Source organism: Mesorhizobium sp. P2_D1 (assembly GCF_056404455.1).
Genome location: NZ_JBFUDZ010000008.1, coordinates 56,451 through 114,121 on the forward strand (window position 1 = coordinate 56,451; position 57,671 = coordinate 114,121).

General features: G+C 63.0%; 48 protein-coding genes (2 of these 48 cut by a window edge). 39 read left to right on the forward strand and 9 right to left on the reverse strand.

All coding sequences use genetic code 11. From position 1 onward, the window contains the following. Both AC1D0I_RS09115 and AC1D0I_RS09120 read left to right on the forward strand, forming a co-directional pair. On the forward strand, window positions 1–1,041 hold the 3' portion of the coding sequence (locus AC1D0I_RS09115; RefSeq protein ID WP_477394498.1) for an MgtC/SapB family protein. It extends 213 nt beyond the left edge of the window; 1,041 of the gene's 1,254 nt are visible here — the last part of the coding sequence; its start codon lies off the left edge, out of view; its stop codon occupies window positions 1,039–1,041. Between the two features lie 83 nt (window positions 1,042–1,124). Then, window positions 1,125–1,511 carry a hypothetical protein gene (locus AC1D0I_RS09120; protein ID WP_095080458.1) on the forward strand — a complete coding sequence of 129 codons (387 nt, stop codon included), beginning with the start codon at window positions 1,125–1,127 and terminating at the stop codon, window positions 1,509–1,511. 98 nt (window positions 1,512–1,609) lie between these two features. On the opposite strand, the gene AC1D0I_RS09125 is transcribed toward AC1D0I_RS09120, so the two are convergent. After that, complete coding sequence (locus AC1D0I_RS09125) at window positions 1,610–2,803, reverse strand: acetate/propionate family kinase (protein ID WP_477394500.1); 1,194 nt, start codon at window positions 2,801–2,803, stop codon at window positions 1,610–1,612. Window positions 2,804–2,813: 10 nt separating this feature from the next. After that, entirely contained in the window at window positions 2,814–5,237 is a 2,424-nt protein-coding gene (locus AC1D0I_RS09130) for a phosphoketolase family protein (protein ID WP_477394502.1), read from the reverse strand. Window positions 5,238–5,667: 430 nt separating this feature from the next. On the opposite strand from AC1D0I_RS09130, the gene AC1D0I_RS09135 reads away from it, so the two are divergent. Continuing rightward, the gene (locus AC1D0I_RS09135; RefSeq protein ID WP_477394504.1) at window positions 5,668–6,315 is read left to right on the forward strand and encodes a helix-turn-helix domain-containing protein; all 648 of its coding nucleotides are present in this window, start codon (window positions 5,668–5,670) and stop codon (window positions 6,313–6,315) included. 112 nt (window positions 6,316–6,427) lie between these two features. Here AC1D0I_RS09135 and AC1D0I_RS09140 read toward each other — a convergent pair whose 3' ends face one another. The 3 genes from AC1D0I_RS09140 to AC1D0I_RS09150 form a co-directional block, all read right to left on the reverse strand. After that, window positions 6,428–7,015, reverse strand: a complete 588-nt coding sequence (locus AC1D0I_RS09140) for a DUF308 domain-containing protein (RefSeq protein WP_477394506.1) — start codon at window positions 7,013–7,015, stop codon at window positions 6,428–6,430. Window positions 7,016–7,308: 293 nt separating this feature from the next. Continuing rightward, window positions 7,309–7,896 carry a TetR/AcrR family transcriptional regulator gene (locus AC1D0I_RS09145; protein ID WP_477394508.1) on the reverse strand — a complete coding sequence of 196 codons (588 nt, stop codon included), beginning with the start codon at window positions 7,894–7,896 and terminating at the stop codon, window positions 7,309–7,311. A gap of 108 nt (window positions 7,897–8,004) precedes the next feature. After that, window positions 8,005–8,679: a GntR family transcriptional regulator gene (locus AC1D0I_RS09150; RefSeq protein WP_477394510.1), complete on the reverse strand. Its 675-nt coding sequence runs from the start codon at window positions 8,677–8,679 to the stop codon at window positions 8,005–8,007. A 133-nt stretch (window positions 8,680–8,812) separates the two neighbouring features. Here AC1D0I_RS09150 and AC1D0I_RS09155 point away from each other — a divergent pair, with 133 nt between their 5' ends. The 11 genes from AC1D0I_RS09155 (at window position 8,813) to AC1D0I_RS09205 (ending at window position 21,436) form a co-directional block, all read left to right on the forward strand. Next, a complete protein-coding gene (locus AC1D0I_RS09155; protein ID WP_477394512.1) occupies window positions 8,813–9,934 on the forward strand; it encodes a cupin domain-containing protein in 1,122 nt (373 codons plus the stop codon). A 10-nt stretch (window positions 9,935–9,944) separates the two neighbouring features. Further along, complete coding sequence (locus tag AC1D0I_RS09160; RefSeq protein WP_477394514.1) at window positions 9,945–10,865, forward strand: fumarylacetoacetate hydrolase family protein; 921 nt, start codon at window positions 9,945–9,947, stop codon at window positions 10,863–10,865. A gap of 119 nt (window positions 10,866–10,984) precedes the next feature. Continuing rightward, window positions 10,985–12,016: a carbon-nitrogen hydrolase family protein gene (locus AC1D0I_RS09165; protein ID WP_477394515.1), complete on the forward strand. Its 1,032-nt coding sequence runs from the start codon at window positions 10,985–10,987 to the stop codon at window positions 12,014–12,016. Window positions 12,017–12,059: 43 nt separating this feature from the next. Continuing rightward, on the forward strand, window positions 12,060–12,812 hold the full coding sequence (locus AC1D0I_RS09170) for a maleate cis-trans isomerase family protein (RefSeq protein WP_477225676.1): 753 nt from the start codon (window positions 12,060–12,062) through the stop codon (window positions 12,810–12,812). A 230-nt stretch (window positions 12,813–13,042) separates the two neighbouring features. Continuing rightward, on the forward strand, window positions 13,043–14,095 hold the full coding sequence (locus tag AC1D0I_RS09175; RefSeq protein ID WP_457154006.1) for a 2,5-dihydroxypyridine 5,6-dioxygenase NicX family protein: 1,053 nt from the start codon (window positions 13,043–13,045) through the stop codon (window positions 14,093–14,095). A gap of 17 nt (window positions 14,096–14,112) precedes the next feature. After that, entirely contained in the window at window positions 14,113–15,423 is a 1,311-nt protein-coding gene (locus AC1D0I_RS09180; protein WP_477394517.1) for an acyl-CoA dehydrogenase family protein, read from the forward strand. 6 nt (window positions 15,424–15,429) lie between these two features. Then, on the forward strand, window positions 15,430–16,719 hold the full coding sequence (locus tag AC1D0I_RS09185; protein WP_477394519.1) for an alpha/beta fold hydrolase: 1,290 nt from the start codon (window positions 15,430–15,432) through the stop codon (window positions 16,717–16,719). Next, complete coding sequence (locus AC1D0I_RS09190; RefSeq protein WP_477394521.1) at window positions 16,716–17,405, forward strand: TetR/AcrR family transcriptional regulator; 690 nt, start codon at window positions 16,716–16,718, stop codon at window positions 17,403–17,405. The genes AC1D0I_RS09185 and AC1D0I_RS09190 overlap by 4 nt, the downstream gene beginning before the upstream one ends. Beyond that, window positions 17,395–18,735: a glutamine synthetase family protein gene (locus AC1D0I_RS09195; RefSeq protein ID WP_477394523.1), complete on the forward strand. Its 1,341-nt coding sequence runs from the start codon at window positions 17,395–17,397 to the stop codon at window positions 18,733–18,735. Before AC1D0I_RS09190 ends, AC1D0I_RS09195 begins: the two co-directional genes overlap by 11 nt. Before the next feature lie 6 nt (window positions 18,736–18,741). Then, on the forward strand, window positions 18,742–19,908 hold the full coding sequence (locus tag AC1D0I_RS09200) for a LysR substrate-binding domain-containing protein (RefSeq protein WP_477394525.1): 1,167 nt from the start codon (window positions 18,742–18,744) through the stop codon (window positions 19,906–19,908). Window positions 19,909–20,002: 94 nt separating this feature from the next. Then, window positions 20,003–21,436, forward strand: coding sequence for an APC family permease (locus AC1D0I_RS09205; RefSeq protein ID WP_477394527.1), 1,434 nt, complete (start codon window positions 20,003–20,005; stop codon window positions 21,434–21,436). Window positions 21,437–21,587: 151 nt separating this feature from the next. On the opposite strand, the gene AC1D0I_RS09210 is transcribed toward AC1D0I_RS09205, so the two are convergent. After that, window positions 21,588–22,205 carry an SdpI family protein gene (locus AC1D0I_RS09210; RefSeq protein ID WP_477394529.1) on the reverse strand — a complete coding sequence of 206 codons (618 nt, stop codon included), beginning with the start codon at window positions 22,203–22,205 and terminating at the stop codon, window positions 21,588–21,590. Between the two features lie 369 nt (window positions 22,206–22,574). On the opposite strand from AC1D0I_RS09210, the gene AC1D0I_RS09215 reads away from it, so the two are divergent. From AC1D0I_RS09215 to AC1D0I_RS09310, 20 genes are all read left to right on the forward strand, one after another. After that, a complete protein-coding gene (locus AC1D0I_RS09215; RefSeq protein WP_477394531.1) occupies window positions 22,575–23,093 on the forward strand; it encodes a hypothetical protein in 519 nt (172 codons plus the stop codon). 43 nt (window positions 23,094–23,136) lie between these two features. Then, window positions 23,137–23,682 (forward strand): hypothetical protein, encoded by a 546-nt coding sequence (locus tag AC1D0I_RS09220; RefSeq protein WP_477394533.1) that lies wholly within the window; start codon window positions 23,137–23,139, stop codon window positions 23,680–23,682. A gap of 12 nt (window positions 23,683–23,694) precedes the next feature. Beyond that, the gene (locus tag AC1D0I_RS09225; protein WP_477394535.1) at window positions 23,695–25,041 is read left to right on the forward strand and encodes a radical SAM protein; all 1,347 of its coding nucleotides are present in this window, start codon (window positions 23,695–23,697) and stop codon (window positions 25,039–25,041) included. Beyond that, window positions 25,038–26,249 carry a radical SAM/SPASM domain-containing protein gene (locus AC1D0I_RS09230; RefSeq protein WP_095080449.1) on the forward strand — a complete coding sequence of 404 codons (1,212 nt, stop codon included), beginning with the start codon at window positions 25,038–25,040 and terminating at the stop codon, window positions 26,247–26,249. The genes AC1D0I_RS09225 and AC1D0I_RS09230 overlap by 4 nt, the downstream gene beginning before the upstream one ends. A 176-nt stretch (window positions 26,250–26,425) precedes the next feature. Beyond that, window positions 26,426–27,469 (forward strand): hypothetical protein, encoded by a 1,044-nt coding sequence (locus tag AC1D0I_RS09235; protein ID WP_477394537.1) that lies wholly within the window; start codon window positions 26,426–26,428, stop codon window positions 27,467–27,469. Beyond that, window positions 27,466–28,551 (forward strand): hypothetical protein, encoded by a 1,086-nt coding sequence (locus AC1D0I_RS09240; protein WP_477394539.1) that lies wholly within the window; start codon window positions 27,466–27,468, stop codon window positions 28,549–28,551. Before AC1D0I_RS09235 ends, AC1D0I_RS09240 begins: the two co-directional genes overlap by 4 nt. After that, complete coding sequence (locus AC1D0I_RS09245) at window positions 28,544–29,089, forward strand: hypothetical protein (RefSeq protein ID WP_095080443.1); 546 nt, start codon at window positions 28,544–28,546, stop codon at window positions 29,087–29,089. The genes AC1D0I_RS09240 and AC1D0I_RS09245 overlap by 8 nt, the downstream gene beginning before the upstream one ends. A gap of 73 nt (window positions 29,090–29,162) precedes the next feature. Beyond that, a complete protein-coding gene (locus AC1D0I_RS09250; RefSeq protein WP_477394541.1) occupies window positions 29,163–29,735 on the forward strand; it encodes a hypothetical protein in 573 nt (190 codons plus the stop codon). Beyond that, the gene (locus AC1D0I_RS09255) at window positions 29,719–31,656 is read left to right on the forward strand and encodes a RiPP maturation radical SAM C-methyltransferase (RefSeq protein WP_477394543.1); all 1,938 of its coding nucleotides are present in this window, start codon (window positions 29,719–29,721) and stop codon (window positions 31,654–31,656) included. Before AC1D0I_RS09250 ends, AC1D0I_RS09255 begins: the two co-directional genes overlap by 17 nt. A gap of 9 nt (window positions 31,657–31,665) precedes the next feature. Then, on the forward strand, window positions 31,666–33,243 hold the full coding sequence (locus AC1D0I_RS09260; RefSeq protein WP_477394545.1) for an alpha/beta hydrolase family protein: 1,578 nt from the start codon (window positions 31,666–31,668) through the stop codon (window positions 33,241–33,243). Between the two features lie 430 nt (window positions 33,244–33,673). After that, the gene (locus AC1D0I_RS09265) at window positions 33,674–34,084 is read left to right on the forward strand and encodes a hypothetical protein (protein WP_095080432.1); all 411 of its coding nucleotides are present in this window, start codon (window positions 33,674–33,676) and stop codon (window positions 34,082–34,084) included. 24 nt (window positions 34,085–34,108) lie between these two features. After that, the gene (locus tag AC1D0I_RS09270; RefSeq protein WP_477394547.1) at window positions 34,109–38,716 is read left to right on the forward strand and encodes a non-ribosomal peptide synthetase; all 4,608 of its coding nucleotides are present in this window, start codon (window positions 34,109–34,111) and stop codon (window positions 38,714–38,716) included. Continuing rightward, window positions 38,713–41,949, forward strand: coding sequence for an amino acid adenylation domain-containing protein (locus AC1D0I_RS09275; protein WP_477394549.1), 3,237 nt, complete (start codon window positions 38,713–38,715; stop codon window positions 41,947–41,949). The genes AC1D0I_RS09270 and AC1D0I_RS09275 overlap by 4 nt, the downstream gene beginning before the upstream one ends. Then, window positions 41,946–45,296, forward strand: coding sequence for an amino acid adenylation domain-containing protein (locus AC1D0I_RS09280; RefSeq protein WP_477394551.1), 3,351 nt, complete (start codon window positions 41,946–41,948; stop codon window positions 45,294–45,296). Before AC1D0I_RS09275 ends, AC1D0I_RS09280 begins: the two co-directional genes overlap by 4 nt. Continuing rightward, window positions 45,287–46,189 carry a hypothetical protein gene (locus AC1D0I_RS09285; RefSeq protein WP_477394553.1) on the forward strand — a complete coding sequence of 301 codons (903 nt, stop codon included), beginning with the start codon at window positions 45,287–45,289 and terminating at the stop codon, window positions 46,187–46,189. Before AC1D0I_RS09280 ends, AC1D0I_RS09285 begins: the two co-directional genes overlap by 10 nt. After that, window positions 46,189–46,536, forward strand: coding sequence for a hypothetical protein (locus tag AC1D0I_RS09290; RefSeq protein ID WP_477394556.1), 348 nt, complete (start codon window positions 46,189–46,191; stop codon window positions 46,534–46,536). Before AC1D0I_RS09285 ends, AC1D0I_RS09290 begins: the two co-directional genes overlap by 1 nt. Next, the gene (locus AC1D0I_RS09295; RefSeq protein WP_477394558.1) at window positions 46,533–46,955 is read left to right on the forward strand and encodes a hypothetical protein; all 423 of its coding nucleotides are present in this window, start codon (window positions 46,533–46,535) and stop codon (window positions 46,953–46,955) included. The genes AC1D0I_RS09290 and AC1D0I_RS09295 overlap by 4 nt, the downstream gene beginning before the upstream one ends. After that, a complete protein-coding gene (locus tag AC1D0I_RS09300) occupies window positions 46,948–47,643 on the forward strand; it encodes a 4'-phosphopantetheinyl transferase family protein (RefSeq protein WP_477394560.1) in 696 nt (231 codons plus the stop codon). Before AC1D0I_RS09295 ends, AC1D0I_RS09300 begins: the two co-directional genes overlap by 8 nt. Before the next feature lie 120 nt (window positions 47,644–47,763). Next, complete coding sequence (locus AC1D0I_RS09305) at window positions 47,764–48,312, forward strand: glutathione peroxidase (RefSeq protein WP_477394562.1); 549 nt, start codon at window positions 47,764–47,766, stop codon at window positions 48,310–48,312. A gap of 117 nt (window positions 48,313–48,429) precedes the next feature. Continuing rightward, window positions 48,430–49,230 (forward strand): SDR family NAD(P)-dependent oxidoreductase, encoded by an 801-nt coding sequence (locus tag AC1D0I_RS09310; RefSeq protein WP_477394564.1) that lies wholly within the window; start codon window positions 48,430–48,432, stop codon window positions 49,228–49,230. A 41-nt stretch (window positions 49,231–49,271) separates the two neighbouring features. Here the strand turns inward: AC1D0I_RS09310 and AC1D0I_RS09315 are convergent, their stop codons facing one another. The 3 genes from AC1D0I_RS09315 to AC1D0I_RS09325 all read right to left on the reverse strand — a co-directional run bounded on the left by AC1D0I_RS09315 (window position 49,272) and on the right by AC1D0I_RS09325 (window position 51,433). Then, the gene (locus AC1D0I_RS09315; RefSeq protein ID WP_477394566.1) at window positions 49,272–49,967 is read right to left on the reverse strand and encodes an SDR family NAD(P)-dependent oxidoreductase; all 696 of its coding nucleotides are present in this window, start codon (window positions 49,965–49,967) and stop codon (window positions 49,272–49,274) included. Between the two features lie 41 nt (window positions 49,968–50,008). Beyond that, window positions 50,009–50,731: a glutathione binding-like protein gene (locus AC1D0I_RS09320; RefSeq protein WP_477394568.1), complete on the reverse strand. Its 723-nt coding sequence runs from the start codon at window positions 50,729–50,731 to the stop codon at window positions 50,009–50,011. 261 nt (window positions 50,732–50,992) lie between these two features. After that, window positions 50,993–51,433: an Lrp/AsnC family transcriptional regulator gene (locus tag AC1D0I_RS09325; RefSeq protein ID WP_477394571.1), complete on the reverse strand. Its 441-nt coding sequence runs from the start codon at window positions 51,431–51,433 to the stop codon at window positions 50,993–50,995. Window positions 51,434–51,565: 132 nt separating this feature from the next. On the opposite strand from AC1D0I_RS09325, the gene rocF reads away from it, so the two are divergent. The 5 genes from rocF to AC1D0I_RS09350 form a co-directional block, all read left to right on the forward strand. Next, window positions 51,566–52,498 carry an arginase gene (gene rocF, locus AC1D0I_RS09330; protein ID WP_477394573.1) on the forward strand — a complete coding sequence of 311 codons (933 nt, stop codon included), beginning with the start codon at window positions 51,566–51,568 and terminating at the stop codon, window positions 52,496–52,498. Window positions 52,499–52,500: 2 nt separating this feature from the next. Then, window positions 52,501–53,556 carry an ornithine cyclodeaminase gene (locus AC1D0I_RS09335; protein WP_477394575.1) on the forward strand — a complete coding sequence of 352 codons (1,056 nt, stop codon included), beginning with the start codon at window positions 52,501–52,503 and terminating at the stop codon, window positions 53,554–53,556. Window positions 53,557–53,983: 427 nt separating this feature from the next. Beyond that, window positions 53,984–55,057, forward strand: coding sequence for a hypothetical protein (locus AC1D0I_RS09340; protein WP_477394577.1), 1,074 nt, complete (start codon window positions 53,984–53,986; stop codon window positions 55,055–55,057). Beyond that, entirely contained in the window at window positions 55,054–56,382 is a 1,329-nt protein-coding gene (locus AC1D0I_RS09345; RefSeq protein WP_477394579.1) for a hypothetical protein, read from the forward strand. The genes AC1D0I_RS09340 and AC1D0I_RS09345 overlap by 4 nt, the downstream gene beginning before the upstream one ends. Beyond that, window positions 56,379–57,671 carry the start of a hypothetical protein gene (locus tag AC1D0I_RS09350; RefSeq protein ID WP_477394581.1) on the forward strand. 2,556 nt of this gene lie beyond the right edge of the window, so 1,293 of the gene's 3,849 nt are visible here — the first part of the coding sequence; its start codon is at window positions 56,379–56,381; its stop codon lies off the right edge, out of view. The genes AC1D0I_RS09345 and AC1D0I_RS09350 overlap by 4 nt, the downstream gene beginning before the upstream one ends.

Below are 57,671 nucleotides of genomic sequence, written 5' to 3' on the forward strand. Positions count from 1 at the left end.
GCCGCGATCTTCGCATGGTACAAGGCGCGAGAAGCTGCTCATGACCAGGATTTCAGCGTCACCTCGGTCATGGCCGGCCTGGGCGTGTTCGCGCTTGGCGCCCTTTGTGTAGCCGGCGACTATCGGGTTGCTTGCGCTGGAGGGGCCGCGCTCGCGGCGGTACTTGCCAGTCGCGAGGTCCTGCACGGCCTGTTGCGACGACTGACCTGGATCGAGCTTCGTTCGGCGTTGATCCTGGCGGTAATGACCGCGATTGTCCTGCCCTTGCTGCCGAACCGGACCATGGACCCATGGGGCGGTTTCAATCCTTGGGAGGTCTGGTTCCTTACGGTGCTGATGGCGTCGATATCGTTCGCTGGCTATGTCGCCGTTCGCGTTCTTGGAACCACGCGGGGTCTGCTCGTCAGCTCGCTCGTCGGTGCAATCGTCTCCTCCACAGCCGTGACCGTGGCGCTTGCCCGCAACGCGACGTCGTCGAGCAATCCGCTACCGCTGGCAGGGGCAGCTTCGCTGGCAGCGATGATCTCATCGCTGCGCGTTTGCGTGGTGGTTTTGATTATCCAGCCAAGCGTATTCGTCCCAGCCGGCATTCCGGCGATTGCCGCGGCATTCGCCTTCGCGGCCTGCGGCGCATTTCTGTTGGCGCGCGTCGGCGGGGATCAAAAAGGTGGTGGGCTGACGCGCAATCCATTCGAACTTGGTCCATTGCTGCTCTTTGCCCTGCTCTTTGCGGTGGTCTCGACCGCCAGCGCCGCACTGGCGGGTCAATTCGGCGGGCGCGGCTTGCTGGCGAGCTCGGCGCTTGCCGGAACGTTCGATGTCGATGTCTCGGTGCTCAGCGCGTTGCGCCTGGTCAGGCATTCGGTCCCTGTCGAGACCGTGGGGCAGGCAGTGCTGGCGGCGCTGGCGGCAAACGCGACCGGTCGCGTCTCGCTGGCGGTCGTTGCCGGCCCGGTCAGGTTCTGGTTGCCGTTGGCCGTGGCGACCCTGATCGCTGCAGCCGCCGGTTACTGCGCCATGGTGCTGCTAGCGACCTTCTGACTGCGCAGAAACGACGGCCCCTTTGATCGGGATCAAGGCCAAATCCGGTCGTCGCGCTATGAACTCCGTCAAGGGAGTTCGCCATGACCGATCTGAAAGATCTTACCCCGAAGTTCCGGCATGTCCGGCTACTGCTTGCCCGCGAGAAGGGCCATCCGGGCGGCGATCGCGAAGAGGGCTATGATGTGCTCGCCCCGTTGAAGAGCGACGGTCGGATCGACGCCGACGAGTGGAAGTCGCACCGGGGTTCCTGCCGCGTTCGCCGTTTTCGTGCTGACGAAGAAGACTTGGTCGGTCTTCTGCGGCGCAAGCCCGGTGGACAGTGGTACTTCGACTATGCAGAAGGCGACCGCGATGACGAGATCGGCTTCCACCTCGGCGACGAACGTTTCGTCACCGGCGAATACGTGTCCATCGAACGCAACGGCACCATGCACACCTATCAGGTGGCAAGGGTCGAACGGCCTTAGAGATATGACGCCTGGAAGCACGAGGCGAGCGGCTCGAACAAAATGCGCAAGCTGGGCGAGCGGGCCGAGTCATTTGTCCGACACGGGAGGCCTACCCGTCAGGTCACGCGCGGCGATGCCGCCTGGGATGCAGCCTGTACATCACTGGCGACTGCCCTCTCTTCATCCGTGGGAATGACAAGCACGTTGACGCTGGAATCGGCAAGGCTGATCACGCCCTCGCCTTTCCGGTTCAACTCATGGTCGATGCCGACGCCGAGCCAACCGGCCGCGGCACCGATCTTCTCCCGGACCAACGGCGCGTTCTCGCCGATGCCGGCCGTGAACACCAGCGTATCCAGACCTCCGAGGGCAGCCGCCAGCGACCCGATCTCGCGCCCGATTCGATAAACGAAGAGATCGATCGCCTCGGCGGCGGCAGGATCCTCGGAACCGATCAGCGTGCGCATGTCTCCGGATATCCCCGACACTCCGAGCAGGCCGGATTGCTCATAGAGAAGCGTGACCAGTTCGTCGTGCGACAGCTTACCGTCCTCCAGCAAATGGAGGATTATCCCTGGGTCCAGGGCGCCGCAACGCGTGCTCATCACCAGGCCGTCCAGCGTCGAAAACCCCATCGTCGTGGCGATACTTCGTCCGGAGTCCATGGCGCAAAGGCTGGCACCACTGCCCAGATGGGCAACGATCGCTCGGCCTCCAGCCCGCGCGCCGTAGCGGTCGCGCAGCTCGGATGCGATATGGCTGTAGGACAGGCCGTGAAAGCCATAGGAAACGATGCCCGTCTCGGTCATCGCGCGCGGCAGGCCGTAGATCTTGGCGACCTCCGGCCGGGCCGAATGGAATGCCGTGTCGAAGCATCCGACCTGCAGGGCTCGCGGCAGGAACTCAGCGGCCAGGGCGACAAGCTCGAGATTGATCCTTTGATGGATTGGCGCGAGCGGCTCGAGCAGGCGCAGTGCCTCGAGCGTGGGCCCGTCGAGCAGCGTCGCTGCGGTGAAATTGCGGCCGCCATGGACGATCCTGTGCCCGACCCTGCCGATGCGGCGCAGGAGGTCGTGATCGGCAAGCACGGAGGCGACGGCCGCGAATGCCTTGCCGATGTCGATTGGTCCGTCGTCCAGGCTTTTGTCTGTCGTCGGCTCACCCGCAGTGGCCTCGACACGCAGCCGCGGGTGCCCCGCCAGCGACGAGACGTTGCCACGCAGCAGCAGCGGAAGCGCGTCGCGTTCCTCGAAGACGGCGAACTTCAGGCTGGAGGAGCCGCCATTGAGGACCAGGATAGCGTCTGTCATGCGTTCGTCCTCAACGGCGACCCGTCGACGCCGCACCGGGATCCTGATCCCACTTCCAGCCGAGTATTTCCGGCATGTCCTGGCCATGAGCCCGGATATAGGCTCGATGCTCGAGCAGCTTGCTCTCCATTGCCTGCTTCAGGCCAACCTGCACGCTCCTGAGCTGCGGAACCCAGTCAAGCACGCTTTGCACGAGGTGAAACCGATCGAGGCCGTTCAGGACCGTCATGTCGAAGGGCGTGGTGGTCGTGCCTTCCTCATTGTAACCGCGGACATGGATGTTGTCGTGATTGGTGCGCCGATAGGTCAGCCGGTGGATGGTCCACGGGTAGCCGTGATAGGCGAAGATGACAGGCTTGCCGGTGGTGAACAATGCATCGAAATCGCAGTCCGACAGGCCGTGTGGATGATATTCCTTGGGCTGCAGGGTCATCAGGTCCACGACGTTGACGACCCTGATCCTGAGCTCAGGAACGTGATGCCGCAGGATCTGCACCGCCGCCAGCGTTTCAAGGGTGGGAACGTCGCCGGCACACGCCATCACGACGTCTGGCTCGTCGCCGTTCTCGGTCGATGCCCAGTCCCATATGCCGATCCCTGCCCGGCAATGGACGATGGCCTTGTCCATCGGCAGCCATTGCCACGACGGCGGCTTGCCGGCGACGATGACGTTGATGCGGTTCCATGTCTGCAGCACGTGATCGGTCACGCAAAGCAAGGTGTTGGCATCCGGCGGCAGATAGACGCGCACGATGTCGGCCTTCTTGTTGAGGGCGACATCGATGAAGCCGGGATCCTGATGGCTGAAGCCATTGTGTTCCTGGTGCCAGACATGGCTCGACAGCAAATAGTTCAGCGAGGCGACCGGCCGCCGCCACGGGATGTCACGGCAGGCATCAAGCCATTTCGCATGCTGGTTGAACATKGAATCGACGATGTGGATAAACGCCTCGTAACAGGAAAACAGGCCGTGCCGCCCGGTCAGAAGATAGCCTTCGAGCCAGCCCTGGCAGGTGTGCTCGGAGAGAATTTCCATGACCCTGCCGTCGCGGCCGAGATGAACGTCTTCGGGCAGGATCTTTTCCATCCAGGCGCGCTCGGTGGCTTCGAACACGTCCTGAAGCCGGTTCGAGGCCGTCTCGTCAGGGCCAACGATGCGGAAGTTCTTCGCGGCCTCGTTCAGTTCCATCACAGCCCGAAGGAAACTGCCCATTACACGTGTTGACTCGGCCTTCACCGCGCCGGGCCGGGCGACGGCCACTGCATGGTCCCGCAGCCCGGGCAAATCGAGGGTCCGGCGCAGCAAGCCGCCATTGGCATGCGGATTGGCGCTCATGCGCCGCGCGGCTTGCGGCGTGGTGGCACGGATCGCCTCGACAGGGGCACCAGCGGCATCGAACAACTCATCCGGCCGGTAGCTTTTCAGCCACTCCTCGAGCATCGTGAGATGCGCCGGATTTTCCGCGAGGCCAGACAACGGGACCTGGTGCGCACGCCAGAAGCCTTCGGTCTTCAGCCCGTCGACTTCCTTCGGACCGGTCCAGCCCTTCGGGCTTCGCAGCACGATCATGGGCCACTTCGGCCGCAACCCCGCGTCGGCAGATCCGCCGCGCGCACCTTTCTGGATCACTTCGATGCGGTCCAGCGCATCGTCGAGCACTGTTGCCATCCGCTCGTGCATCAACGTCGGGTCATCGCCCTCGACGAAAAGCGGGTCATAGCCATAGCCGGTGAACAGCGCGCGCAGTTCCTCTTCGGGAATGCGGGCAAGGATAGTGGGATTGGCGATCTTGTAGCCGTTCAGATGCAGGATCGGCAGCACTGCCCCGTCATGCGCCGGGTTGAGAAACTTGTTTGAATGCCACGCGGCAGCCAATGGCCCGGTCTCCGCTTCACCGTCACCGACAACGCAGGCAACGACAAGGTCTGGATTGTCGAAGGCTGCGCCAAAGGCATGTGAAAGCGCGTAGCCCAGTTCGCCACCCTCGTGGATCGAGCCCGGCACATCGGGCGCGGCATGGCTTGGAATTCCGCCGGGAAAGGAGAACTGCCGGAACAGTTTGCGCATGCCTTGTTCGTCCAGGGATATGTCGGGACTAAGCTCGCTGTAAGTGCCTTCGAGATAGGCATTGGCGACCATCGCCGGACCGCCATGGCCCGGGCCGCAGACGTAGATCATGTTTGCATCCCTCAGCCGGATGGCGCGGTTGAGATGGGCATAGATGAAACTCAGGCCCGGCGATGTTCCCCAGTGGCCAAGCAGACGCGGCTTCACGTGTTCCAACCGCAAAGGCTCCCGGAGCAGCGGATTGTCGAGCAGGTAGATCTGTCCGATCGTCAGATAGTTGGCGGCGCGCCAGTATGCGTTGATGTCGTGCAACTGGCGTTCGGACAGCCGCCTGCCGGGAGTTGCTGTTGTCGTGTGCTCAATCATGTCTGGCTCCCATAGTCCCATTTGCGAATACCGCTGGACCGCGACATCCGCCGCTACTCATCGAATCGCCGCGAATGGACAACCAACGCATTCGTGCGGCATTCGGTTCATGACTGCCGGACCAGTTTGCAGCGAGGTGGCCGTTAACCGGGCGTATAGCGGCTGTCGTTTGCGCCATTCATAGTGGCGACGAACAGTGCGAGCTTTGATCCACCGCAAACGCGTTTGCATCAGGTGCCGAAGGCCAAACGCCTGGACCACAATGCGTTCGCTGGCTATGGCCAACCCTGCCGAAAATTCCCTGCTGACAACGCTGTCGAAATCGTCACGACAAGGGGAGTCTAGGTAGTATCCCGTAGGGACATAACCGAATTTCGCGCGGCGCGGATTCGAGCGATTGCTGTGACACGGATCAACCGGGGAAACAGCCATGCACGCCTACACGACCTCAAAAATTTCGCTGCCGTCGCATTTTGCCCAGCCGAGCCTGCCGGCGGCATTCGACCCGGCACCGCTGCAGCCGCTCAGCTTCTTTCCCGCCGGTGCGGAAATCTATGCCCAGGGCGAGAAGGCCGGAGCTTTCTATCAAATCGAGTTTGGGGCCGTTCGTGTGTACCGCCTGCTCGCCGATGGTCGCCGGCAGATAAGCGCCTTCCACCTTGCGGGAGAGACATTTGGCTTCGAAGCAGACACGACGCATCATTTCTTCGCCGAAGCAATCAACGCCACCGGGGTCCGCGTCTTCCGCATTGCCGCCGGGGCTGACATGTCCCATCAGTTGCTGCCGTTGGCGCTTAAGGGGCTGACCAGGGCGCAGGAGCACCTGCTGGTCCTCGGCCGCCAGAACGCCATCGAGCGCGTCGCGGCGTTCCTGGTCGATATGGCAGAGCGCCAAGGCGGGCTTCGGCAGGTCGAGCTGCCGATGTCGCGCGTCGACATTGGCGACTATCTCGGCCTCACCATCGAGACGGTCTCAAGAATATTCACCAGGCTGAAGGAAAAGGGCATCATCCGCTTGATCAGCCTGCGCTGCGTCGAAATAATCAAACATGATGCGCTTCAGAATATGAGCGAGTGATCGCGGTTTCCATCAAAACAAGGCATTACACGCCGCCGCATTATGCGAGCGCCGACCTTGCAGGGCAGCGCTTCGATTGAGGGGCTTGGAGGATAGGAGCGTTTGACGCTCTTCAGCCAGCCGCTTGAGCCGACTTGCGCCGCGCATCACTTACCGTCAACCAGACAGCGGAAACGAGGAAGTAGAAGGCGCCGAAGGCCGCATAGGGCGCGATGTTGGTGATGTCGATCGTCGCCGCACTGCCCGCCATTTTCACAAAGAAAATGCCTGCCAGTGCCGACTGAGCGCCGCTCAGTACCATTGCCCACTGCGCGCCGGAGTTCCAGCGCCTGACCGCGGTTGCAAGCTGAAAAAGGCCCGACAGGACCGCCCAGACTCCGAAGACGGCGAGCACCGTGTTCATATCTTTGCCGAGAGCAATGGCGACTGCCACCGTGGTGATGATGCTGATGACGAAGTTGAGCAGTTGCGTCTTGTTGCGGTTCAAGCCGCCGGTGCGCTGGGCGTCGATGAAGTTGGCCAGTGCATCCCAAGCCGGGTAGGCGACCAGCATGATGGCTGCCAGGGGAGGCATTATCTTGGCTACCGTGAAGGCCAGGAGAACCCAGGCGGTCGAAACGGCAAAGCGTGTGAAATAGTAGCTTTTGAGCCAGGTGGTTGAGGATTGGACCAGGTTGGCTTCAGTCATCTTAGCAAGCATTTCGATTTCTCCTTCGCGCTTGATATTAATATCTACCTACTAGTAGGTAGATATTGTGACGTCAACCACTTTCTTGGCGGTCTGACGCCGTCCCGGACGGCAGGGGCTGGGCGACCGGAGCTCGGCACGACCGATCAACCAAGCGGTGGCGGAGATCGTGAACCGTATTGGCCATACCAAATGGCCGACCCTAAGTTGCTACTTTCAGCACCGATGCACTGGAGGTCTCAACGGCCCCTGTGAGATGCGAATTTGGTTGCGGCGGCTCGCCGCCATGCCGCGCAAATAACTTGTCAGTGAACCTTCGCCGATAAGCGCTGCAAGGTCGACGTCAGGATCGCGCCAAAGATGGCAGGGCTGCCATAGGCACGCGCCGACAACATCGCGCCATGGACAGTCGCCATGAAAGTCTCTGCCTCCTGCTCCGCAGAGCCGGCGAATTTGAGAACGCCCTGTTCAGCGCCCCGCTCCATGACCTTGGTCAACCAGGACGACAGAAATCGAAAGTAGGCCCGCACCTCGACGGCAACCTCAGGCGGGAGTGCCGGGAGTTCGCTGGCAAGCAGCGCGCAGACGCAAAACGGGATGCTCGCGTCTTCAATGCATTTTGCCCAGTAGCCAGCATAGGTTTGAAGCAGTGCAAGCGGATCAGGGAGTTTACTTTCCAGATCCGCCATGCTGGCCTCGGTACGCTCGCGATGGCGCGCCACAAGCGTGCGAACAAGGTCGACTTTGCTGGGGAAATGATGGTGGATGCTCGCCTTGCGAATCCCCACCACGTCAGCGATATCAGCATAGCTGAAGCCGTTGTAGCCGCCCGAAACAATGAAGTTCCGCGCGGACGAGAGGATCTGATCGGAGGTCATGACAAGATTGCTCATCGCCCTTACCTACCTTCTAGTAGGATCATTGGCAATAGGATTTTGCACCTGCGAGCCGATCCGCCTTGAGGGCTCTGTCACAAATGGCCTGCCGTGGCGTATTCCATATCACGAGGCGCGCAGCTTCACTTCGTCGGGGCTCATAACCGCCGCCAGATCTTCCACCGTTCTAAGGTAATGCTGGCTGAGCAGCGCCGAGGCCTTCTCGGCGTCCCTGTCGAGCGCAGCCTGCGCAAGCGCACTGTGCTCGGCCTGGACATCACGACCCACCGGCAATGCCGATGCGAGCAGAACCGGAATGCGGTAGCGCTCGGTTGCAGCATAGAGCCGTTCGAAGAATTCCAGCGTCCAGGGCGAGTTGCAGGCAGCCAGCAGGGCGCGATGGAACGCGTGATGCCGCTTTTCGAGCGTCCAGATGTCGGCCTCGGCGCCTGTGCGCGCGGCCTGGACGTTCAGGGCATAGAGGGCGGAGACGATGTCTGATGCCCAGGTGTCGTCGCCCTTGCTGATCGAAGCCTTGAGTGCCTCTGTTTCGATGACGATGCGAAGCGACACGGCATCATGCAGTTCATCGAGCGACAGCGGCGCCACGCGGAAACCGCGCAGCGACTCTGCCGTCACCAGCCGCTCCGCCTGCAGGCGGTTCAGCGCCTCGCGCAGCGGCGAGAAGCCCATGCCATAACGCTCGCCGAGATCGGCAAGGCGCAACGGCCTGCCAGGGGGGAGTTCGCCGCGAATGATGTCGTGGCGCAGCGCATCGTAGGCTTTTTCGGCAAGCGTCATCAGTGTTCCTCACCGCACAGCCTTACCTCATAGATGGACTTGTCGGCAATTTCAATTATTTTCGAAAATTTGTATTGCAATCGAAAATATGTCGCGTCATGCTTAGCCCAACAGCCCCAACCAGGAGGATCCCATGGCACGGGAGCGCGAAAACCATCGCGAAGATGTCGTCGGGCGGGCAAACGTCGAGGACACGCCGGAGTTGCTTGCCTATTACGAGGAGCTCGAGCGCCATAAGGCAGGCGCGCTGTGGACCGTCGCCAACAAGATAGAGCCTTGGGAACCGAAGTCACAGTCGGTCCCCGTGGTCTGGCGCTATCGCGACCTGCGTGCGCATGTCCTTCGCTCGGTCGAACTGGTGACACCGGAAAAGGCCGGGCGGCGTGTGGTCTACCTGAACAATCCGGGGCGCACCGACGTGGCTGCAGCGGTCGGCTGGATCTATGGCGGGCTTCAGGTGATGAACCCTGGCGAGGTCGCATCGGCGCATCGCCATTCGGCCTCGGCGATCCGCTTCATCATCGAGGGCTCAGGCGCCTATACGGTGGTGGACGGACACAAGATGACGCTCGGCGCGAACGACTTCGTGCTGACACCCAACGGCACCTGGCACGAGCACGGCGTGGAGGCCAGCGGTTCGCCCTGCATCTGGCAGGACGGGCTGGACATCCCCTTCGTCAACGCGATGGAAGCCAATTTCTACGAGGTGCATCCGGATCAGAGCCAGGCAGTCGGCTACGCGGTCGACGACATGACCAAGAGCTGGGGAAATCCCGGCCTGAAGCCGACAGGCGAGGCATGGACCAAGGGTTACAGCCCGATGTTCAAATACGAGTGGGCGCCGACCTACGAGTCGCTGCTGAAATATGCCGGTTGCACCGACGGCTCGCCCTTCGAGGGCGTGCTGATGGAGTATGTAAACCCGGTGACGAACGGCCCGGTCATGCAGACGCTCGGCGCATCGATGCAGATGCTGCGAGCGGGCGAGCACACCAAGGCGCACCGGCACACCGGCAGCGGCCTCTACCATGTGGCGAAAGGCAGCGGCCATTCGATCATCAACGGCCAGCGCTTCGACTGGCAGGAGCACGACATCTTTTGCGTACCGTCCTGGGCCTGGCACGAGCATGTCAACGGCTCGGATCGTGAGGTCGCCTGCCTCTTCTGCCTATCCGACCTGCCGGTGATGCGGGCACTCGGGCTCTACCGGGAGCAGGCATTCGGCGACAATGGCGGCCTGCAGCCGCTTCTCTGAAGGAACGATCATGAAACTAGTAACCTATCGCGCCTCGGTCGAGGGGGCGGCAAGGCTCGGCGTGCTGGTCGATGGCCTGGTGGTGGACGTCGGGGCGCTCGCCGCGGCTCAAGGAAAGCTGCTGCCCAACACCATGCTCGGCCTGATCGACGCTGGACGCGCCGGATTGGAGACGCTGCGCGACTGCCTCGACACGTGCGCCGGTCGCTTCCCCGCCGGCTGCGCCACCGCGATGGACAATGTGAAGCTGCTCGCCCCCATTCCCCGGCCCCGCAAGAACATCTTCGGCATCGGCCTCAACTATGTCGAGCATGTCGCCGAGAGCGCCAAGTCGCTCGACACGTCGAAAGACCTGCCGAAGCAGCCGGTTGTCTTCTCCAAGCCGCCAACCACGGTGATCGGACCCGGCGACGGCATCGAGCACAACAAGAAGATCACGCAGCAGCTCGACTGGGAGGTGGAACTCGCCGTCATTATCGGCACCACCGCCCGCCGTGTCCGCAAGCAAGATGCGCTGAACCATGTCTTCGGCTATTCAGTGATGATCGACATCTCGGCGCGCGACAATCGGCGCGCCGGGCAATGGATCTTCTCCAAGGGACAGGACACCTACGCGCCGTTCGGGCCTTGCATCGTCACGACCGACGAGATCCCCGATCCGCAGGTCCTCGACCTGTGGCTGACGCTGAACGGGGTCGAGAAGCAGCGGTCCAACACGCGTCACATGCTGTTCAAAATCGACCATCTGATCGCCGACATCTCGTCCGGGATCACGCTGGAGCCTGGCGATATCATCGCCAGCGGCACCCCGGAAGGCGTTGGCGCCGGGCGCGACCCGCAAGAATGGATGTGGCCCGGCGATGTTGTCACAGCGTGCGTCGAAGGGATCGGCACTCTGCGGCACCCCGTGGTGGATGCGACACCGGACTAGACACGTGAACGCGCAATTCAAGGCGGTCATCCAGATGGCCTCGGTTCCCGGCGATCCGATGGTCACCGCCGAGCCCACCACCGCCCGCCCAGACGGTCGATCACAAGCAGGAGGTTGCCATGCTGAAGCTTCCGAAATTCGTTGCCGCGGCGGTGCAGGCGGCACCCGTCTTTCTCGATACGCCAGCGACGGTGGAGAAGGCGGTCGAGCTGATCCGCGAGGCAAGGGCCAACGGGGCGGATATCATCGCCTTCCCGGAAGTGTTCATCCCGGGCTATCCGTACTGGAGCTGGATCACCGATCCGGTGACGGGCGGAGCCTGGTTCGACAAACTGGCGCGCGCCGCCATCACCGAGCCGGGACCGGAGGTCGACATCCTGCGCAGCGCTGCACGCGATGCCGGGATCCATGTCGTGATCGGCATCAACGAGCGCAGCCTGAGGTCTGTTGGCACTCTCTACAACACGCTTCTGACCATAGGACCCGACGGATCCCTGCTCGGCAAGCACCGCAAATTGATGCCAACCTGGGCCGAGAAGCTAACTTGGGCGCCCGGTGACGGGGCAGGGCTGAGAGTTTACGACACTGCAATCGGGCCTCTTGGCGCGCTTGCCTGCGGCGAGAACACAAACACCCTTGCGCGCTTCACCCTCCTCGCACAAGGCGAACTGGTTCATGTCGCCAGTTACATTTCGCTGCCCGTTGCGCCGCCCGACTACGACATGGCTGAGGCCATAAAGCTGCGCGCCATGGCCCACTCGTTCGAAGGCAAGCTCTTTACGATCGTCTCCTGTTCGACCGTCTCGGAGGAAATCATAGCGGCGATGGAGGGTGTCGTTTCGGATGCACGGGCGCGCTTGCAACGCAAATCCAGCGCCTTCTCAGGCGTGATCGGTCCGGACGGGCGCGTGGTTGGCAAGCCGCTGATCGACGAAGAGGGCATCGTCTATGCCGAGATTGATCTCGGACGCTGCATCCAGCCGAAGCAGATGCATGACATTGCCGGCCACTACAACCGGTTCGACGTTTTCGACCTGAAGGTAAACCGGCGCAGATTGGAGCCGATATCGCTGATCGAAAGGGCGCAGATGTTCGACGGCGATGATGCCAGCGTGCCCGAAACAGCATCGCAGCGCGGTCATCAGGAATAGGCCGAACAGTCACCAGCAGCGACACGCCAGAGGACGGATAAGGATGCCGAAGACCTATCGGATCGGACAGATCGTGCCCTCCTCCAATACCACCATGGAGACGGAAATCCCGGCGATTTTCCGTAGCCGCGAGACAATCCTGTCAGAACGCTTCACTTTCCATTCCAGCCGAATGCGAATGAAAAAGGTGGTCAAGGAGGAGCTCGAGGCCATGGATCGCGACAGCGACCGCTGCGCGACCGAACTTTCGGATGCTCGCGTCGACGTCCTCGGCTACGCCTGTCTGGTCGCCATCATGAGCATGGGCAAGGGTTATCACCGCACCTCGGAAGCCCGGCTGCATCAGCGTACCGCGGACAATGGTGCGCCCGCTCCCGTTGTGACCAGTGCCGGCGCTCTGGTCGACGGCCTCAAGGTCCTGGGAGCCAAGAAGATTTCCCTCATATGCCCCTACATGAAGCCGCTCACGCAACTGGTGGTCGACTACATCGAGCATGAGGGAATAGCGGTGAGGGACTTTATCGCGCTTGAAATCCCCGACAACATCGAGGTCGGCAGGCACGATCCGGACAAACTGCTCGATATCTACAGGAAAGTCGACACGACGGGCATCGACGCGTTTGTCGCATCGGCCTGTGTGCAGATGCCCTCTTTGCCGATCATTGACAAGCTTCAGCAAGCATTGGGCATTCCAGTTGTCAGCGCCTCCGTCTGTACGGGTTTTCAACTGATGTCGAGACTTGGCTTGAAAGCCGCGTCGCCCGGTGCCGGCGAACTGCTCTCCGGTCGCTACTAGACCAATTCGGAGTTTGGCAGAGACGACTCTGACAGCCAGCCGCGCCGAGGGTCGGCTCAGCTGTCATTTGCGAGCGACGATCCCAACTGGATCTGAGGCCAGGATTCAATCCGATTCTCGAAAATACAAAAATCTTCGAAAATTTCGTTGACAAGTCGTCCCAAAACTGAAAACTTAACTCACAAGTTAAGAAATCCGATACAAGCCGGATCGTCAATGGGAGTTTAGCGATGTTGCAAGAGCGCATCGAAGGACGGTGGCTGGACTGCTTCCGGCGCGTCTTCGCGCTGAATGCGATCGGCAAGGGGACGAGGGTCGCGATCCTGTCCGAGACGCAGTCGCGTCCGGTGCTGATCCATCTTTCGGAACTCGCCCTGCACGACCAAGGCGCCGAGTTCTGCATGATCCAGATGCCGACGCCGCGCCAAACGGCACCTGTGCCGGTCAAATCCACCGGCACCTCCTGGGCGATCCAGGGCAACCGCGCTGTTATCGAGGCGCTGAAGCGCGTCGAAGTCATCGTCGACTGCACGGTCGAAGGGCTTATCCATGCTCCGGAATGGCCCGAGATCGAGGCGGCCGGCGGCACGCGCCTGCTCGTGATCTGCAACGAGCATCCCGAGATCCTGGAGCGCACCGAGCCGACGGCCGACCTTGGCCCGAAGGTGGCGCTGGGCGTGCGTATGCTGCGCGAGGCGAGCGAGATGCGCGTCACCTCGCCGGCCGGCACCGATCTCGTCATCGATTTGCGCAACGCGCCTTGCGGCGGCACACCGGGCTTCGGCACCACGCCGGGCGCGGTGGCGCACTGGCCGGGCGGGCTCTGCCTCGCCTTTCCCGGAAAGAACTGCGTTAACGGCCGGATCGTCATGGACGTGGGCGACATGAACCTGACGTTCAAGACGACGCTTGCGAGCCGCATCGACTTCACCGTCGAGGACGACTTCGTCACCGCCATCAAGGGCGACGGCGTCGATGCCATCCATTTCCGCGAATACATGGAGGCCTGGAACGACCGCAACGCCTACGGCATGAGTCATGTCGGCTGGGGCATGCACCCGCGCGCCCGGTGGGTCTCGGCCGCCATGTACGACAAGCGTGACATGCAGGCGGTGGAGTTCCGCGCCCTGGCAGGATCGTTCCTGTGGTCCACGGGGGCGAACCAGTATGCCGGCCGCTACACGCTCGGTCATTTCGACCTGCCGATGCGCAACTGCACGATCACGTTGGACGGGAAAGTCGTCGTCAGTGACGGCGTCCTGCAAGGCGAATTGGCGTCCTGACGCCCTCGGAGAAAACCATGAGCGATATTGTTGATTACTACGACCTCTCACGCATCCGTCCCGAGGTGCAGGCCAAGCTGCGGCTGGTGAACGAACTCGGCCGCGACAAGTTCGCGGGGCGCGCCAAGGGGATCGACGATGACGCCTCCTTCCCGGTCGAGAACTACAAGGATCTGGCCGCCGAGGGCTTTCTCGGCCTCTGCATCCCTGAGGAATTCGGCGGCTGGGGCTATTCGATGTTCGAATATGCCATGGTCGGCGCCGAGATCGGCAAATATTGCGGCGCCACCGCGCTGACCTTCAACATGCACAACTCGTCCATGGCCTGGTCACGCTTCATGGTCGACATGCCGAACCTGACACCTGAGGAGAAGGCTGCATTCGGGCCGCTGCGCGCGCGCCAGTTCCGCCGCGCCATAGCCGAAAAGGCGATCTATTCGCAGCCAATCTCCGAGGGCGGACAGAACTGGACTTCGAAGCCGAACCAGACGCAGTGCCGCAAGGTGGACGGCGGCTGGAAGATCAACGGCTTCAAGAAGTTCGCTTCGCTCGCCGGCTATTGCGACTATTACACCATCGTCTGCACGGAGGTGTTCGAAGGCCAGGAGCCGCGTCACGAGGACACGATGCTGTTTGTCGTCCACAAGGACGCGCCGGGCCTCAGCGTCAAGGGTGACTGGGATCCGCTCGGCATGCGCGGCACCAACAGCCGCGACCTCATCCTGAAGGATGTCTTCGTTACCGAGCAGGACATGCTGATGCCGCGCGGCATCTTCGGCAAGACCCTGCCGAACTGGCCGCATATGATGATCACGCTGTCGCCAACCTACATGGGCGTCGCGCAAGGCGCCTTCGACTTCATGGTGGATTACCTGAAGGGCAAGATCCCCGGTCAGCCGCCCATCGACCGGCGCATGTATGCGACCAAGCGCGTCGCCGTCGGCAAGATGTATGCGCGGCTCGCCAACATGCGCGCGCTCTGGTGGCAGGCTTTCAGCGAAGCCAAGGGCTTCCCGACCAAGGGCGAGGTGCTGCGCATGTATGCCGCGCAATACAACGTCATGGAGGGCGCGGCCGAGATGACTTCGATGGCGATCCGAACCTGCGGCGGCCAGTCGATGCTGAAGTCCTTGCCGCTGGAGCGGATGTACCGCGACAGCCGCTGCGGCGCGCTGATGCTGCCTTACACTTCCGAGATCATGGAAGACTACCTTTCGGTCCTCGCACTCTATGACATGGACGAGATCGATTCCGCTCCGGGCGACGAAGGCGGTGCCCGCATGTCGCTGTGGCGCGGCGATCACGGCGCCTTGCGGTCGGTCCGGTAGACGCCGATGGCGCGCGAAACGGTCGAGGTCATCGGCGCCTGCGCCGCCTCACCGGAGGCGGTGTGGTCCATCGTCGCGGATTTCTGCGGTCGATGGCACCCGATCATCGCGACCATTCGCGCGGAGCGCGACGAGCGCGGTGCGCTGGTCCGCAGCTTCACCGTCAACGGCGAGGACACCGTCTATCGCGAGCAGCTCACTTGGCTGAGCGACAGCGAGCGCACGCTCGCCTATACGCATCTCCAAGGCATCGCCGGCGCCGAGGCCTATGACGGCCGCATCGCCATCGCCGCCGACGGTCGGGGCGGCTGCATCATGCGCTGGAGCGCAGATGTAAACGCCGCCGCCCCGCGATTGCATGAAATCTGCAAGGGCACGAAAGCGATCTTCGAGATGGGCGTCGCCGCGCTTTCGGAGAAGGCGCTTACGATCCGCAGCGCGGAGCCGCCGCCTCTACCCGCCCCTGTTGCCACGCGCGACATCGTCATCGATGGCGATCCCCGCCTCGGGCTGACAACGACGCCGGACAGCGATGGGCCGCTCTGCCTGTTCCTGCACGGCATAGGCGGATCGCATGGCAACTGGCTGCAGCAACTCGCGGCCGCCGGCAGCGTGATGCGTGCGGCCGCACTCGACCTGCGAGGCTATGGCGGCAGCGCGCTCGGGCGAAACCAGTCGACGGTGGACGACTACTGCGCCGATATTTTGCGGGTGAAGGAAAACTTCGCCGCCGACCGGCTGGTTCTGGTCGGCCTTTCCTATGGCTCGTGGATCGCCACCTCTTTCGCCATGCGTTATCCGCAGATGCTGGCCGGRCTGGTCCTGTCCGGCGGTTGCACCGGCATGTCGGAAGCCAGCCCGCATGAGCGCGAGGCCTTCCGCGTCAGCCGCAAGGTGCCGCTCGATGCCGGCCAGACGCCGGCCGACTTCGCGCCGGCGGTGGTGAAAGTGCTGGCAGGACCGAACGCTTCGGATGAGATGAAGAAGCAGCTCCTCCAGTCGATGGCGGCGATCCCGTCGGCGACCTACCGCGACGCGCTCGTCTGTTTCACCAATCCGTCCGAGCGTTTCGATTTCTCGCGCCTGACCATGCCGGTGCTGATGATGACCGGCGAACACGACCGGCTGGCTCCGCCATCGGAGATCCGCGGTATCGCCGAGCGAATATTGGGTCAGGTCTCCCGGCCCGACATCCGCTACGAGACCATCGCGGATGCCGGCCATGTCTGCAATGTCGAGCAGTCCGAAACCTACAGCCGCATCCTGCTGGACTTTCTGGGGAAGCTACCGAGATGACCGCGTTGTCCCGCCGGCAGCAGAACAAAATCGAGCGCGAGCGGCGCATCCTGGAAGCCGCGCTGAAGGTCTTTTCCGAGACCGGTTATTCCGGCGCCAACATGGATGCCGTAGCCGTCGAGGCGGGACTGTCGAAGCCGACGCTTTACCAGTACTTCCAGTCAAAGGAGGCGCTGTTCTCGGCCATGATGCTGGGCGAGCGCGACCAGATGCTTGATATCTTCGAACATCCTTCCGAGCGCGGGATGGTGGCCGACCTCCTCGAATTTTCCTGGGACTATGCCGACACGGTGCTGCGTCCGGACCTCCTGTCCCTGGCCAGGCTCATCATCGGCGAGGTGCAGCGCTTTCCGGAGATCGGCCGCGCCTATCAGGAGGTGGGCCCGGACCGCCTGCTGCGCGGCATCATGGATTATCTGGAAGGCCAGCGGCGCGCAGGCCGACTGGCGTTCGACGACGCCGAACTCGCGGCGCAGGATCTGTGGGGCCTGATCCTCTCGGCACCGCGCACCCAGGCCCTCTACATGCCGGACCGTTTCCCGTCGCGCGCCGAGGTCGCCCGCTATCTGCACAACGGCCTGCGCGTATTCCTCAAGGCCTATTCTACACAGCCCGAGACCGATCTCACCGAACTCGCGCGACTTATCGGCGCCCATTCCCTCAATCAGGTGCAACATGACAGTTGACGATTACCTGGCCGATCCGGCCAGCCGCTTTGCCACGGTTGCGATGACCGACACCAATGGGCTGCTGCGCGGGCAGATGGTCTCGACCAGCAGCCTGAAAGGCATCGCGAAAAACGGCATGGGCATGGCTCCCGCGCAACTGGCGCTGGACCCGACCGATGTGATGCTCATCATCCCGGGCGTCAACGACGACAAGGGCGATTTTCACGATGACCCCTTGCAGGTCGACCCGAATTCTGGCCGCCGCCTGCCATGGTCGAAACCGGGGCATGACCTGCTGGTCCTCTCCAACTACACCGGCGCCTCGGCACAGATATGTCCGCGGGCGATCCTGAAATCGGTTCTGGCCCGCGCCAGCGAAGCTGGGCTGGTGCCGAAATACGGAATGGAGCTGGAATACACGCTTTTCGACGAGACGCCGGAAAGCGCGAAGGCGAAGGGCTACCGCAACCTCAAGGCAGCGACCGCTCACGCCAGCCACGACCTGATCCTCTATCAGGTTGTCCAGACCGAATGGTACGAGGCACTGGCCGCAATCTGCGAGCCGCTGAAGATCGACCTCGCCAAGATGCACGAGGAGATCGGCGCAGGCTTCATGGAGGCCTGCATCGGAGCTGGCGTAGGTACGGAACCGGCCGACCAACTCGTCCTCTTGAAGAACTTCATCCGCGCGCTGGCGTTGCGGCAAGGCCGGTCCGTCACCTTCATGCCGCGCTGGAACGAAAAGGCGGACAGCCAGTCGATCCATTTGCACATCAGCCTGAAGGACAAGGACGGCAAGACGCTGTTTTGGGATCCAAAGGAAAAGAACGGCGTCAGCCGCACCTTCCGCCACTTCCTTGGCGGTCTCCAAGCCTATATCGGCGACATGACGCTGGTCTTCCAGCCGACGGTGAACAGCTACCGCCGCTTCGCACCGGGCACCTTCGCGCCGCCCGGCCTGACCTGGGGTTTTGAAAACCGCACCACATGCTTTCGCCTGGTCGGCCATGACGCAGGGACGCTGCGGGTGGAAAATCGCCTGCCGGGCGCCGATTCCAACCCTTATCTCTCGGCCGCGGCCACAATCGCCGCCGGGATCGCCGGTGTCATAGGCGAGATCGAGCCCGACCCCGAGACCATCGGGTCAGGCTACGCGCAGAAACCCGCCCGCGACTTCGCCCGCTCGATGCCCGAGGCGATCGAACGGCTGCGCGGATCGAGCTTCGCCAAGGACTGGCTGGGGCCGCGCTTTGTCGAGGCGTTCACGGCCACCCGGGAGTGCCAGCACGACGAATTCCGCCGCAAGGTTCCGGACGTGGAACTGGAACGTTTCTTCGACCTGGGGTGAACGACCATGGATACTGACCTGCGCGCCCGTTTCATCGAAGGCATGAGCCGCGTTGCCTCCGCCGTTACCGTGGTGACCACGGACGGCGAGGCAGGTCGTTTCGGAGTGACCGTTTCATCGATGACCTCGGTGTCGGCCGACACCAGCCGGCCCTCCCTGCTCATCAGCGTCCATCACCTCAGCCCTGCATGCGAGGCGATCAAGAGGAACAGGCGGTTCTGCGCCAATGTGCTCAGCGGCAATCAGAGCTTCGTCTCGGATCTCTTTTCCGGCCGCCTCAAGCATTTGAACCAGGACAGGTTCGGTGCGATCGCCTGGCACCCCGGCGCAACCGGCGCGCCGGTCATCGATGGTGCCGTCGTTTCGCTCGATTGCGAGCTCAAGACAGCCTTGCTGTGGGGAACCCATTTCCTGTTCATCGGCGAGGCCGAGCAGATCGACCTCTCTGCACAGCGCTCGCCGCTAGTCTACGGCAATCGCGGCTACCGGCGCGCCATCCCGATCGCTCCGGACGATCATCCGCCACCGCACCCGGCCAACCACCTCAGCATCGGTTTCTTCATCACACTTGGGCCGCAATTCGTTCCGGCCCTCGCCGCCGGCTTCGCAAGCCAGAAGCCGGATGTCGACATCCGCCTTCTGGAAGCAGACCACGACGACCTTATCGAACAGATGCGCGCCGGCCGAATAGAGGCTGCCATCACCTTCGGACAGGTGAACGAGCCTGATCTCGACGCCGAACTCATCTGCCTGCCGGCTCCGCATGTGTTGTTGAGCGCCGGTCACGCGCTGGCAGCAAGGTCTCGTCTGCGGCTCGCCGACCTGGCTGACCTGCCCATGATCCTGCTGGACTATCCTTCCGTCCGCGCGGCCACGGATGCCTTGTTCAAGCGCAGCCAGCTTCAGCCGCTCATCCGCTTCCAGTCGCCATCTTTCGCCATGGTGCGAGGTCTGGTCGCCCAAGGGCTTGGATATTCCATCGTCCCGCAGGCGCCGCAGACCAGGACAGCCCCCGACGGCAAGGAGATCCTGGCCATACCTCTGGATGAGGACTTTCCCGAGGGAGCAGTCATCGCGATCACGCCGCGCGGCAATCAAAGGAGCGATTCGGTCGAGCACTTTTTCGCCAAGTGCCGGGGGTCCTTCGGGCATCTCGCCAACGGAGAGGAATGATGGCGGGCCGGACGGCCGCCTGAACGAAAACAGACGTCAACCAACAATGGACCGGTCAATCGGCCATGGGGAACACAGAGGGAGAACTACCCAAATGAGTACCGCAGGAACCAACCAACTTCGCAGAAATTCACTGGGCCTGATCGCCGTGACCTTTATGGTCATCTCGGCAGCGGCCCCGCTTACCGGCGTTGCCGGCGCGATGCCGCTCGCGTTCATGCTGGGCAACGGCGCCGGCATCCCGGCGACCTTCATCTTCGTGACCCTGGTGATGCTTGCCTTTTCGGTCGGCTACGTGGCGATGTCGCGGCATGTCACCAATGCCGGCGCCTTCTACGCCTATGCCGCGCGCGGTCTCGGCGGGCGGGTCGCCGGCGCCGTGGCGGTCGTGGCGGTGGTTGCCTACAACGCCATGCAGTTTGGACTGATCGGCCTCCTGGGGGGCATCGCCGCTGGTGTCTTCGGCGAACTCGGGCTGACCCTGCCCTGGTGGGGATGGAGCCTGATCGCCGTCCTGCTGGTCGGCATACTCGGCTACCGTCAGGTCGACCTGTCGGCAAAGGTTCTGGTCGTGGCCGTTGCGCTCGAATACCTGATCGTCCTGATCGTGGATTTTGCAATTCTCGGCAAGGGCGGCGCGCACGGGCTGGCGCTGAACCTGTTCGATCCGAACGCGATGTTTTCAGGTTCGCTGACTGCCGCGATCCTGTTTTGCCTGGGATCCTTCATCGGCTTCGAAGCGACGACGATCTACGCCGAGGAAGCCCGCGACCCGGAGAAGACCATTCCGCGCGCCACCTATCTGTCGGTGCTGATGATCGGCATCTTCTTCGTTTTCACCACCTGGCTGATGATCGTTGGCATAGGCGCCGAGAAACTCGTGCCGACCATCCAGGGCTACGGCGATCCCTCGGCACTCTTCTTCGATCTTGCTGGGCGCTATGTCGGCGGTCCCGTGCCGACCATCGCCGGCATTCTGCTGGTGTCGAGCCTGTTTGCCGCGCTGTCAGCCTTCCACAACTACATCGCCCGATACAGCTACGTGGCGGGACGCGAAGGCCTGCTGCCCGCTGCCTTCGGCCGCACCCACGCGGATCACCAGAGCCCGCACATCGGCTCGGTCGCTCAGACAGTCGGCGCCCTGGTCGTGCTGGCGATCTTTGCCGGACTAGGACTCGACCCGGTGCTCAACATGTTCACCTGGATCAGCCAGGTCGGCACGCTCGGCGTCCTCGGCATGATGACCGTGACCTCGCTCGCGGTCATCGTGTTCTTCCGCAAGAAACACATCGGCGCGCCGGCGCTGTCGACCGTGATCCTGCCCGCCTTGTCAGGGCTCATCATGGCCGCACTGTTCGTCTACATCTTCCTGCATTTCGGCGACCTCACCGGCACCACCGGTGGCGTGCTCGGGATCATCCTGCCGGCATTGATTCCGGCCGCCGCCGTGGTGGGATACTTGTTGGCGTTGCGGCTGGAAAAGGCCGATCCAGTCCGCTTCGCCAATATGGGAGTAAATCAGATTTAGGAAACGATGGACGGAATCGAATTCCGTTCGGACGACCGTGGCAGCGCGAAATAATCGCGCTGCCACGATCCGTCTGAATGACACCCCGTGCGAGACGTCCTCAGCCAAGTGCGGCTTCGACTGCTGAATCGGGGCCAGCCTGGACTGCGTATCACCCTGAGCCGTTCTGGCGCCGGGATGTCCACCACGAATAGGCCACACATATGAGTGCTGCGGCCAGCAGAATAGCCAGCACCGCCGGGCCGACGCGATCGTCCGACAAGCCGAAAAGAGGCAGCGACACAGTGAGCAGCCCGGCCGCCCGAAAGACGGGGCCGCCGAATCGGTGAGTTCTCGTCCAGACGTCCCGATCCGCAAGGGTCCAGGGTGTTCTGATACCGAACCATCGGTTGGGCTGCAGGAGCGGCATTCGAGCACCGACGACGATCATGATCACGCCGAGGGTGATCGGCATCAGCCGAAGGCGGTTCGTCTGGAATCCAAACGCCGAAGCAATCAAGAAGGCCTGCAGCAGGATGAGCAGCAAAAGGCCGATGAACCACGCATGGTCCGGCGCAAAACTTTTTGCGGGTTCGCCGGCTGCCTGCCTGTTCTCGACCTGCCGCCCCGGCCACAGACGCAGAACCATCCACAGCACGGCGAGCAGCACCGGCGCACCAAGCAATGCGACCCAGCGGCCCGCAAAGACGTCCGCTTCGCCCGACGCCGACCAGTGAACCGCAATGCGTACATCCGGCGACGTGAAGAGTGCCGCGACGATGCCGCTCAATACCATCACAATGAGCGCTATCAGCCTTCCGTGAATGAGAGGTCTCCCTGTTCGACCATTTGTCAGTTCAGGCGGCCGGTTCGCAGCGCCGCGTCCGCTCGCGCTACCGCGAAGGAATGCTGCCCCGAATCGGCGTCAGGATCAACGGCATGGCCAAACACGGCCTCGCATTCGCTGTGAGCCCAATGTAAACCCTTTCTTAACTCACATTAGCAACGGTTAAATAACGTACTTTTCTTGCCTGAAAACTGGCGATAGAGTAGTAATCTTTAAGTTTCCGCCGCGAATTTGGAAACAATATTACGCTGGCAAACTGACGATTGTCACATTCGAGAGGCATGGCCAACGCGCTCAGCGTAGGGGGAACCTATGGTGTCGCCTTATGCAGATTTCATAAAGAAGCTCCACAGGGACAAAGCGTTCCGGCAGGCATTCGCCGATGATCCGCGCGGCGTTCTTCGCGCGAGCGGGCTCGATCCAGACCTCCTTGACCTGCCTTCCAAGATCGATTTCGACGCGCTGGAACGGCGTATCGACGCTCAAATTTCCTCCGCTCCGCCGGATGCGGCCACGCTGAGGCATGCGTCGGCACAGGAACTGTGGGACAAGTTCAATTTCATCCGCGTCAACTATGATCTTGCCTCGCCGTCGATCCCAGCGACGAGCATCATCTACGGTACGACGGCAACCACCTCCGTCATATCCCTTGTTACGGCGCAGGGCAGCGCAGCCCGCACGGATGTGGAGTTGGCGCGTCTCGGCCGGTTGCGCAAATTGACCCGGCTGCCAGCAAGGGCCCTCAGTTTTGCGGTGAGCGGACCGGACGGGAGATCACTGCACGGCCTCGGCATCGAAGCGATCAAGGCGCTGGTCGACCGCCTGCGCTGAGCGGCCCGACGCCCGCAAGCATGCGAAATACAAGGAGCTTGTCATGGGAACCGAAGCGGCGAGTTTCATCAACCGGTTGCGCAAGGACAAGGACTTTCGCCACCGCTTTGTCCAATCGCCCAAGGACGTTTTGTCCGAAGAGGGGCTCAACCCCGACGTGCTGGCGCTTCCCGACCGCATCGACGAACGGGATCTGCTGAAGAAACTCGAACACGTGTTTTCGGGGCGAGAGTGGCAAGACGAGTTCGCACGGGCCAAGCCGGAGACGTTGACGGCAGGGGAGTTGTGGGAGCGGTTCGGCGTGATCGGCTGGAAGGGTTCGGCAGCCGGCGGCGGGAAATCCGGGATCGACGTGTCGGTTGCCTCGGCGGTGGTCATCTACGGCGTCTCCGTGGTGACGTCCTCATCTACGCAGGTGGCGGCAGCCGGATCATTGGCCATGACATCGGTCGAGCAGTTGAGGTCACTGCGCGAACTGGCTCGCTTTCCCAAGGAGAAGCTCAGCTTCTCCATCGTCGGGCCGGATGGCGTTGCCATCGAGGGCGTGAACGCCGACATGCTCGCCGCCTTTCTCGCTCGTGTGAAGTGATGGTGCGCCCCAATGCTTGCCGTCTACGATGGTGATCCGACGAAGACCGTGCGCTGGTGGTCCGGGCCGTCCGAGCCACCACGCGTCTGCGTCTGGGAAATCACGCTGAAGTGCGATCTCGGATGCCGGCATTGCGGTTCGCGGGCAGGCGCCGAACGCCCTGGCGAGCTGACGCTCGAGGAGGCGCTCGACACCGTGAAGCAGCTTGCGGCGCTTGGCGTTCGCGAGGTCACTTTGATCGGCGGCGAGGCCTATTTGCGGGATGACTGGGTCGACATCGCCAGCGCCGTCACCAAGGCTGGAATGGCCTGCACCATGGTGACCGGCGGATATCGCTTCGATGATTTCCGCATCCAGGAAGCGCTCGCGGCCGGCATCAGGCGGATCGGCGTGTCGATCGACGGCATCGGCGCGACGCACGACCACCTTCGCGGCCGCATCGGCAGCTACGAAGCAGCACTCGACGCAGCAAAACGGATCATGGCCACCGGCCGGATCGGCCTCAGCGTCAACACCCAGATCAACCGGCTTAGCCTGCCGGAATTGCCGGCGCTTGCCGACCTGTTGGTCGAGATCGGCGCGAGCGCCTGGCAAGTGCAGCTGACGGTCGCTCTCGGCCGCGCGGCAGACCGTCCGGACCTGCTGCTGCAGCCCTACGATATGCTCAACGTGATGCCGCTGCTCGCAAGGCTCAAGCGGACGGTGCTGGAGCCGGGCGGCGTCCAGCTCTTCCCTGGCAACAACATCGGCTATTTCGGTCCGCACGAGCCCTATCTGCGCTACGGCGGCGCCGACGGGCATACATGGAGCGGTTGCCTCGCGGGTCAGGCTGCGCTGGGCCTTGAAGCCGATGGCACATTGAAGGGCTGTCCCTCCTTGCCGAGCGCCGACTATGGTGCGGGCTCGGTGCGCACCAGCTCTATCGAGGACATGTGGCGGTCGAGTGAGCGTATGCGCGGCCTCGGCGCCAGGACGCGCTCCGATCTGTGGGGTTTCTGCGCCACCTGCGAACACGCCGATCGCTGCAAGGCCGGCTGCACATGGACGGCACATGCGCTGTTCGGGCGCCCCGGGAACAACCCGTTCTGCCACCACCGGGCACTGACGCTCGCGGGACAGGGCCTGCGCGAGCGGATCCGTCTTGTCGAGCGTGCCCCCGGCGTGCCGTTCGACTACGGCCGCTTCGAGATCATCGAGGAGCCGCTCGATGGCGAGGAAGGCAATCAAGGCGGGCTCGAGGAGCTTGCCGCGCTCGCGACGCTCTTGGGCGCGGCCGGCAGCGGTGTCTGGTCGAACGCCGGGCTGCGGGCGGCGACGGCAAAGACGGCGCAGCCCCGTCACCGGGAGGCCGCGCCATGAATGCACCCGGCACAGACGTTCAACGTCCGCTCGAACTGGGAATCATGTTCACGCACCGTTGCCCGATCGCCTGCCGCCATTGCGGCATCCTTTCCGGCCCGGACAATTTCGACAGCATGGCCATGGAATTGGCGGAGCGCTGCATCACCGAGGCAGCCTCACTCGATCCCAGGCCGTCGACGATCGTCTTCACCGGCGGCGAGCCGATGATGTACCCGCACCACCTGGAGCGCCTGCTTGGCGTGGCCAACCAGCTGGGATTTGCGACACGCGTGATCACCAACGGTTTTTGGGGTCGCAATCAAGCCACCGGTCGGCGCCTTCTCTACCGGCTGCAGCTCGCCGGGCTTGATTCCCTCAATTTCAGTGCCGACAAATTTCACCTGGAATTCCTTCCGGCCGAGGTTTTCCGTCGCGCAATCGAGATCGCCTGGGAAGCAGGCTTTCCGGTCATCGTCAACACGGTCCTCAATATGCCGGGCGATCCTGTCGCCCTGTTCTCGCAACTTTACGGCATCCCCACCGAGAAGATCCGCCTCTTCGACGAGGACGAGTTCATCAGGCAGGTGGCTACCGATACCGTGCCGCCCGAATTGACCCAGATGGTGAACCTCTCGTTTGGCAGGCTTGTCGGCCTCGGACGCGCCGCCGAATACCCCGAAGAGCACTACCGCTCGGATCTCGCCACCTAYACGTATACGCCTTGCCAAGAAGTGGTGAACCGACCGGTCATCTACCCCGACGGCAGTTTTCAGGCGTGCTGCTGCGCCGGCGGCAAGATCGCGAGCTTCACGGTCGGCAACGTGCGTGAGCGTTCGCTCGCGGATCTGTTTGACGCGATGCAAACGCGGACGCATTTCCGGTTCATAAATCAGTTCGGTCCGCGCGCACTCCATGAGGCGATTGCGGAAATGAGCCCAGATCGCTCCTCCGACCCTGACGGCTACGCCTCGATTTGCGACGTCTGCGTCGCGGCCACGAAAGGCTTGTGCGCGAAGGAAGTCGATGCGCGCCTCGATCATTGGCTGCTCAAGCGATTTCTCGAGAAGGATGAAATCTCGGCCGCGAGCGAACCGAAGCGGTCGGAGCTGGCGGAGCGTGACGAGGAAGGCGTGATCGCGGCCGGCTTTTTCGACACCGGCCGGCGACTGCCTGGCGCGCCGGAAGATATGAAAATTTCAACTGGATCGCTTGAAAATGTAATATGAGTAACATATAATAAAAAAATCTTGAAAAGTGCTGAAATCTGCGCTGATATTTAGTCGGCGCGGCATTTATATTTCTATACACAACAGATATATCTCGAATCTCTTAGTCGGTATTTCTTAGTGCGGGTGTAATTCTGTGGCCAGGACGGATTTTCGGAGCATCGGTGGTTATATCGATGCGGCAGGAGCGGCGTCCCATGAGTATGCTTTCTCCAGTTGACCAAGCGACGTCGTCGACCGTCGCGTGCTGTCTTGAGCTGGAAATACGCGACGAAGACGGACGGCTTCCGCAAGGAAACATGTTTCCGGTGCTGACCCATCTCGACAGCGGACGCACCTGGCGCATCCTTCGCTACGCCCGCGCCTTCGACGGTTTGCTGTTCAGGGCTTTGCCGCCCGGCAAGTTCAGACTGCATGTTGCGAGCCCGCGGCACGAAACGGTGGAGATGGAGATCATGCTTGCTGCGGGTGGGCGCGAGCGGATCAATCTGCAACTGAAAAGAAAGCCGGGGCGCCAACCGCTGATCATCGATATCGGGGCCGACGAGGATACGCTAATCCCTGCCCGCCATTCGGTCTCTCGGCTCGTATCCTGTCTCCTCAGTGATCGCGCCGTCCTCAATGCGGTCGAGGCGCCGCTTGATGCGTTGGATGCGATCGAAAAAAGCGAGCGGCACCATGTCCGGCGGCTGCTTTGCATAGGATTTCCCACCCCGCGTCGGCCGCTTGCCCAGCGGCTGTTCTGGAGCATTGTCGACCGGCGCTGCCGTCTCGAGGCATTGCTCGCCACGGTGTTCGCCAATGAGGCGGTCACCGAAATGCTGAATTGTGAACCAGCTCAGGTGGCGGATGAAGCGCGGACGGCAGTCGACGGACTGGACCGCCTGGATATCGCCGACGCGTTGATGATGCTGGCGCTCTACAGCGCGCCATGGAAGGCGGTGATGTCCGAAGTCTGCCGCACCCAGGCCGGAATTCGCGACGTGCTTATTCCAGCCGGCCTCGCCCACATGCTGCAGCCCGATGCAAACCCGGCAATTCCGACGCGGCCGAGCGCGCGCGGGCGCTGGGCCGGCGAGCCGTCCGACCAGACCGTGCTCGAGGCAGGTCCGCTGATAGCGCGCATCGCCCTGGTGATAGCTGGCGCATCCGAGGCACAGCCGGCCTATTTCGCAATGTTCGACCCGGTCATCAGACAGATGCGGGAGGGCAACGCATGAACGCCGGCAGGAAACCAACCACGCTGACCTTGCTGACGTCCTACCAATGCACGGCGGCCTGCGAGAACTGCTGCTTCGCGTCGCATCCCGGGATCGCGGAGAAACTGCCGTTGTGGCGCATGCTCGATGCCATTGAGCAGGCGGCGGAGATGCCGTCGATGAAGCTTGTGGTCTTCTCCGGCGGGGAATGCTTCATGCTGGAAGATGAGCTTGTCGTGGCGGTTGCGCGCTGCACCGAGCGAGGGCTCGCCAGCCGGTGTGTCACCAACGGCTATTGGGCGAAGTCGGTGCAAGCCGCGCACGCACGCCTCGAGCCGCTCTACAGGGCTGGCCTGCGTGAAATCAACTTGAGCACCGGCGACCACCATCAGCAGTTCGTACCGGTCGAGCGCATCGCCTATGGCGCAGCCGCAGCGATCAGGCTCGGCATGAATGCCGTCGTCGTGGTGGAACGCGAAATGGACCGGACTTTTCATGCCCAGGGACTGCTCTCTCATCCGGAGATGGCAGCGATCCGCGACCATCCCAACCTCATTGTGTTCGACAGTCCCTGGATGGCGATGGAGGATCGCGATTCCGTGCGGCATGGCCCCGCCAGCCTGACCAACCACCTGAACATTCACCGCCGCGCGCCCTGTGAAAGCGTTCTGGACACGATGGTGGTCAATCCGCGCGGCGAGGTCGGCGCCTGCTGCGGTTTGACGCGCGAACAGATTCCCGAAATGCAGATCGGATCGCTTCAAGACGCAACGCTCGTGGAACTCGCGGAAGCCGCCGGCAATGATTTCCTGAAGATATGGCTCGCGGTAGAGGGGCCGGAGCACATACTCGCCTGGGCTTCCACGATCGATCCACGCATCGACTGGGAGAACCGTTTCAATCATCACTGTGACGCATGCCGCGCGCTCTATGACGATGCATTGGTGCGCGACGTGCTTGCCCACCATTGGCGCGAGCGGCGCGACGACGTCCTTTACCGTTATCGGCTGGCTCATCAAAAACCCGAGGCAGAATGGCCGGACCAGTCCACCCGGCATACGCCAATCGCCTCATCCCGGCAGGAGGCCATAAACCATGCATGATAGCGATCTCATCAGAAAACTCGTCAGCGACAACCCTCCGGAAAAAGTCAGGAACCTGTCAGAAAGACTTGCGTCCGACCCGAGCCTACTCGAGAAATTCGTCGACAAACCGTCAGCGGTGCTGAAGGATCACGGCCTTGCTGTGAGCGGCGATATCAAGCTCGGCGACCGTGAAAAGGCGATGATCCGGATGTTCTCCGATCCTCGCGTCATCGAATTGTACAACAGCGGCAAGATCGACGACCTGCGCGCCCACATCACGGACAAGTACAGGGAAATCGTGATCACCAATCCCGGCGACACCCACGCAGTGGCGGTCGCGGACTTCGATGTGGCTATCGAGGTCGAGGTCGTCGCCGTTGCGGTGGCCGTCGCGGCGATCGTTGTGGCGGGTGCAGCCGACAGGTTTTCCAAGCTGGCAACGATCGAGGCCGAGGCGGGAATTCTCAGCGCCAAGGTGGCGGCGCTCGAGGCTCGGGTCAATCTTGTCGACAAGCTCGATGCGAAGGTCACCCGTCTCGAGCAGCGCATTCGCTGACGCGGCATCACCGGGTGAACGCCCATAGCGTTCACCCCCGTGTCTTCGTCCGTGTGGACACTGGAGGGCTGGTATGCGGCAAAGGGAACTGTTGCGGGAATTTGTGACGGCACCTCCACCGGTCGGGCTGGCCCGGCTGCGCGACGACATCGCTGCCGATCGCAGAGTGCTCGACCGTTTCTGCGATCATCCCGGAACGGTGTTGCGGACCTATGGCGTGGACGCCGACCAGACGATTGCGCTTGGCGACCGCGAGAAGGCAATCATCCGGCTGTTCTTCGACCCTCAGGTGGTCGAGCTGCATAGCCGCGGGGAACTCGACCGGCTGCGCGAATACATCCTTGCGCATCATCCTGAAGTCGGCATCGCCAACCCGACCGATCTCGCCGGGGCGTTTGCCTATGTCGACGTCGACGTGGCGATCATTGCCGAAGCCGTGGCAGTGGCGGTTGCGGTGACGGCGATCGCCGTCACCGGTTCCTTCAAGTCTGGAAGCACGGTTGGCAAGGCGATCGAGCCTCTCGCCGCACGCATTTCGGTTCTGGAGAGCCGGTTGGCGAGCCTGTCGCGGCTGGAAGTCCGCCTTGCCGAACTGGATCGGCGAACACAGCAAGCCTCGGAGGCCGCCAATGCGAAAGGCCGCTAATTCGAAAGTGCTGCTGTGCGTGATGCCGTTCCTGCCGATCGAAAGGCCGGCCCTGGGCGTAAGTCTGTTTGCCGCCCGTCTTCGACAGCAAGGCATTGCATGCGACGTATTCTACGCCAATCACCGCTTTGCCGACCGCATCGGCTTTCCGCTCTATCAGCGGATTGCGCAAAGCGCTCCGACGCACGACCTGCCGGGGGAATGGGTGTTCAGCCGCGCACTTTGGAGACACGACGCGCTACCCGACGAGGCCTTCGATAGATATGCCAGGACCACGCCGGGCGATTACTACCCCAACGCCTTCCTGGGTCAGATCCGCTACGCGCGGGAGCAGGCTCCTCAGTATATCGACGATCTGGCGGAAACGATCGACCTTCAAGACGTCGACATTGTCGGTTTCTCGAGCACCTTTCAGCAGAACCTCGCGAGCCTTGCCATGGCCAAGGCGCTCAAGGCGCGAGCGCCAGACCTCCATGTCGTGTTCGGCGGCGCCAATTGCGAGGGTGAGATGGGGCTTGAACTGCATCGCAGCTTCACCTTCATCGACACGGTCTGCCGCGGCGAGTCCGATACGAGTTTTCCGCAGTTGATCGAGGCCGTTCGCAAAGGTGAGGACATGTCCGCCATTGGCGGCCTTGTCTATCGCGGTTCGGGAGGAGAAACGGTCGAGAGCCTTGTGCCACAAGCCGCGATCCGCGACATGGACAGCCTCCCCTTCCCCGATCACAGCGATTTCCTCGCCGCGTTCGAGCGGTCCACGGCGCCGCAATTCATCGAACCGGAGCTGACCATCGAAACCTCGCGCGGATGCTGGTGGGGCGAAAAACACCACTGCACCTTTTGCGGCCTCAACGGCCTCGGCATCGGCTACCGTGCAAAGTCGGCGGACCGTGCGCTGGCCGAGTTCCGCCATCTGCGCGACAGCACGGGGATTCATACCTTTTTCGCAACCGACAACATTGTCGACATGCGCTACTTCGCGACGGTGTTTCCGTCCCTGGTGGAGGACGGCACCAAGCTGCAGCTGTTCTACGAGACCAAGGCAAACCTCAAGAAGGACCAGATCGGGGTTCTCAGACGCCTGGGAACGACCTGGATGCAGCCCGGAATCGAGCACCTGAACACGCATGTGCTCAAGCTCATGGACAAGGGCATTCGCGGCATCCAGAATGTGCAGACCTTGAAATGGGTCCGCCAGCACAAGATGCTGGTCACCTGGAACGTTCTCTGCGGCTTTCCTGGGGAACGGCCGGAGGACTATGAGGAAGCCATCCGTTTCATGCGGTCGATACGTCACCTGACCCCGCCGTCGTCCTTCGCTGCGTTTCGGCTGGACCGATTCTCGCCGATGTTCGACCGGCCGGACGATTTCGGGCTTTCCGACATCAAGCCATACCCATCCTATGACCTTTGCTACCCGGGCGTTTCACCAGGTGCACGGGCGCGCATCGCCTATTTCTTCACCTACCGCGGGACCACCGACGCGCAGACGCTGGAGGGGATCAATCGCGCCTGGCGCGAGGCGCAGGACTGGAAGCAGGAGCACCGGCACGCCGCGCTGAGCGCTATCGTCGGCACCGATCTGGTTACCATCATCGACCTGCGGCCGGATCACCCGGTTCGCCCTTACATATTGGTCGGGGACGATCGGCTCGTCTATCTCGGCCTCGACAGCATTCAATCCATTGCTTCTCTCACCGCCAATTTGCGCGGCGTTGCGCCCGATCGCGCATGGGACGAGGAAACCGTGGCCAAAACGGTGCAAGGCTTCATCCAAAACGACCTCGTTCTCCAGGAGGACGATCTCTACCTTGCGCTGGCGATCCAAGTTGCCGCCGATACGAGCCAGGATGCCGAGCACGTGGATATGGCGGCGCCATCGATGCGCTTTGCCCGACAAGACGAAGCGGCGGTGACCTGAGCCGGTGCAATGAAGCCAATCGATTTGCCTCTCATGGAGGGTTTCCAAATTTTGCTTCGCGGCGAACTCTTCGTCGAACAGGCGCGGCGGCGGGTAGCGTCGACCGTCGACGAATATCACTGGACCACGCACGCCGAGAAGGTTGGCGGACCCAAGCCTGTTCAAGAAGCGGCAGTCATTGAAATCGGTGACGACGGCAAGGTTGCGACCTATTCGCTGTTTTCATCCGGCGCCGTGCTTCACCGCGCCGTTTTCGGTCAGAACCGTGCGCTCCTGACCTTGCGCGACGGCAACGAGCATGAGTTGGCGCTGACTGTCGCACCCGACCTCGTGCTTCAACAGAATTTACTTCTTCAGCTTTCGCGCTGTCTTGCCGCGCTCGATCGCGATGAAGGTCCGCGCAAACTTCACTACTTTTCACCCGAAGCGCTGGCAGTGCGCGACTTCGACGTCGCGCCCGCCGGAGCGCTGGACTGGGAGACGTCGATCGGCATACGGCTCAACATGAGCGCCAGTGGCGCCCTGGTCTCCGCCGTGGGAATGGACGAGAAGGGAACGCTTATCGGGCGGGCGGGCCCGCCGGTGTTCCACGCGGCGCCGATTGAGACCCTTCGCGGCGCCGAGGAAAGCATCGAACCACCACCGCCTCCCCCTGGCATCGACCGCGAAGAAGTTACGATCGAAAGCGAGGATATCACGCTGCATGGCCTGTTCGTGCACGGACGCAAACCCGCCGGGCCTAGTCCGGCCTGCCTGTTCCTGAATGGATCGGGCTCCATCACCCGCTGGGGCGGTGCGCCCGGCATGCGCCTGAAGACACTCGAGACGATGGATGCGCTCGCGCAAGTCGGCGTAGCCAGCCTGGCGATAGATGCGCGCGGAGCAGGCAAAACCGGATTCGGCAAGGCCGACCGCCCCTTGGGCGCGACGCGGCTGGCCGATGCCGCCGCCGCCTGGCGCTGGCTCGCCGCGCGCGCCGACATCGATGCCCTGCATCTTTTCGCAGCCGGTCATAGCCTGGGCGCCCTTGTGATCCTGCAGCTGTTGTCGACCGACCCGGCCCTGGCGCCGGCCGGCCTGATCCTGCTTGCCCCCCCGGGCAGGCCGTTGCGCGATATCCTGATGGAACAGAATGCACGCGAGAGCGCACGCCTGCACGTGTCGGAAGAAGAGGCCGGCAAGCGAGACGCGGCACTACGGCAGTGGCTCGACCGGGAAGCAAGGACAGATGGCGCGGAACTGCGGCTCGGGGGCCTGAGACCGCTCACCGATCCGGCCGTTCTCGAAACCGATCCACGCGCAGCGGTTGGAGCCGTCCGCTGTCCGATGCTGATCTTGCACGGCGACAAAGACATTCAGACATCGGCAGACCGTGATGCCAAAGCGCTGCACCGCGCCGCCCGCAGCCACAATGTCCGCTCTACATACAAGGAAATCCACAACGCCGACCATCTATTCCGGCTCGAGCCCGAAGTGTCGACGCCGGAGCGTTACCGCCAGGATCTGCCACCGAACCCGGAGTACCTCGCAGCCGTTGCTGAATGGATTGCCGGACTTGCTGCCAGTGCACCCAAACCGCGACGTTGACGCCGAGTGCGTCACGCTTGGCCAAATACATTCTGGCGAAGCGTTCGATCGTAGATAGCAATTCTTGGCGCCTGACCTCAGTCATAGCGCCTATTGCAAATTTTTTGCAGTATTTCTTTCTATAACAATTTTATTTTAATAATACAGATTAAAATAAATCTGTTGACGATGAGCATTTCAAACTTTAAGTTGCTTGCGCGGCGCAGATTCGAGCCGCTAGAGCGTAGTGAAGCCGTCCGATTTGGAGGCCGACCTGGAGTCTGTTTGTTTTGGAAGCGACAGACGAGACCGTTCGGCAACGCTACCTCCGACTAGTTTTTTCGGGAGGGCCGGCATGGTCCGACGTAGAAGTCGCGCGTCCGACGAAGTCGCTTCCAAGCGACGTTCTGCGCCTGAGCCGTCAGAGGGCCCACGATCGCGGGAGCTCGCCATGAGTGCTGAAAATGCCTATTCGAACTACTGCCTGAAAGGGTTTGAGGTGGCGCAGCAATATGCAGCGCGCGCCCAGGAACTCTACGGCCGCAGCCGCCAGCAGCTGGAAGAGGCCGAAGTCCCGGCCCGTGATCAACTCCAACAAATCATGGCCTCGTGGCAGCGGGCGTTGAGCGAGGCTGGCAACGGCGACGACGCGCAACAGCGCGCCGCCTCTGCATGGCTCGATCACGCGCGCCAGTACGGGCAAGTGATCAGCAAGCATCAGAACAGCGTCGGGCAGACCATGAAGGACTTGGGCGAGCAGTTGGCGTCCGCATATGACGAAGCTCAGCAAAAGGCACGCGCGAATTTTTCGGACTACCTGGCCGACCTGCAGACACTGGCGAGCGGCAAATCCGACGAATGACATTGCTCTATTTGGGGTCGGCATATGACGGCAATCCCCATATCCGGCAACATAAGTGCCGAACGTCGTTCGCTGCTCGGCAAGTTGCTTGGCTCGGCCGGACTGCAGTCCCCCGCGTCAGGTGATCCGCTACTGTCGCCCCGCAGTCACCCTGGCCCGGCAGCGCTTTCCTGGGCCCAGCAGCGCCTGTGGTTCATGCAGCGCCTCGCACCGGCAAGCCCTTTCTACAATGTGCCTCTGAACTTGCCCTTGCGCGGCCCTCTCAACGTGGCGGCGCTCAAGCGCGCCCTTGATCACGTGGTTTCACGCCATGCCGCCCTGCGCACTGTTTTCACCGACATTGCAGGCGAGCCTATGCAGCAGGTGATGCCACCCGGCCCGGTGCCGATGCCGCTGCTCGACCTAATGCATCTTGAGCCGAAGGAGCGCGAGAAGGCAGCGCGCCGCGAGGCCGGCGAACAGGCGCGGCTGACGTTTAATCTGCGGCATGGGCCCATGGTGCACGCACGTTTGCTGCGGCTGTCGATGCACGAACACTGGCTCCTGCTGACCCTGCATCACATCGCTTGTGACGGCTGGTCCATGCAGATCCTGCTGCGCGAGCTGGCTGCCGCCTATGGGGCCTTCGTCACAAACCGGCCCTCCCCGCTGCAACCTCTGGCGATCCAGTATGCCGATTTCGCCGAATGGCAGCGCCAGTATTTCAGCGGCGAACGGCTGGAGACGGAGCTGTCCTATTGGCGCCGGCAGCTCGCCGATCTGCCGCAATTGGCGCTGGTGCCGGACCGACCGCGTCCGGACGAGCCGAGCTTCGAAGGCGATTTCGAGGAGTTGAGCATCGGGGCCGCCGTGCTCGTTTTGCTGAAACGGGTGGCAAGCGAAGAAGGCGCTACCCTGTTCATGGTGCTGTTGGCAGGCCTTGCCGCGATGATGCAGCGCTACACAGGCGATGAAGACATCGCGATCGGCGCGCCGATCGCCAATCGCACGCGGCCCGAGGTCGAGGCGCTGATCGGTTTTTTTGTCAACACACTCGTGTTTCGCATCGACGCCAGTGGCAGGCCGACCTTCCGCGAACTGGTGCGCCGTGTGCGGCAGACCGCGCTCGATGCCTACACGCACCAGGACATGCCCTTCGAGAAGTTGGTCGAAGCGCTTCAGCCCGAGCGCCAGGCTAACCGCAATCCGTTGTTTCAAATCGGGCTGGTGCTGCAGAACGCATGGAACATCGATAGCGGTAGTGCACTGCCGGCTCAGGATTCGGTGGTCTCCATCGAACGCGGAACCTCCATTTTCGATATCGCATTCCACCTGCATGAGCATGCCGGCGGGATTTCCGGAGGCATGGAATACAGCACCGCGCTGTTCGATCCCGAGACGGCCGCGCGCATGGTCGGGCATTTCTGCTTGTTGCTGAACTCGGCGGCGGCAGACCCCGACCAGCCGATCGATACGATCGCGATGCTCGACCGTGACGAGCGGCGCCGGTTCCGGCACGCGTCCGAGGGCAAAGCGGTCGCCTTCGACGAGACGCCGCTCTGCAAGCAATTCGAGCGCTTCGCAGCGAACGCACCCGACCGTATCGCACTTACCGGCCCCGCGGGCACCTTCACATATGGGGTGCTTGATCAGCAGGCTGAAGAACTCGCCGCCGGACTTGAGGAGGCCGGCGTTCGGCCAGGCGAACCGGTACTGCTGCTGCTCGACCGTTCCCCTGCGGCTGTGGTCGCGATACTCGCCGCGCTGAAGGCAGGCGCGGCGTTCGTGCCTCTCGATATCGATCTCCCGATCGAGCGCTTGCGCTATATTGCCGAGGACACCGGGGCGCGCCACGTCCTCACCGAGCCTGCGGCGTGGGGCCGTGTCGAGGGCGCGCTGTCGTTGCTCGAATGCCGGCCACTTTTCGTCAGCGCGATGGCGCGCGACGGCACCACGGCCCCGCGTTCAACGGAGCGCGCGTCAGGTGAAGTGGCCTACATCATCTACACTTCAGGCTCGACGGGCCAGCCCAAGGGCGTGGTCATCGGGCAGCGTGGACTGGCCAATGTTCTGGCGGCCCAACGACGACTGCTCGACACGACGGCGGAAAGCCGCGTGCTGCAGTTCGCCTCGCTCAGCTTCGATGCCGCAGTGTTCGAACTCGGCTTCGCCCTCGGCGTCGGCGCCACGCTGGTGATCCCGGGACCGGAGCAACGAATGCCCGGTCCCGCGCTCGCCCGGCTGATCGACGAGGCGCGCGTCACCCACGCGGTGTTGCCGCCTTCCGCGCTGTTCGCGTTCGATGCCTCGGGGTTGCGAACTCTCACCACGCTGATGGTGGCGGGCGAAGCCTGTCCGGCCTCGATAGTGGCACAATGGGCGCCCGGCAGGCGCTTCTTCAACCTGTACGGTCCCACGGAAACGACCATCTGGGCGACATGGGAGCGATGCGAGGATTTTTCGCGCCCGCCGACCATCGGTGTGCCGATCGACAATATGCGCGCCTTCGTCCTCGATGCGCACGGAGAGCCGGTGCCGATCGGCGTCCCAGGTGAGCTCTGTCTGGCAGGGATCGGACTGGCGCGGGAATATCTTGGCAGGCCGCAACTGACGGCCGAGCGGTTTGTCGAGCTGCCGCTGGGCAATGGCGCTGTCGAACGAATCTATCGCACCGGCGACCGCGTTCGATTGTTTGCCGACGGGCGCATCGACTTCATCGGCCGCATCGATCGCCAGGTCAAGCTTCGCGGTCACCGCATCGAACTCGGCGAAGTCGAGGCGGCATTGCAATCGCATCCCGAGATCGCCGAGGCGGCGGTCGCGGTGCGCGAGGTCGGCGCTGGAGATGCGCGTCTCGTCGCATATGTGGTGCAGCGCGACGACCCATGCGCACCTGACGCGCAGTTCGAGAGCGCAGCTTCCGGCGAGCAGGTGGAACACTGGCACCGCATCTACGATGAAACCTACGGTACGATCGCGGAAGCTACCGACCCTGCATTTGTGATCGATGGCTGGAACAGCAGCTACACGGGCCTGCCGCTCGACGAGCGGACGATGCGAGAGTGGCTGGCAAGCACGGTTGAACGATTGAATTCTCTCGCAGCCGAGCAAACCCTCGAAATTGGCTGCGGCACGGGGTTGCTGGCTTTTCGCCTGGCACCCAAGGCCCGGCGCTATGTGGCAACCGATATCTCGCAAGGCGCGCTTGACCATATGGCCAAGCACGCGGCCAGTGCCGGGATCAAAGGCATCGAGTTCCGTCGATGCGCTGCGCACGAGGTCGCGGCCCAATCTATGGGCGCTGTGGACCAGGTGATCCTCAATTCGGTCGTGCAGTACTTCCCGAGCGAACGCTACCTGATCGACGTGATAGGCGCCGCGTTGTCAACGCTGGGTACCCGCGGCACCGTATTCATCGGTGATGTGCGGAGCCTGGCGCTGCTGGAGTGTTTCGCAGCCTCTGTGGAGTTGTACCGGGCCGAGTCCGACCTGCCGCTGGCCACCTTGCAGGAACGTGTGGCGCGCCGCCTGGGGCTGGAACAAGAGCTGGCGGTCGATTCCGAATTTTTCCTCGCGCTGGCAGCGGATTTCCCCGGCATCCGGGCCGTTGAAATCCTGGCCAAACCGTGCCGTGCCGATAATGAGCTGACGCTTTTCCGATATGACGTCATGCTCCATGTCGGCTGGTCGCCCGAGGTTGTGGAGGCGGGGGACACCTGTGACTGGGCGAGCGTGGGCAGCGCCGAAGCGCTGCTGCGGACGTTGCGGGCACTTGACGGGAAAACCCTGCTGGTCGCCGACATTCCAGGCCGAACCGTCGCGGTGGAGCTGCTCGCCGCCGCGGAGGTCATGAGCGGCGATGGATCGCGCTGCGTCGGTGATTTGCGCTCGAACGCAGTAGAGGTGACCATGCAGGGGCTTGATGCGGACCAGCTGCTTGCTTGCGCGGCCGAAGCCGGCTGCAAGGTCGAGCTTCATGTTGCGGGACGCCATGCGACCGGTCACATCGACGCCGTGTTCAGTCCGCTCGCAATGAACCGGGCGGGCCGCGGGCCAATCCCGAGGCGCACACTTGGTGGCGGCGCCGGGCACCGGCGGCGCTGGACCAACAACCCGCTGCAATCCGCCTTCGCGCGCAAGATGGTGCCGCAGGTCCGCGCCTTCCTTGCCCAGCGTTTGCCGGCCTACATGATCCCGGCGCGCTTCTTGCTGCTTGACGCGCTGCCGATGACCGTGAGCGGCAAGATCGACCGCCACCGCCTGCCGAAGATAGACGGCATTCGGCCTGAACTCGGAGCTGAGTACGTTGCCCCGTCGACAGCTGCCGAACTGCGGCTCGCCGCCATCTGGGGCGACATATTGCGGCTCGAGCAGGTGGGCATCAACGACAATTTCTTTGAGCTCGGCGGCGACTCCATCCTCGGCATCCAGGTGGTCAGCCGCGCGCGCGAAGCGGGGCTTTCGATCGAGCCGAACGACATCTTCGTCCACAAGACACTGGCCCTGCTCGCTCGCGCCGCGAAGCCGACCGAATCCGTTGAAGAGAACGTTGGCGAAGAAGAGGACGTTGGGGGGTTCGCCCGTCATATCAAGGCGGAGGATCTGGTCACGTTGATGTCGCGCCTCAACCGTGGGCAGGGAGGCCAAGATTGAACACGAACAGCGTTGACGTTGAAGACTTCTGGCCACTGGCGCCGCTCCAGGCGGCGATGCTGGTCGCCAGTCTGCGTGCGCCGGAAAGCGGCGTCTTCATACAGCAGGAGGTGATGTCGCTGCCGGAGCCCGTCGATGCGCGCGCGTTCCAGGCGGCGTGGCATGAACTGGTTCGGCGCACGCCTGCACTGCGCACATCCTTCCACTGGCAAGACCTTGAGCAGCCGGTGCAAGTTGTTCACCGTCACGTCGCGCTGGCTTTCGAACAGCTCGACTGGCGACATCTCGACGCGGCCGCCTTCGAAGCTCAGCTGGCAGGGTACCTGGGGGACAGCCGCCGGGCGGGATTCGTGCTCGATCGTCCACCCTTGATGCGGCTGGCGCTGATCCGCGGCCGTGCCGGACAAGTGAAATTTGTCTGGCAGTTCCATCACATCCTGCTCGACGGATGGAGTGCGCAACTGCTGGCAACGGAGATGATCGAACATTATCGCGCGCTGGTCCGCAACGCGCCTTACCAGCCTCCGGTGCGACGCTCGCTACGCCACTACATCGACTGGCTGGCCACGCGCGACCTCGAAGCAGCGCGCGAATATTGGGCCGACGTGCTTCGTGGCTACGACGAGCCGGTGGAGATCGGCCTGCCACGGCCCCCTGGCCGAGCGGCTCTTGCAGATGCAGACAACGAGGTCAGCGGCAACCTCGATGCAGGGGAATCGGAGCGGCTCAGGGCGTTCGCACGCCAGCACGGCTTGACGTTGAACACCGTGCTGCAGGGTGCGTGGGCTTTGCTGCTCGGCCACTATACGGACCGCGACGATGTGGTTTTCGGTGCCGTCGTTTCCGGGCGACCGCCTGAGGTTCCTGGCATCGAGCAGATGATCGGTCTCTTCATCAACGCGGTCCCGGTGCGGGTGCGCATGGATCCGCAGGCAGCACTGGTGCCATGGCTCAAGGATTTGCAGAGTGCGCAGGCACGCGGCTCGGCTTTCCACCACCTCGACAGCGCCGAACTGCAACGCTGCTGCGAGATCGCCCCTGATCGACCTCTGTTCGACACGCTGGTGGTGTTCGAGAATTTCCCGCAAGCGGCGGCCAAGCTCGAATCCACGACCGGCGGCGTCGACTTGGCGCGTGCCAATGTGCCGCTCAGTTTGCTCGCGGTTCCGGGTGATCGGCTGCAGCTCAAACTGCGGTTCGACCGTAGCCGCTTCCATGGCGATGACATGGGAGCTCTTATCGAGCATCTGCTCAACCTGCTGCGGGGCATATGCGCTGCGCCCTTTGCAACTCTGGCGACTTTTTCGCCGCTCTCCGATGCTGAACGCCGGCGGCTGATCGTAGAACCAGACGTCGGCGAGGCCGATGCATGCGTGGATTTGGACCCGCTCGAATTGTTGCGGGGTCTGGCGCGCGACAAAGGCGCGGCTCCGGCCTTCATCGCCGACGATCGTGTGCTCGACTTCGACACGTTGGAGCGCGCGTCGTCGCGGCTCGCACGACGGTTACGCGACCTGGGTGTGGATCGCGGCGTGCCGGTCGCCGTGTCTGCACCCCGATCGTTGGAGCAAGTTGTGGCCTTCTACGCCGTGCTGAAGGCGCACGGCGTCTATCTGCCGCTCGATCCGGCCTATCCCAGGCACCGCCTGGAGCAGATGCTGGCGGACGCCAAGCCGGCCGTGCTGCTGGCAACCGGCCCAACGCCGCCGGACGGACCGGCAACCGTGATCGACATCGGCGACGTCCTCGAACCCTGCAGCGGCAATGCGGCAAACGACGAACCGGTCTGTTGGCGGCGCGACGACCCCGCCTAYATCGTCTTCACATCGGGCTCGACGGGCCGGCCGAAAGGAGTGATGGTTCAGTGGGGCCAGGTGTCGAACCGGCTCGTATGGATGTGGCAAGCCTATCCTTTCGGTGCGAACGAGATGGCCTGTCAGCGTACCGCAATCAACTTTGTCGATTCGCTGTGGGAGCTGTTGGGCGCCACGCTGCAAGGTGTGCCGACCACGATCGTTTCCGAGCAGATCGCAACGGATGCTTCCGCGTTGATCCGCCTGCTGGCATCGCGCGGCGTCACGCGGCTGTGGCTGGTGCCATCGCTGCTGAAGATGATGCTCGAGGCGCAACCGGACCTCGGGCGGCACTTGCCGCACCTGCTGTTCTGGGTTTGCACCGGCGAGCCGCTCCCGGCAGACCTCTACCACCAGTTCCGACGACACCATGCGGAGGCGACGCTCTACAATCTTTACGGGACTTCGGAAATCTGGGACGCCACTTGGTTCGATCCCGATCAAGAGCCTCCCGTGCTGGGCATCGTCCCGATCGGCCGACCGATCACCGGCGTGCGTGCCTATGTGCTCGACAGCAAGCTGCGCCCCGTTCCGCTTGATGTGGCGGGCGAGCTGTACATTGGCGGCGTAGGTGTCGCGCTTGGATATCTCGGGCCCACCGAACTGACGCGCGAGCGCTTTGTGGCCGACCCTTTTGCAGGCAGCAAAGCGGCACGAATGTACCGCACAGGGGACCTGGCCCGGGTGCAGCGCGACGGCTTGATCGTTTGCCTCGGCCGGCGCGACCAGCAGATCAAGTTGCGTGGTTTCCGGATCGAACCGGCCGAAATCGAGGCGCTGCTTCGACAAGCCCCCGAAGTCAGCGATGCCATGGTCGTGCTGCGGGAGGATCGCCTCGTTGCCTACGTCGCCGCGCCCGCATCAAGCTTCGATGCCCGGCGATTGTTGGCCGGGTTGCGGGAACGGCTTCCGCACGTGTTCCTGCCGGCGGTCATCGTGCGTTTCGATGCGCTGCCGCTGACGCCCAACGGAAAGCGCGACAGACTGGCGCTGCCGCCGCCGGGAGAACTGCCGGATGCTGGCGATGCCAATCCGGTGCTGCCATTTGAGAAAGAGGTCCAGGCGTGTTTCGCGCAGGTGCTGCAGCTGCATCTGGTGACGCTTGACGCAGACTTCTTCCTCGATCTCGGTGGGCATTCGCTGGCGGCCTTGCGCGTCAGTTCACGACTGTCACGCCAACTCGGAACCGATGTGCCGGCGGGAGGCGTGTTTGACCACCCGTCTGTCCGCCAGCTTGCCGGTTGGATCGCGGAGCGCCAGGCCGCGACTCCGGAAACCAGCGACGACGAGCTGTTGGAGCTGTTGACGTCGCTGCCAGCGGCCGAGCGCGAGGCACTGCTCGCCTCACGAGAACCAGCTGAATCGAGAGGGGCGCCTTGAACAGTCTGCAAAACCGTATCACCGCAATGACCCCGGAGCAGAAGCGCTCCCTGCGCGAGCACCTCATTCGGGTTCGGCCGGCGCAGGAAATCCCTGTCCAGCCGCGCGACGGGCGCGACTTCCCGCTTTCACACTCGCAAGATCGCCTGTGGTTCCTCGACCAACTCGTTCCGGGCAATCCCTTCTACAATATCTCGATTGCGCAGAGGCTGCCGTTTGTCCCCCTCCAGCGTTACCTGGAAAAGGCACTGTCGGCGGTGGTCGCCCGTCATGAGGCGCTGCGCACCGTGTTCCCGCTCGTCCGAGGGCAGCCGGTGCAGCGCATTCTGCCTGCAACGACCATGCGATGCGAGATCGACGACCTCAGCTGCGAGCCGGATCCGGAGGCGCGCGCCGCGCAGATTGCCTCGGCTGCCAGCCAGCAGCCTTTCGACCTTGCCGAAGGCCCGCTTCTGCATTGTCGGCTGTTGGAGCTTTCTGCCGGTGAATCGCTGCTGCTGCTCGTGATCCATCACATCGTCGCCGATGGATGGTCGCTGGAGAAATTGCTGGCCGAAATCGGCCAGGCCTATTCCGAGCTGTTGACCGGCAGGCTTCCGTCCCTGCCACCATTGCCGGTGCAATATGCCGACTTTGCCGTCTGGCAACGCGAGGCAATGTCCGGTGAACGGATGGCTCAGCACCGCAAATACTGGGTGCAGCGGCTGGAGGGCATGCAGCAACTCGAGCTGCCCACGGACCATCCTCGGCCCGCCCGGCCAAGTTATCGCGGGGCGCGCGCACCGATCACCATCGACGCAGCCGCAAGCGCGGCCGCCGAAGCACTGGCGCGCCGCCTGCACACAACACGCTTCACCGTGCTGTTTGCCGCTTTTGCCGCGCTGCTGCACCGGCTCGCCGGACAGGACGAGGTGACCATCGGCACTCCGATGGCGGCGCGTCCCTATTCCGAGCTCGAAGACGTCGTCGGCTTTTTTGCCAACACCGTGGTTTTGCGGCTGGATTTCAGCGGCGGCTGCAGCTTCGAGGAAGCGGTGGAGCGTACGCATGCGCGGCTGCGTGAGGCGCAGAACCATCAGGACCTGCCCTTCTCCATGGTGGTCGCGGCCCTGGCGCCCGAACAGGATCTGTCGCGCAACCCGCTGTTTCAAGTTTCGTTCCAGGTGCTCTCTTCCAGCCAGGTGCGCAGGACGATCACGGATGCCGCGCCGGCGTTCAACTTCGCGCGTGGCACTTCTGCCTTCGACCTTACCCTGCAGCTTACCGAAACGGCATCGTGCCTGGTCGGCGAACTGGAATACGCTACCGATCTCTTTCAGCAGGCAAGCGCCGAACGACTGGTGGAGCGCTTCCTGCGACTGCTTTGCGCGGCACTGGCCGATCCCGAAGCGTCGGTGGCGGATCTGCCGCTGATGGATGCCGCCGAACTGCGTCAGTTGGAAGCCTGGTCGCGAGGCCCTGTGATGCCGTCGGCCGAAACCGACCTGTGCGGGCTGTTCGAAGCACAAGCGCGTCTTAGCCCGGACGCAGTCGCCTGCCAGGCACCCGACGGACGCCTCAGCTATGCGGAGCTCGACGGCGGCGCCAACAGTCTCGCTCATCAGCTCATCGCACATGGCGTGGAGCCCGGCGATTGCGTGGGGGTCGCGATCGAGCCGTGCACGTACCTGCCGATGGCACTGCTCGCCGTGCTCAAGGCCGGCGCTGCCTATGTACCGCTGGGGCCTGAATTGCCAGTTCAGCGCGCCCGCGACATGCTCGTCGATGCAGGGGCGACGGTGCTTCTTGTTTCCAAGGGCACGGAATCCGACTTGCAAACGGGGCTCACCTCGATCGCTGTGGATCGCGAACCACCGCAACCCGGCGTACCGCCCCCGAAGGTGCGGCGCGACGCCGAGAGCCCGGCCTACATACTGTTCACTTCCGGTTCCACCGGACGGCCCAAGGGCGTCTCGGTGCCGCATCGTGCATTGCTCAACTACCTCCTCTGGTGCATGAGCGTCTATCCGATGAACGATGGCGAAGGGGCACCGCTGTGCACTTCGATCACCGCCGACATGTCGGTCACCACGCTTTTCGTGCCGCTCTTGTGCGGCAAGACCGTGTTCTTGCTGCCAGCCGGGGGCGGCCTCGAAGCGCTCGAGGAAGCGCTTCACTCGGGCCGGCGCTACAGCTTTGTCAAATTGACCCCAAGCCACCTCGAAGGTTTGCGCCAGCTTGCGGCAGGGCGGGCGCCCGCCTGCGCAACCGGCTGTTTCATCGTTGGGGGCGAAGCCTTGCACGGCGAGACGCTGGAGCCCTGGCGCACGCACATGCCGGGATTGCTGATCGTCAATGAGTACGGGCCAACAGAAACCACGGTTGGTTGCTGCGCGCATTTTCTGCGCGCCGGCGACATTCGACCGGGCCCGGTGCCGATTGGCCGTCCAATCGCCCTCACGCGGTTGAATGTGTGTAACGGGTCCGGTGCGCCGGTCCCGGTCGGGGTGGTTGGCGAACTGCGAATTGGCGGCGCCGGCGTTGCGCTGGGCTATGTCGGCCAGGCCGGTCTCACCGCGGAGCGTTTCGTACGCGGACCGGATGGAGCGCTGGTCTACCGTTCAGGGGACCGAGTGCGGCACCGTCGTGATGGCACGCTCGAATACCTCGGCCGCGCCGACAATCAGATCAAGTTGCGTGGGCACCGTGTCGAGCCAGATGAGGTGGAGGCTGCACTGCGCACACACCCGGCGGTGGCTGAAGCGGCCGTGGTGCTCCACCGCGCCGGACCGGGTGATGACAGACTGCATGCGGCATTGCTGCTTTCGCCGGGGTGCGACCTCGATCAGGCCGACTTGACCGGGACTTTTCGCAGCCATCTCCAGGATAAACTGCCGCCGTTCATGATCCCGAGCGCCTTCAAGATCGTCGAAGAGATCCCGCTCACCGCCAATGGCAAGGCAGACCGCGATCGTATCGCCAGGATGCTTGCCGGCGCCGCCCCGAGGCAGCGGCGGCACGCGACTCCGCAAACCGCCCTTGAAACATTGCTCGTCAGGTGCTTCTGCGACGTGTTGAAGGTCCCGGAAGCCGGCGCGACCGACGATTTCTTCGCCGATCTCGGAGGCCACTCGCTTTTGGCTACGCGACTGGTTTCGCAACTGCGGGAGCTGTTGCAGATCGAGATTCCGCTGCGTCGCGTGTTCGAGGCCCGATGCGCACGCGAGCTTGCACGCGCGATTGCTCCTGACGATTCGGCGCGGCAGCGGCTGGAAGCGGCCGCAGCCATCGTGCTGCAGGTGCTTGAAATGAGCGATGCCGATGTACGCCAACAATTGCTTGAGCAAGGAGATGGCGCATGCGTGTGATGCTGGATGTGTTCTCCGGTCGTCCCAACCCGACATGGCAAGTGCCGCCGGCTTTGGCCCAACATTTCAGGCAGCTGATGTCGCGCCAGGGCGGGCCGGCTTCTGCCACCCCGATGCCGGCGCTTGGCTATCGCGGCCTGCTCGTCGGGAGTGGTCCGGAAGACGCCGACGCGCCGGCAGCCTTTTATGTCGGCGTGCCACCGCTTGCGACAGTGGAGACCAGGGAGGAGTTCGTCTCCGCGCCACGGGCTCGGCTGCCGGATGACGAGCGCGAGGCCGTTTTGGCACTGTTGGAAAGCGCTCGACCGATCGTTGCGCGTACAGTGATCGATGAAGCAGCGCGCTCCGTCGAATGGCGGGGCGACGGGGTGGCACCACGTGCTGGCCGCAGCGCCGCGCTACGCGCCAGCCACGCGGACGCGGCCACAGCTGCCGAACAGCCGGAGGTCGGCCCGCCCTGTGAGCCGATCCTCGCCGCTTATAGCCCCTGGTTCTGGAACACAGCTTCCGTGCGCCTTCGCAACAATTGCTACAATTATGCCAGCAACTATGTTTCCAATTTCGTGGCGCAGCCCGGACGCAGGGTTGGCCGCCAGTATGACGAGTTCAGCTGCGAGGCGGTTGCGCGAGCTGCAATCGCCGATGGGTTCAGGGCCAACTGCGACGGCCCGGCGCGGCTGGCGGCGCTGGCTGTTTGGCCGGGACACGATTTCCATTGGTACCGCTCGCATGGCGCCTTCTGGGCCCACAAACTGGGCATCTACAGTGCCCGCAACGTCGACAACCAGGGCCGCATCATCGCCGGCGCACTGACGCCGGCGACGTGCGACCGCGGCCCCTACACACAATTTTGCAGTTATCTGTTCGTACCACCGGGCGTGGAGGTCTTGTAGTGCGCGTGGTGTTGGACATGTTCTCTGGCAGGCCGAATCCTACGTTCGGGCTGGCACCCAATGAGGCCGCGGAACTGGCCGCCCGGGCGCGGGCGTTGTCGGTTCCAAGCGCCGCGCCAGCCGGGCCTCAGGCGGGCTGGCGCGGGTTCGTCGTTCTGGGCGACGGCCTGCCCGGTTCCGAGCCGATCTTACTGCGCGTCAAGGAGAAGGTGGTCGAGATGCAAAATGGCGCCTGGCAGGACAGCACCGGTATCGAGGTATTGCTTGAGACGTCTGYGCGACGTCATGGCTATGGTGCGTTGCTGGATGAAGCGCGCAAACGGACCAACTCTGGAGCTGTATCATGAACCCGGAGCAACAATCGCCTTGGCAATGGACCCATGACGGTCCCCAACTCGGCTTCGCCCGCGCTTTCGCACGCTTTCGCGGCGTCCTCGAATCCGCCTGGACCTCGCCAGAGGATGGCGCGGCCGTTGCCGAGACCTTCGCCCGCTGCGCCGAAGCGATGCAGGAGCCGCTCCAGGCCCCCGAGGCGGCGGAACGCATAGCTCAGTCATTTGCCACCTATCACGAGGCGCTGCGTGCAGCGACACTGACGCCGGAAGCGCGAAGGTTGGTGCGGGAGGCACTGCACGAATACGTGGCCGACCTCATCAAGGCCTGGGCTGCGGTCCCGCCTGACAATTTGGCGGCTGCGGATCTTGTGGCGATCGCGCAAAGCATGAGCTGGATCGCCAATGTGGCGGTCGACATCGAAAATGCCTGAGCCGCCGGACGTCGGCAAGGTCGACTTGTGGCTGCTCGACGTGCGGCCGTGTATTGCGGCAGAAGCCGATGCGCTGGAGCTGCTCGACGATGAAGAACGCGGGCGCGCGGAGCGGCTGCGTTGCCCCCGGGCGCGGGCACAATTCGTGCGCACGCGAGCGGGATTGCGTCGCATCCTGGCGAGTTACCTGGCGGTGCAGCCACAGTCCGTCCCCTTTGCGTATGGCTGTCACGGCAAGCCTCGGATGCCATGGGGACGGTTGCGCTTCAATGTTTCGCATGCGGGTGGGGCGGCGCTCCTCGCATTTGCATCTGAGTGCGAGGTCGGCGTCGATCTGGAACGCATCGAGACCATCGATGCCGCCGAAATCCTGACGACATGGGCATCGCCACGCGACTATGCCGCCTGGAGAGCCTCCTCCCCCGGCGACCGCCTGGCCGCCCTCTACCGCGGCTGGGTGCGCAAGGAGGCCATACTCAAGGCGTGGGGTTGCGGATTTTCCGTGGCGCCTCAAGAGCTTGACGTACCCATGAGTGCGACGGCCGGGGAACATATCGTCGTCGGTACGGCCTTGCACCGACCCAACTGCCGAGTGCTCGATGTGCCGGTAGGCAGTTCCTGGACTGCGGCGCTCGCAGTCGAAGGCGGGGCACCATGTACGGCCTCGTTCATGGTCCAGCCTGCGTAAGACCGACCCGGCTGTCTCGAAAGATGCCAAGCAATTTGGTTCTGGAGAACAGCTTTCCTTGACGGGAGCGGCTAAGCCACCAATGTACGGGGGACCCTCTTGTCTGCAGGAACTTTTGCTATGACAGCCTCGATCTGCGATATTCCGTTCAGCCGCGCCGACGGCTCAACCACAAGCCTTCGTGCATATGGCGACAGCGTCCTGCTGATCGTCAACGTCGCCTCCAAATGCGGCTACACCAAGCAGTATGATGGGCTGGAGGCGCTCTACGGGTCGTACCGCGAGCGTGGCCTGGTGGTGCTCGGCTTTCCGGCCAATGACTTCGCCGGCCAGGAACCGGGCACCGACGCCGAAATCCAGGAATTCTGCCGGCTGACCTATGGTGTCGAATTCCCTGTGTTCGCCAAGATCGTAGTCAAGGGACCACAGAAGCATCCGCTCTATCAAGCGTTGATCGAGGCTCTGCCGAAGGCTGTCTTCCAACCGGGTAGCAAACTGGCTGCCCGGATGGCCGGGAAAGGTGCCGCTCCCGGACCCGACGAGGTGAGTTGGAACTTCGAGAAGTTTCTGGTCGACCGCAAGGGGAACGTTGTCGCCCGCTTTGGCTCCGACACCGAGCCGCAGGACGAGGCGATCGTCGTCCCTCTCCGCAAGCTCCTGGCGGTGTGACGCAAGATGCAGCCTGCTGGTGCGGCCCTTCCATGGCTGCGTGCTGCAAGGTTCTTGGCACCGCTGCGTTGCAGCTTCAGTGGTAAAGCCACCCATCTAACCCGAGGAGAGTAGGCCATGGATCTGCAACTGGACGGAAAACGCGCCCTGGTCACCGGCGGCAGCAAGGGAATTGGTCGTGCCATCGCCCGGCAATTGGCCCTGGAAGGCGTCGATCTCGTCATCGCCGCACGCAACGTTGCCGATGTGGACATTGCCGCGCGCGAACTGGCTGCGGAGACCGGGCGCAAGATCGTCGGACTGACCGTCGACACGCAGGACGACAGCTCGGTCAGAGCGCTGGTGGCCGCAACGGTCGCGGCGCTCGGCGGCCTCGACATTCTGGTCAACGCCGCGGCCAAACCGGGCGGGCAGGCACCGCCGCCGAAACTGGCCGAGATCACCGACGACGTGTTCTGGGATGACGTTAACGTCAAGGTGATGGGCTATCTTCGCATGGCGCGCGAGGCTGCTCCTCACATGGCTGCCGCGGGCTGGGGCCGAATTATCAACATAAGCGGCCTCGCGGCGCGCCAGACCGGCTCGATCATCGGCTCGATCCGTAATGTTGCCGTCTCTGCCCTGACCAAGAATCTCGCCGACGAATTGGGCCCGAAGGGGATCAACGTGACGGTGGTCCATCCTGGCCTCACCCGCACCGAAAAGACCGCTCCCCTGGTCGCCGCCCGCGCGGCTTCGGCAGGCGTTTCGCCCGAGGAGATCGAACAGCGTCTTGCCGCCAATGTCACGATCGGTCGCCTCGTCGATATGGCCGAGATCGCCGACGTCGTTGCATTCCTCGCTTCGCCGCGAAGCGTTGCCATCAACGGCGACGCGATCGCATGCGGCGGCGGGGTCAAGGGGCCGATACACTATTAGCCGGCAACGGCCGGCGGCTGTTGCAGTCGGCTACTTGTGCATCAAAAATTCTCCACCCAAGGCCGCAATTCAATCTCCCACGTCCAGGCGCTTCGATGCTGCTGATGGATCGCGAAATAGGCTTCGGCGATCGCGTCCGGCGACAGCCAACGGTCGGGCGGGGTCGAGTCCGGCGACCGCACCGGGTCGCTGGATGCTATGCCGCCATCGATGACGAAATGCGCCACGTGGATGTTCCTTGGCGCAAGCTCGCGCGCCATCGACTGCGCCAGCCCACGCAGACCAAACTTCGGCATTGCGAAACCGGCAGAATTGGCAAAGCCCTTGACGCTGGCCGTGGCTCCCGTGAACAGGATCGATCCGGCGCCTGCGGCCTGCAACCGACGTGCTGCTTGCTGACCGAACAGAAAGCCGCCATAGGCACCCACGAGCAGTGCTTTTTTCACCTCCTCCGGATCGAGATCGGCAATGCCGCCGCGCACGCGGCCGGCCGCATTGAAGATCGCCAGCGAGAGCGGGCCGATGCCATCCACCGCACGGAACAGGTTTTCCACCGATGCCGGGTCCGACACGTCGGTTGAGATCACCTCGGCCCCGGTCTCGGTGGCAAGCGCGTCGAGCTTCGCAATATTGCGCGCCGCCAGCACCATCTTGAATCCTTGGCGGCTGAATACCCTCGCCAACGAGGCGCCAAGGCCGGATCCCACGCCTGCGATAACGCCAACTTTGCTTGTCATGGTTTTCTCCGACGTTGCGCCTTTGTGATGGGGATAAGCCCTCAGTCAGGCAGATGAATAGCTCGCTGGTTGTAAAGGATCTTGCGGATGTGGGCCTGTTCCTCCGGCGTAAGCTTGCTCTGGTCGGTTGACAGGTCGGCGCCCACCGCCAGGCCACGCTGCACGCCCGGGCGGGCGCCGACCTCCTCGAACCAGCGTTTGAAATGCCTGAACTCATTGATGTCCTGGCCCTGTGCCTGCCAGTTGACGGTCCAAGGATAGCTGATGATATCGGCGATGGTGAAGTCTTCACCTGCAAGGTAGCGGCGATCGCGAAGTCGCATATTGAGGACGCCGTAGAGCCGGTTTGCTTCGTCGGTGAAGCGGCGCACCGCATAGGACTGGTCGCCTTCCCTGTCGCCCAGCCTGCGGAAATGACCCGCTTCGCCCAGCTTCGGCCCCTGGTTGGCCATCTGCCATATCACCCACTGCGCGACATCGTACTTGGTGCGCAGGTCCTGCGGCCAGAGCTTGCCGGTCTTCTCCGCAAGATAGAACAGGATCGCGCCGGACTCGAACACGCCGATGGGCGCGCCGCCGCCTTTCGGTTCGTTATCGACGATGGCCGGCATGCGGTGGTTGGGATTGAGCTTTAGGTATTCAGGCGTGAACTGGTCGCCATGTGAGATGTCCACGGGCTTCAGTGTGTAAGGTGTGCCTGTCTCCTCCAGGAAGATCGAAATTTTTTTGCCGTTGGGCGTCGGCCAGTAATAGAGATCGATCATGCTGCGTCCTGCCTGCGCTGTTGGGGGAGCGGCATCAGCTTCGCGCCATTCGCTCATAAGGAAGCTAGACGAAATCGAGATCCGGTTCACGAAGCAACGATCTACGGATGCACGATTTTGAGGAAAAATTGTCTGTACGAGGACGGAGGCTGAGCAAGCGTCAGGACGCGCTTGACCGTGGCCCGCGAGCAGCTACGGCACCAGCGCCGCCTAAGCCGGAATAAACACCGTCAGCCTGATGCCGGATAATGGACAACTTGCTTACGTTAGTCGTGCTCGCGTGGTGCGAGGCGTGGCCAGGAGCAGGCTCGTTTCGCTGCCCGTTATCCCGGCAATCAATCGGATGCGCCTTAGCACAGCATCGAAATCTGTCAGTGATGCCGTCCCGAGTTCGACCACCAGATCCCACCGGCCATTGGTGGTGTGGATGGTCGAGACTTCCGGGAAGCCGCCCAGCGCCCGGACCACGCGGTCGGCGGCATGGCCCTCGATCTCGATGAGCATGATACCGCGGATGCGCTGATCGACGGCGTCGGCGCGCAGCACCACCGTGTACCYGATGATGTCGCCGGACCGTTCCAGGCGCTCCATACGCGCCCTGACCGTGGCGCGCGAGACGCCGAGATCGACGGCGAGATCCGACACGCTGCGCCGCGCGTCATGCCGCAGCAAGGTTACGAGCCGTTCGTCCAGTGTATCCATCAGCTTACCATTTTGACCAGTTCTGCTGCCAATACGATAAACAATGCATTTCGAATTGCCAATTCTGCCTGTTCATATCGCCGGCTCGCCATGGTTCTCTCGCGGCATTCGAACTTGGCCGTGGGAAAAACAATGCGTTGCAAAATCGTCGGGGCACCGGTGCAGGACGGCGCTGGCAGAATGGGCTGCGAAATGGGGCCGAGCGCCCTGAGGACCGCCGGACTTGTTGAAGTGCTGTCCGGCCTCGGCCACGCTGTCGAGGATATGGGCGCCGTACAGGCGATGCCGGCGAGACGCATTTCGCATGGCAATCTTGCGCTGAAGGCCCTGCCCGAGGTATCGGCCTGGACATCCGCCATAGCCGCGGCCGCCTACGCGGCGAGCGAGGACGCCATGCCGATCTTTCTCGGCGGCGACCATTCGATCTCGGCCGGGACCGTGTCGGGCCTCGCCCGCCGCGCCGCTGAGACCGGGCGGCCGCTGTTCGTGCTGTGGCTCGACGCGCACCCGGACTTCCACACGCTCGACACCACCGCCAGCGGTAATCTGCACGGCGTTCCGCTCGCTTACGCCAGCGGCCAGCCGGGTTTCCACGGCTATTTTCCGGATCTGCCGGCAGCGGTCGATCCCAAGCGTATCTGCACGATGGGCCTGCGCAGTGTCGACCCGGCCGAGCGCAGCGCACTCAACCAGGCGGGCGTGACCGTGCACGACATGCGCGCCATCGACGAGCATGGCATCGCGCCGCTGCTGCGCGCCTTCCTGGCGCGGGTGTCTGATGAAAACGGGCTGCTGCATGTCAGTCTCGACGTTGACTTCCTCGATCCCTCGATCGCGCCCGCAGTCGGCACCACGGTTCCCGGAGGCGCGACGTTCCGCGAGGCGCATCTGGTGATGGAGATGCTGTCAGATAGCGGCCTCGTCTCCAGCCTCGACCTGGTCGAGCTGAATCCCTTTCTGGACGAGCGTGGCCGCACCGCGACGCTGATGGTCGACCTGACCGCGAGCCTGATGGGCCGCCGCATCATGGACCGGCCGACCCGCAGCCATTCCGGGAGCTTTTGATCATGACCACAGCAAAGCTGAACATCGTCCCCTTCGTCAGCGTCGACCGCATGATGAAGCTGGTGAATGTCATCGGTGTCGAGCGCTTCCTGACCGAACTCGCTGGCTACATCGAGGAAGACTTCCGTCGCTGGGACCTGTTCGACAAGACGCCGCGCATCGCCTCGCACAGCCATGACGGCGTCATCGAGTTGATGCCGACAAGCGATGGTCGCCTCTATGGCTTCAAATATGTCAACGGCCATCCGAAGAACATGCGCCAGGGTCTGCAGACGGTCACGGCCTTCGGCGTACTCGCCGATGTCGGCAGCGGCTATCCGATGCTGCTCACGGAAATGACCATCCTGACTGCCCTGCGCACCGCCGCCACGTCCGCTGTCGCGGCCAAGTATCTGGCACCGAGCGGCGCGCGCACCATGGCCATCATCGGCAATGGCGCCCAATCGGAATTCCAGGCGATCGCCTTCAAGGCGCTGACCGGCGTCGATCGGCTGAGGCTCTACGACATCGACCGGTCCGCCTCGCGCAAATGCGCCAAGAACCTGGCTGGCATGGGTTTTGATATCACCATCTGCGAAACCGGGCAGGAAGCGGTCGAAGGTGCCGGGATCATCACGACCGTTACCGCCGACAAACAGTGCGCCACCATTCTCACCGACAACATGGTCGGCTCCGGCGTCCACATCAACGCCGTCGGCGGCGACTGCCCCGGCAAGACCGAACTGCACAGGGACATCCTGCTGCGCTCCGACATCTTCGTCGAATTCCCGCCCCAGACACGCATCGAGGGCGAGATCCAGCAGCTGGATCCCGACCATCCGGTGACCGAGCTCTGGCAAGTGATTGCCGCCAAGGCGCAAGGCCGCCGAGATGCCAAGCAGATCACCCTGTTCGATTCAGTCGGCTTCGCGATCGAGGATTTTTCGGCGCTACGCTATGTGCGTGACCAGCTGCAGGCGACTGGCCTCTATGAGGAACTCGACCTGCTCGCCGATCCCGACGAACCGCGAGATCTGTTCGGCATGCTGCTGCGGGCCGCTATGCAGCCGGCAGCATAACAAGGCTCATCTCGAGAACAGCAAGTCTCTGCCTTGCCAGCCGAGCCAGATTTCCTTTTACGTTTGAACAGAAGTTTAGACGCTCAGGGAAATGGATCGAAGGTGCGCAAAAGACAGTTCTTTACGATCCGTTAACCGCGTCGATACTTTGGCGCAAATTTCCGTTACGGAAGCCAAAAACCAGGTGCATTGGTCGCCAATCCGTTTTAGTTTACATTCTATAAATGCGTTATTTGGCGAAGTTGACTTTGAGTTAGCCACGCTTTTTGTGGCCGATCCTCGCTGTAACGATCCAATACAAAATTGATCTTGCAAAGATATTGCCTGTAAAGAGCGATGAGGCTGCCGCTTCGGTGGCCGGGGGGCTTTCGTGCATTTTCTTTTGCTCGTCTTGCTGAAGAGATACGTCTTCAATCCGGCGATTGTCTTGGCAGCCTTCCTTGTCTACGGCGAAGGAACTCACCTTGCCGCAGCTCAGCAAATGTGCGGCCAGGCGCTGTCACAGTGCGACCTGCAGACCGACTCCGCATGCCTCGAGCGCACCTATGCCTGCGGTGAATATGATACCGTTATCCAGTCGCTCTTCGTCGAGCGGTTCGAACCGACGCCCGACCAGAAATACTTCGTCGGCGCATCGTTTTACGGCCGCCACATCCGCGAGCGCGCCGCCGGCGTGCAGTGCGAGATGGTGAAGTTCGCGCGCGAATACCTGACCGACTACCTGTCCGGCGTCGAGGCCGAGTTCACCACCAGCGGCTCGTTCGGCACGATGCGACAGATGGATCAAATCTATCATGCCGCGCAGATGCTGACCGACCTCGGCGACGTCACCGGCTGCCCGGAATCGGCGCTGACACGCGCCACCGTCGAGGACATCGCCCGTAGCGAGGCCGTGCGCTATGCACGCTCGGTGTTCCTGCAGCCGCCGCCGGAAGCTCGTTCCTCGTTCGACACGCTGCAATTGGCGCTGAGAAGCTTCGTCAGTCGGGCGTCCGATCTCGAGACGGGCATCGCCCTGCGCCGCGTCGAGATCAAGTCGGCCGAAACGCACCTGAAGGCGATCCGCGTCATTTTCGCTGATATCTTCGGACCGGTGACCGGGGCGGGCGCGACGCTGGTCGCCAACACCTCGATCCTCGACGGCCTGGCCGCGAAGACGACGCAGATGTTGCGCTCGGTCGAAGTGTCGGAGGGAGAATTCAAGCGGGCACTGGGCAACGTCACGCCAGAGCAATACGCCAATCTCAATCGCAACACGGTCGCCAGCGCGGAGGATTTTCTCAAGGTCTCCGCCTTCCACATCAACATGATCGGGGTGCTGCTGCCGACCGATCCGGCAAAGCCCTTCTGGCGGCTGGACGCCGAGGTTCATGCCGACAACGCCGCCCAAGGCGCATTCAACGATCTCGCCAAGGTAAAGGCGGACTGGAAGGCCCACGGCGCGGCCACCGGCATCTGCGCCCAGGCAGGCGCTGCCGACAGGGTGTGGTACTGCCGATGACAAGCTTCCGAGCCATCGCGTTGTCCGTGATTGTCAGTTGCGTCCTGGCCGGCGCGGCCGGTGCCGCATCGATCCTGGAGCGCGCCTACACTTCGGAGAAACTCGACGGTTTCTGGAACGCGACGCTCTCTAACGCGACGCCCGAGACGAGCCGGTTCAGCCTGCTCGCCCCCGGTCCCGCCGCCGTCGAACCGAGCCACGAGGCGACGCAGCCCGATTTCGGCTTGCCCTTCACTGGCGAGGTGGTCGGCGAGGCGTCGGGCTCCTCCGGCGGCAGCCGCAGCGTCGGTTTCCCGATCATCCCGCTTTCGGCCGACGACGCCTCGGTTTTGATGCGAAGGCTCGCATGGTCAGAAATCTACCTCAGCCGCTACCGCTTCTTCGCCCCAATCTCGACCGATAGCGCCGAAGAGCTCGCTGCGCTCGTCGGCCGACAATACGCCGCCGCCGTCGAGGCCTATCTGATTACCGGGCGGCTTTACTTCTCCGGGGCCGACTTGCCGGAGAAATGCCGGCACCTGACGCGGATGAACGAGATCAATGCCGGGCCTTTGTCGGGCGCCAGCCTGGATTCGTTGCCAGCGGCCTGGCGTCCGCTGTTCCCGATCGTCGAGGCCGTGCGTGCACGGCTTGGTTCGGACGCGCTGGCGAAACTGGTCTGTTCGGTCAAGCCGGTACGTGGGCGCGCCGAGACGACCGGCCTGATCGAGACGCGGGTGCGCGCGCAGATCGTCAAGGCGGTCAGAACGAAGGTCGACGACACGCTTAACCTGATGAACGCCGCTTCGACCGAATACCAGTCACTGGTCAACGAGATGGACGTGTTGATCAAGTCGGCCGAGGTGATGGAGCTGGAGCGTGTGCTCGGCAACGCACAGGCCAACATGGTGCTCGTCAAGGAGGATCAGCTGAAGGCAGCCGAGACGATCGCCACGCTGCAGGCTGTCGACCTCTCCAGCCTCAACCAGCCGGAATCGCTGAAGGAGTTCGAAGACGGCAAGGCAAGGATGACGCAGATCGTCGGGCAGATAGAAGGTGTCATGACGGCTCTGTCCGGCCTCGCGCATGTCGTCGACGATCCGGCGATCACCGCCGAGCTTTCTTCCTGCGCAGGACTGGCTGGAGCGTATTCGAGGCTCGACCTCACGCTCGACACTGGCGCGCTGACCGCGACGATCAACGGCCCTTACGAGGACTGCATCAACCATGCCCGGGCGGTGGTCGGGCGGTTCCAGAATCCATCGCTTTCCAAGGCGCAGATGGCCGAACTCGCCCGGCACGTGCGCCAGATTTCCGAGGTCTTTCTGTCGACGGGGCAACCATGAGACGGTTCTTCCTGCTTTGTGGACTGGTCGCCAGCATCGTTTTCGGCGCTGCGGGAATGGCGCGCGGGCAGGACTGCATGGCGCTCGACATCGACGCGGCCGCCGGCCATGCCGGCGAGCTGACGACGCTGCTCAAGATCGCCAATTTCCGCGCCGACGTGAAATACATGGGTGAAGTCGCCACCGAACTCGAACAGTTCCTGACGACCTGCGGCGACGAGACGACCGGACGACTGGCGATCGTGTGCGATTTCGACTGCCACCTGCAACTTGGACGCTATCGCCTGTTCCTCGCCGCCGACATGCCCTTCCTGTCGTCGGCGAGCGGCGTCAGCCGCAACGATACGCCCGTCTCGCCGCAAGCGGCGCAGGAATTCGGCCGGCAAGGCATCGAGATCGTCGACCGGGGTCTTCGCATTCTGGCCCGACAACAAGGCGGTGACCAGGGCACCGCGGCGGGAGCAGATGCGAGTTACCGCACCTTCGTGCGGCAGCTGACGGCGCTGTCCTCGCTGAAGATCCAGCTGCTGATGAACACCGGCGACGTTTGGTACCAGACCGTCTCGGAGGCACGCGTCAAGGCGCTCGACTTCCTGGTCAGCGATACGCTGGGTGCCGTCGGAGGCGCTGGCCTCGACAGCCAACCCAACCTCTCCAAGGCCTACACCAATTACGAGGCCGCGATGTGGGTGCTGGTCGAGACGCAGATGGATATTCCGGGCGAGTCCACCTACGACGACCTGCGCGCCGACCTGCTGCTGCAGCAGAGCGACCTCGATGCGCGCATGGACAGCGTGCGCAAGGGCTTCCTGTTCCTCAACATCGACCCGATGCAGTTCACGACGATCCCGTTCGAGGACCTGCAGCAGGCCCTGGCCGAGAGCGAGCTGCGGTTGACCGAGGTCGAGCGCAATGTCGAGGCGCTGGTCGAGCGGTGGTACGCCAACAAGGAAGGCGAAGCGACGCGCGCGCTCGACGAGGAGCGGACGATCCGGAGCCAGGAAGTCAACCTTATCGCCCACAAGATCGGCAAGCTGGAGCACGAGGCGCAGACCTTCGCCACCACTGTCCAGCAAGAGATCAACGCGGTCGACGCCGAGAAGGACACGTTCGGCTATCGGCAGCAGATCAGGTCGCTGGAGATCGAACTCGGCACCAAGATCGCCGAGTTCGAAAACCAGCGCCGCCAGATCAATGACAGGCAGGAACTCGACCTGATCGTCCTCTCCAAGGAGGCCGAGGTCGAGCGGCGCAACGAACTGCGCTGGCTGCTGAACTGGGAAATGACG

What these genes read in the sequence shown, in the direction of transcription:
- AC1D0I_RS09165 (WP_477394515.1), top strand. Translation starts at nt 10,985, where the DNA reads ATGCTGAAGCTTCCGAAATTCGTTGCCGCGGCGGTGCAGGCGGCACCC.
- AC1D0I_RS09300 (WP_477394560.1), top strand. Translation starts at nt 46,948, where the DNA reads ATGCCTGAGCCGCCGGACGTCGGCAAGGTCGACTTGTGGCTGCTCGAC.
- AC1D0I_RS09150 (WP_477394510.1), bottom strand. Translation starts at nt 8,679, where the DNA reads ATGACGCTTGCCGAAAAAGCCTACGATGCGCTGCGCCACGACATCATT.
- AC1D0I_RS09345 (WP_477394579.1), top strand. Translation starts at nt 55,054, where the DNA reads ATGACAAGCTTCCGAGCCATCGCGTTGTCCGTGATTGTCAGTTGCGTC.
- AC1D0I_RS09335 (WP_477394575.1), top strand. Translation starts at nt 52,501, where the DNA reads ATGACCACAGCAAAGCTGAACATCGTCCCCTTCGTCAGCGTCGACCGC.
- AC1D0I_RS09205 (WP_477394527.1), top strand. Translation starts at nt 20,003, where the DNA reads ATGAGTACCGCAGGAACCAACCAACTTCGCAGAAATTCACTGGGCCTG.
- AC1D0I_RS09220 (WP_477394533.1), top strand. Translation starts at nt 23,137, where the DNA reads ATGGGAACCGAAGCGGCGAGTTTCATCAACCGGTTGCGCAAGGACAAG.
- AC1D0I_RS09305 (WP_477394562.1), top strand. Translation starts at nt 47,764, where the DNA reads ATGACAGCCTCGATCTGCGATATTCCGTTCAGCCGCGCCGACGGCTCA.
- AC1D0I_RS09235 (WP_477394537.1), top strand. Translation starts at nt 26,426, where the DNA reads ATGCGGCAGGAGCGGCGTCCCATGAGTATGCTTTCTCCAGTTGACCAA.
- AC1D0I_RS09315 (WP_477394566.1), bottom strand. Translation starts at nt 49,967, where the DNA reads ATGACAAGCAAAGTTGGCGTTATCGCAGGCGTGGGATCCGGCCTTGGC.
- AC1D0I_RS09140 (WP_477394506.1), bottom strand. Translation starts at nt 7,015, where the DNA reads ATGCTTGCTAAGATGACTGAAGCCAACCTGGTCCAATCCTCAACCACC.
- AC1D0I_RS09195 (WP_477394523.1), top strand. Translation starts at nt 17,395, where the DNA reads ATGACAGTTGACGATTACCTGGCCGATCCGGCCAGCCGCTTTGCCACG.
- AC1D0I_RS09170 (WP_477225676.1), top strand. Translation starts at nt 12,060, where the DNA reads ATGCCGAAGACCTATCGGATCGGACAGATCGTGCCCTCCTCCAATACC.
- AC1D0I_RS09135 (WP_477394504.1), top strand. Translation starts at nt 5,668, where the DNA reads ATGCACGCCTACACGACCTCAAAAATTTCGCTGCCGTCGCATTTTGCC.
- AC1D0I_RS09175 (WP_457154006.1), top strand. Translation starts at nt 13,043, where the DNA reads ATGTTGCAAGAGCGCATCGAAGGACGGTGGCTGGACTGCTTCCGGCGC.
- AC1D0I_RS09125 (WP_477394500.1), bottom strand. Translation starts at nt 2,803, where the DNA reads ATGACAGACGCTATCCTGGTCCTCAATGGCGGCTCCTCCAGCCTGAAG.
- AC1D0I_RS09160 (WP_477394514.1), top strand. Translation starts at nt 9,945, where the DNA reads ATGAAACTAGTAACCTATCGCGCCTCGGTCGAGGGGGCGGCAAGGCTC.
- AC1D0I_RS09255 (WP_477394543.1), top strand. Translation starts at nt 29,719, where the DNA reads ATGCGAAAGGCCGCTAATTCGAAAGTGCTGCTGTGCGTGATGCCGTTC.
- AC1D0I_RS09240 (WP_477394539.1), top strand. Translation starts at nt 27,466, where the DNA reads ATGAACGCCGGCAGGAAACCAACCACGCTGACCTTGCTGACGTCCTAC.
- AC1D0I_RS09320 (WP_477394568.1), bottom strand. Translation starts at nt 50,731, where the DNA reads ATGATCGATCTCTATTACTGGCCGACGCCCAACGGCAAAAAAATTTCG.
- rocF (WP_477394573.1), top strand. Translation starts at nt 51,566, where the DNA reads ATGCGTTGCAAAATCGTCGGGGCACCGGTGCAGGACGGCGCTGGCAGA.
- AC1D0I_RS09215 (WP_477394531.1), top strand. Translation starts at nt 22,575, where the DNA reads ATGGTGTCGCCTTATGCAGATTTCATAAAGAAGCTCCACAGGGACAAA.
- AC1D0I_RS09155 (WP_477394512.1), top strand. Translation starts at nt 8,813, where the DNA reads ATGGCACGGGAGCGCGAAAACCATCGCGAAGATGTCGTCGGGCGGGCA.
- AC1D0I_RS09200 (WP_477394525.1), top strand. Translation starts at nt 18,742, where the DNA reads ATGGATACTGACCTGCGCGCCCGTTTCATCGAAGGCATGAGCCGCGTT.
- AC1D0I_RS09295 (WP_477394558.1), top strand. Translation starts at nt 46,533, where the DNA reads ATGAACCCGGAGCAACAATCGCCTTGGCAATGGACCCATGACGGTCCC.
- AC1D0I_RS09120 (WP_095080458.1), top strand. Translation starts at nt 1,125, where the DNA reads ATGACCGATCTGAAAGATCTTACCCCGAAGTTCCGGCATGTCCGGCTA.
- AC1D0I_RS09145 (WP_477394508.1), bottom strand. Translation starts at nt 7,896, where the DNA reads ATGAGCAATCTTGTCATGACCTCCGATCAGATCCTCTCGTCCGCGCGG.
- AC1D0I_RS09260 (WP_477394545.1), top strand. Translation starts at nt 31,666, where the DNA reads ATGAAGCCAATCGATTTGCCTCTCATGGAGGGTTTCCAAATTTTGCTT.
- AC1D0I_RS09285 (WP_477394553.1), top strand. Translation starts at nt 45,287, where the DNA reads ATGCGTGTGATGCTGGATGTGTTCTCCGGTCGTCCCAACCCGACATGG.
- AC1D0I_RS09225 (WP_477394535.1), top strand. Translation starts at nt 23,695, where the DNA reads ATGCTTGCCGTCTACGATGGTGATCCGACGAAGACCGTGCGCTGGTGG.
- AC1D0I_RS09245 (WP_095080443.1), top strand. Translation starts at nt 28,544, where the DNA reads ATGCATGATAGCGATCTCATCAGAAAACTCGTCAGCGACAACCCTCCG.
- AC1D0I_RS09180 (WP_477394517.1), top strand. Translation starts at nt 14,113, where the DNA reads ATGAGCGATATTGTTGATTACTACGACCTCTCACGCATCCGTCCCGAG.
- AC1D0I_RS09265 (WP_095080432.1), top strand. Translation starts at nt 33,674, where the DNA reads ATGAGTGCTGAAAATGCCTATTCGAACTACTGCCTGAAAGGGTTTGAG.
- AC1D0I_RS09250 (WP_477394541.1), top strand. Translation starts at nt 29,163, where the DNA reads ATGCGGCAAAGGGAACTGTTGCGGGAATTTGTGACGGCACCTCCACCG.
- AC1D0I_RS09270 (WP_477394547.1), top strand. Translation starts at nt 34,109, where the DNA reads ATGACGGCAATCCCCATATCCGGCAACATAAGTGCCGAACGTCGTTCG.
- AC1D0I_RS09190 (WP_477394521.1), top strand. Translation starts at nt 16,716, where the DNA reads ATGACCGCGTTGTCCCGCCGGCAGCAGAACAAAATCGAGCGCGAGCGG.
- AC1D0I_RS09310 (WP_477394564.1), top strand. Translation starts at nt 48,430, where the DNA reads ATGGATCTGCAACTGGACGGAAAACGCGCCCTGGTCACCGGCGGCAGC.